This window comes from Streptomyces sp. NPDC058663, from assembly GCF_042716745.1.
In the GTDB taxonomy this organism is placed as follows: domain Bacteria; phylum Actinomycetota; class Actinomycetes; order Streptomycetales; family Streptomycetaceae; genus Streptomyces.
In genome coordinates, this window is record NZ_JBHXRV010000033.1 from 38346 (window position 1) to 94391 (window position 56046).

Genomic DNA, 56046 nt, shown 5'->3' on the forward strand with positions numbered 1-56046 from the left:
CCCCGGGGGGGGGGGGGGGGGGGGTGGGGGGCCGCCCCCGGGGGCCCCCCCCCCCGGGCCCGCCCCCCCCCCAGTCCCCCCAACACCCCCCCGGCCTCCCGCACAACATGCCCCCGGGGCCCCCGCCCCCGTACCCCCACCCCCGTACCCCCCACCTCACCTCACTCCGCCTTGAACCCCCGCAACCTCAGACTGTTCCCCACCACGAAGACCGACGAGAACGCCATCGCCGCCCCCGCGATCATCGGATTCAGCAGCCCCATCGCCGCCAGCGGCAACGCCCCCACGTTGTAGGCGAAGGCCCAGAAGAGGTTGGACCTGATGGTGCCGAGGGTCCTGCGGGAGAGCCGGATGGCATCTGCCGCCGCCCGCAGGTCCCCCCGTACCAGCGTCAGGTCCCCGGCTTCGATCGCGGCGTCCGTCCCGGTACCCATCGCCAGGCCCAGATCGGCCTGGGCGAGGGCGGCCGCGTCGTTGATGCCGTCACCGACCATGGCGACCGAGCGGCCCTCCGCCTGAAGGGACTTGACCACGCCGACCTTGTCCTCCGGCATGACCTCGGCGATCACCTGCTCGATGCCGACCTCGGCGGCCACGGACTCCGCGACGGCCCGGTTGTCGCCGGTGAGCAGGATCGGCGTCAGACCGAGCGCCTTGAAGCGCCGGATGGCCTCCGGGCTGGTCTCCTTGACCGCGTCGGCGACGGTGAGCACCGCCCGCGCCTCACCGTCCCAGGCGACGGCGATCGCGGTGCGGCCGGCCGCCTCGGCGTCCGCCTTGGCCCGCTCCAGCGCGACCGGCAGCTCCATGGCCCACTCGGCAAGCAGCTTCGAACGGCCGACGAGTACCGCGTGCCCCTCCACGATGCCCTGGACGCCGAGACCGGGTACGTTCGCGAAGTCCTCGGGGACGGGGAGCTTCGCACCGAGCCGCTCGGCCGCTCCGGTGGCGACGGCCTGGGCGATCGGGTGCTCCGAGGCGTTCTCCAGCGCACCGGCCAGCCGCAGGACGTCGGACTCGGTGGTGCCTTCGGCGAGGTGTACGTCGATGAGGGTCATGCGGCCCGTGGTGACGGTGCCGGTCTTGTCGAGGACGATCGTATCGACCTTGCGGGTGCTCTCCAGGACTTCCGGGCCCTTGATCAGGATGCCGAGCTGGGCACCGCGGCCGGTGCCGACCATGAGGGCGGTCGGGGTGGCCAGGCCGAGGGCGCAGGGGCAGGCGATGATCAGTACGGCCACCGCGGCGGTGAAGGCGGCGGTGAGGCCGGACCCGTTGCCGAGCCAGAAGCCGAGCGTGCCGAGGGCAAGGGCGATGACGACCGGGACGAAGACGGCGGAGATCCGGTCGGCGAGCCGCTGGGCCGCCGCCTTGCCGTTCTGCGCGTCCTCGACCAGCTTGGCCATCCGGGCGAGCTGGGTGTCCGCGCCGACCCGGGTGGCTTCGACGACGAGGCGGCCGCCCGCGTTGAGGGTCGCTCCTGTGACGCCGTCGCCGACGCCGACCTCCACCGGTACCGACTCACCGGTCAGCATCGACGCGTCGACGGCGGAGCTGCCCTCGACGACCGTGCCGTCCGTGGCGATCTTCTCGCCGGGCCGTACCAGGAAGCGGTCGCCGGGCTGCAACGCGGAGGTGGGGACGGTGACTTCCTCGCCGTCGCGGAGCAGGGTGACGCTCTTCGCACCGAGCTGGAGGAGTGCCTTGAGCGCGGCGCCCGCCTTGCGCTTCGAGCGGGCCTCGAAGTAGCGGCCCGCCAGGATGAACGCGGTGACTCCGGCGGCGGCCTCCAGATAGATGTTCCCGGCCCCGTCGCTGCGGGCGATCGTCAGCTCGAAGGGGTGCGTCATGCCGGGCATGCCCGCCGTACCGAAGAACAGCGCCCAGAGCGACCAGATGAACGCCGCCGAGGTACCGACCGAGATCAGCGTGTCCATGGTGGCGGCACCGTGCCGGGCATTGGTCCAGGCGGCCCGGTGGAACGGCCAGGCGGCGTACGTGACGACCGGCGCGGCCAGCGTGAGCGAGAGCCACTGCCAGTACTCGAACTGGAGCGCCGGGATCATCGCCATCGCGACGACGGGTACGGCGAGAAGGACGGCGGTGACCAGCCGCTGCCGCAGGGAGACGAGAGCCGGATCACTCCCCTCCTCGCCCTCGGCCTCCTCCTCCGCCGCCCCCGGCTCGTGCGGGCCGCGTGACGCGGTGACGGGCGGCCGGGCGGGGGCGGGCTCCTTGGCGGAGTAGCCGGTCTTGACGACGGTGGCGATCAGGTCCGCGACCTCGGTGCTGCCGCCGTCGTACGCGATCTTCGCCTTCTCGGTGGCGTAGTTGACGGTGGCCTCGACGCCCTCCATGCGGTTGAGCTTCTTCTCGATGCGGGCGGCGCAGGAGGCGCAGGTCATGCCGCCGATGGCGAGTTCGACGTGGGCCGGCGCGGCCGGCGATGGTGCCGGAGCCGGTGTCTGGACGGTCATGGCCACTCTCCTGGTAGGGATCCGTATCGCTTCGACTGCTTCTCCTCCGCCGCCAATTACCCCCTGGGGGTATCGGCCGCCGAGTTCATGTATACCCCCCTGCCCTATGGGGCGCAAGTGTTGACTCAATACCCCCAGGGGGTATTGTCGAGCTCAGACATCACCCCACCGCCGCACACATACGGAAGAGGGATCGCCATGGGAACGGGACTCAAGGTCGCCGGGTACGCGCTCGTACTGGCCGCGACATTCGGGGGCGCGTACGGGATCGGGAGCGCGATCGACCCCGTCGTGGCCACCGAGGAACGGCCGGCGAAGGCCCCCGCGGAGAAGGCGCCGGCCGATCACGGTGTGCACGGGGGTGGTGCGCCGGGGCAGCATGGGAACTAGTCTTGATATTGGACTAGACCAACGGGACCGACGGCGAAGGAAGCAGAACCCCATGAGTGAGCGTGCAGTCCTGGAGGTGATCGCCCTCACTGCCGAGGACGCGGTCGCTGCCCAGTCCGGCGGTGCCGACCGGCTCGAACTGGTCACGGACATGGCCGCGGACGGGCTCACCCCGCCCCGCGAGACCTTCGCCGCGATCCGGGCCGCCGTGGACATCCCGCTGCGCGTGATGCTGCGGGCGGCCGACGGGTTCGCGGCGGGGTCGGCGCAGGACATGGAGGGGCTGGTCGAGGCCGCGCGGGGGCTGCGGGCGGAGGGTGCGGAGGAATTCGTACTCGGCTTCCTGGACCAGGACGGGAACGCCGACCTGGTCGCGGTCGAACGGCTGCTGGCGGAGCTGGAGGGGTGCCGGTGGACCTTCCACCGGGCCGTGGACAGGGCGGCCGACCGCGACGCGACCCGCAAGTCCCTGGCGGACCTGCCGGGTCTGGACACGTACCTGACGGCGGGCGCGGCGTCGGGCGTGGACGCCGGCCTGGCGACACTGCTCGCGGAGGCGGCCCGCTCGGGAGAGCCGGGCTACGCGCCGCAGCTCCTGGTGGGCGGCGGCCTCCGCCTGGACCACCTGCCGGTGCTGCGGGAGGCGGGCATCAACGCGTTCCACATCGGCGGTGCGGCGAGGCCGGAAGGCTGGACGTCCCCGGTCTCGGCAGCAGCCGTCAACACCTGGCGCCACACCTTGGAAGCGTAACGGGGCGAGCCGCCCCCTGAGGGGGCGAGGCTCTCCTCCCGGGGGCGGGGCGCCCTGCCCGCAACGCCCCGCCCCCTCCCCGGCGGAGCCGCACCCCCTGCCCCACCGCGCCCCCCTTCCCGGCGGAGCTGCACCCGTCTGCCCCACCGCACCCCCCTTCCCGGCGGAGCGGCACCCGTCTGCCCCACCGTGCCCCCCTTCCCGGCGGAGCCGCACCCGTCTGCCCCGCCGCACCCCCCTGCCCGGCGGAGCGGCACCCGTCTGCCCCACCGCACCCATGGGACGCCGCCGCGCCCACGGGACACCGCCGCACCCGTCGGACACCCCCTCCCGCGGGCGGGCGCCGACGGGAACCGGCCCCCGCCACCCTCGCCGACGCGACGACGTCACCCCGGCCAAGCACTCACGCAGTGCGAAGATCGGCCGAATGGCGGAGCGGGCGCCACGTTCGCCGACCCGTCCGGCCCGGTGTCCGCGTGTTCTCCCCGGTGTTCGCGCCCCGCCCCTGGAGCATTCCGGGTGCATGGCCCTGCCGCCGCGCGGCAGCACCGACCTCACGTACACGCCGATCCCCAGGAGAAGTCGTGGGCCCAGGGCTCGCTGGGCGGACCGCCGTCCTGTTCGCGGCCGTGACCACTCTCGCCGCGGGGGCGGTGGCCCCGCCCGCCACCGGCGCCACCCCCGACCCCCGGCCCGCCCACCCCGCCGAGATGCTGCGGCCCGTCGCGCCGCCGCCCGCGAGCGCGGCCACCCCGGGACCGGGAGCCGCCACTCAGGCGTGGTACGCCGCCGACGCCGACGGCATCGAGACGGCGCGCACCTCCCGCCCGGTCGCCCCCGGTGTCCGGCTGACCTCGTACGACCGGCTCGAACCGGACAAGTGGCTGCGTGTCGACGTCCTCTCCGTCGACCTCGGCGCGGGTGCCGCGCGGGCCGGCCACCTCTTCTCGGGCAAGGTCTCCAGCCGGCGTACGGTCTCCGACCTGGCCGCCCGGCACGACCCCGGCCCCGGCCGCCGTACCGCCGCCGCCGTCAACGGGGACTTCTTCGACATCAACGAGACGGGCGCGCCCCAGGGGCCCGGCCTCGCGGCCGGCCGGGTCGTCCACTCCCCGCTGGAGGGCGCGCACCGGGCCGTCGGATTCGGTCCGGGGGCCGCGGGACGCCTCCTGCGGCTGTTCTTCGAGGGCACCGTCACCCTCCCCGGCGGGGCCCGCCCGCTGGGCGCGTACAACGCGGCGAACGTGCCCGCCGGTGGCATCGGCGCCTATACGCCGGGCTGGGGCGAGGCGGACCGGGCTCTCACCGTGGACCGCGCGACGCCGGTCGCCGAGGCCACCGTGCGCAGGGGACGGGTCGTGTCCGTGACGGAGCGCCCCGGCAGCGGGGCGATCCGTGACGGGACCACCGTCCTGGTCGGCAGGGAGGCGGGTGCGAAGGCGCTCGCCGCCCTGCGCCCCGGGGACCCGGTGAGCCTGGAGTACCGGCCCCGCACCGACTCCGGACCCGTGCCCCGCAGTGCGGTCGGCGGTCGTGAACTGCTCGTCGTGAACGGGAAGGCGCAGGACCACGAGGGGGCGGGCAACAACACCGCGGCGCCCCGCACGGCCGTCGGGTTCTCCCGGGACGGCTCCACGATGCAGGTCGTCACCGTCGACGGCAGGCAGGCCGACAGTGGCGGCGTCACCCTCACCGAGCTGGGCGTGCTGATGCGGCGTGCCGGCGCGTACAGCGCCCTCAACCTGGATGGCGGAGGCTCCTCCACGCTGGTGGCCCGCACGCCGGGCAGTGACGCGTTACAGGTGGAGAACAGCCCCTCCGACGGCAGCGAACGCACCGTCCCCAACGGCATCGCCCTCACCGGACCGGACGGCAGCGGGCGGCTCAGGGGCTTCAGGGTCCAGCCGCGTACCCCCGCGGGCGCCGCCCCCACCGTCGACCCCATCAAGGGCGGCCACCCCGAGCGGGTCTTCCCCGGGCTGACACGGCAACTGACGGCCACCGGCCACGACGAGACCTTCGGACCCGCGCACGGCACTCCGCGCTGGCGGTCCGTCCGGCCCTCGGTGGGCCGGGTCGACAGCTTCGGTGTCTTCACCGCACGCTCCCCGGGCACCACGCAGGTACGGGCCGAACGCGGGCCTGCCGGGGGCGGCACCGAGCTGACCGTGCTCGACACGCTCCGCGCGATCCTGCCCACCACCCGGCACGTGGGACTCCCGGACGCCACGGCGTCCGGCAGCTTCGGCATCGTGGGACTCGACGCGCACTCCACCAGCGCCCCGGTCGAACCCCGGGACGTGACGCTGGAATACGACCGCTCCCTCTTCTCCGTCACCGACGACGGGCGGGGCTCCTTCACCGTGCGGTCGCTGAAGGGCGGCGGAGCCGGGCGGATCACGGTGCGCGCTGCGGGCCTCACCACCGCCCTCGCCGTCAGCGTCGGCCTCGAGGAACAGCCGGTCTCCGGCTTCGACGACGCCGCGGCCTGGACCTCCAGCGGGTCGCGGGCGGACGGGTCGGCGGCGGCCACCCCGGAAGGCCGCACCGGCACCGGTCTCTCCCTCTCCTACGGCTTCGGCCGCTCGCACGCCATCCGCGCCGCCTACGTCACCCCGCCGGTGCGGATCCCGGTGCCGGGCAGGCCGCAGTCCTTCAAGCTCTGGATCAAGGGTGACGGCAAGGGTGCCTGGCCCACCCTGCACCTCGAGGACGCGGCAGGCTCCGACCTGTTGCTGCGTGGCCCGTACGTCACCTGGACCGGCTGGCGGCAGGTGACCTTCGACGTGCCGGCGGGGGCCGCGACGCCGCTGGGTGTGCACCGTTTCTATCTCGCGGAGACGTCCGCTGCGAAGCAGTACGCCGGCCGGGTCGTGCTCGACGGCCTGACGGCGCAGGTGCCGCCCGCCGTCGCTCTGCCCCGGCAGCCGCGCACGGCGAATCCGCTGGTCGGCACGGCGGCGAAGATCCGGGGCAGGGACTGGAGGTTCGCCGTCATGTCCGACGCGCAGCTCACGGCCCGCGACCCGGGCAGCGCGGCCGTGGCGCGGGCGCGCCGCACCCTGCGCGAGATCAGGGCGGCGAAACCGGACTTCCTGGTCGTGGCCGGTGACCTCGTGGCCGGGGGTTCGCCCGCGGGCCTCTCCTTCGCCCGCACGCTCCTGGAGCAGGAGCTGGGGGACGCGCTGCCCTGGTACTACGTGCCCGGCTCCGGCGAGGTGAGGGGCGGCTCGATCAGCTCCTTCGTGGCCGCGTTCGGCCCCGCCCACCGGATCTTCGACCACCGGGGAACCCGCTTCGTCACCCTCGACACCTCCAGTACGTCACTGAGGGGCGGTGGCCTCGCGCAGATCAGGGCGCTGCGGGAGCAGCTGGACGCGGCGGCGAAGGACGACCGGGTGCGGTCGGTCATGGTGATCGCACACGTACCGCCGCGCGACCCGGCCGTGCGGGGGACCGGCCGGCTCGGTGACCGCAAGGAGGCGGCCCTCCTGGAACGGTGGCTCGCGGACTTCCGCCGTACGACGGGCAAGGGCGTGGGATTTCTCGGCGGCCGTGCCGGTGTGTTCGGTGCTTCGCACGTGGACGGGGTGCCGTACCTGATCAACGGAAGCTCCGGCGGGACGCCCGCTGCCCCGCCGGGCGAGGGGGGCTTCACCGGCTGGTCCCTCGTCGGGGTGGACAAGGTGTCCGCCCGCGAGCGGACGGCCGCGCGGCTGAGGCCGTGGGCGGGCGGCCCCGACTGGGTCTCCGTACAGACCCGGGCGCATGTCGACGCGCTGAGGGTGAGGGTGTCGGGGGTGCCGGCCCCGGGGCGCAGTGCGCGTGTGTGGGCGGCGGTCGTCCAGGGAGGCCGGATGGTTCCGGTCCGCTTCCCGCTCAGCGCCGACTGGACCGGGTCGCCGAATCTGCGGATCGGTCACCGTGGCGGGGCCGGGCCGCGCCACATCGCGTCCTTCGACCCGGGCACGGGCACCTTCACCGCGCTGCGGCCGGGACGGGCCACTCTCACGCTGACGGTCAACGGCACCCTCCACCACCACCCCCTCCACATCCCCCCACCCCCTCGAACCCCGGGACCACCCTGACCACCCCCGCCGCCCTCGCCCGGCGGGGCCGTCCGCACACCTCTACCCCCCAGCCCTCCTGGGCGGCGGGCCGCCCCCGCGGACGACCTTGGGAGCGATTGGGTTCGGGCCGTGCCGGCTCGCCGGATCGGTTGGCGGTGAGCCTGAGATCCTTCTCCTCATGAGCACACCACCAGATGGATTGCCTGTCTACCGAGTCCTGACCGGCCCGGACGATGCCGGGTTCTGCCGACGTGTGAGCGAGATGATTGGTCTTGGCTACGAACTGCACGAAGGCCCCGCCGTCACCTTCAACGGTGAGAACGTCATCGTCGCCCAGGCACTGGTCTGGCCGGCCCGGCCGCAGCAACCGTGAGAGCGGCGGTTGTCCTGGCCCGTGACGTGAGAAGGGCCGCACGGGTCGGGTGAGTGGTGAGGCTTACCTGGGCCCGTGCGGCCTGTTCCCCTCCTGCCCTGTCCGGCGTCTCCCGCGCGCACTTCGGCGAGCTGCCCGATGAACTCGCCCCCAAGTGGCAGCCCGCCCACGCGGCGGAGCCGCACACAGGCACACCCCCGCGCGGCGGAGCTGCAAGGACACAGTCCCGCCTCTCAGTCCTCGATCGCCTGGTACACCGTCGTCCAGAAGTCGTGAAACGCGTGCGCCGAGTTCGGCGCCGACATGCCCACCTGGGTCAGCAGGATGCCGGTCAGGTTCTTCTGCGGGTCGGCGTACGTCGACGTACCACTGCCGCCGTCCCAGCCGAACTGGCCCACCGACGCGTAGTCGCCGCGGAACGTCCGCACCGCCATCCCGATGCCCCAGCCGCCGTGCTGCCCCTGGCCGAACGACATGTGCACGTTGTCGGTGGCCATCGCGTGCCGGGCCGCCTGCTGCTCCGGGGTGAGGCGGTTGGTGGTCATCAGCTCCACCGCGGGGCGCGAGAGGATCCGCTCGCCCTCGTGCGTCCCGCCGTTCAGCAGCATGCGGAAGTACGCGTGGAAGTCGTCCGCAGTCGACACCAGCCCGCCACCGCCGCCCTGGAACGCCGGCGGACTGCTCCAGCGCCCGCCCTTCGCCGCGTCCCACACATGGAACTCCCCGCTCTGCGGGTCCGGCGCGTAGAGATCGGGCAGCCGGTCGATCCGGTCCTCGGGGACGTGGAACCCGGTGTCCTTCATGCCCAGCGGCTCGAAGATCCGCTCCCGCAGGAACTCCTCGAACGACTGGCCCGTCACCCTCGCAACCAGCACGCCCAGCAGGTCGTTGCTGATCTGGTACTGCCAGCGCTCACCCGGCTGGTGCATCAGCGGCAGCGTGCCCAGGCGCCGCATCCACTCGTCCGGACCCGGCATCGGCTCCGGCAGGTTGGGGGTCAGCCCCTGCTCGAATATCGCGTTCATGATCGGGGCGCCCAGTGCCGTCAGGTCCATACCGAGGCCGAAGGTCGACGTCAGCAGGTCCCGTACGACGACCGGCCGCTTGGCGGGCACCGTCTCGTCCAGCGGTCCGTCGATCCGCCGCAGCACCTGCCGGTCGGCGAGTTCGGGCAGCCACCGGTCGACGGTGTCGTCCATCCGCAGTCTGCATTCGTCCACCAGCACCATCGCCGCCGCCGCCGCGACCGGCTTGGACGTCGACGCCATCCGGAAGATCGTGTCCCGGCTCATCGCGGCGCCTCCGTCGTGGCGCATGGTCCCGAGCGCCTCCACGTACGTTTCGTCGCCCCGGCTGACCAGAGCCACCAGGCCCGGGAGCTTCCCCGAGTCGACGTGCTGTGCCAGCACCTCGCGCATCCTGCGCAGCCCGGCCTGCGAGAAGCCGTCGTTGTTCTTGCTCATGATTGATCTCCTCGGTCAGTTCGGGAAGTGCTGAACGAGTACGAAGTTATATTGCGTTTAGCATTTGGTCAACGCTCTTGCGGACCCCAAATCCCCGGCGCTCGAGGGAAATAAGCGCCTCCATTGCAATGACTAGACCCCTGAACGCAAAGTGCACCGTCCGCGCCGCATTGCAATGAGCGCGAGAGGCGCATACCGTGCGGCGAGGCGCGCGGGCTTCCCGTTCCGCGCACGGCGCCCCGCGACCACCCGAGAGGAGAACGGCCCGATGCCCGGAGGCAGGCTCACCAACGAGGACCGCCAGGACATCGCCGACGGTCTGGCCCAGGGGCTCGGGTACGCAGAGATCGGCCGGCGTCTCGGGCGGCCGGCCTCGACCGTCATGCGCGAGGTCACCCGCAACGGCGGCCCCGAGGACTACGCGGCGCACCAGGCCCAGGAAGCCACCCGGGACCGGGCGAGGCGGCGCAAGCAGGCTCCCGCCCGGGTGCCGGACCCGGCAGCCGCCGACGACCGCGTTCCCGGGCGCGACCCCCGGGCGGTCCAGGACTTCACCGAGTCCTTCACCGATCTGCTCGAAATGCAGGGGCTCCCCCGGATGATGGCCCGGGTGCTCGCCTGCCTCTACGTCACCGACTCAGGCGCCCTCACCGCCGCCGACCTGGTCCAGCGGCTGCGCATCAGCGCGGCGTCGGTCTCCCATGCCGTCACCTTCCTCGAACAGCAGGGAATGCTCACGCGGGAACGGCCCCCCGGCACGCGCCGCGAGCGCTATGTCGTCGACGACGACTTCTGGGTCCGGTCCCTCCAGGCGGCCGCGCGGATGAACGTCACCCTGGCCGCGGAATCGCGCCGCGGCGCGGAGATCCTCGGGGCCGACACCCCGGCGGGCGCCCGCTTCGAGTCCTCGGCCGGACTCCTGCTCCTGATGAACCAGGCCCTCCAGCAGGTCATGGAGCAGCACCGGGCGGCGACCGGAAGCAACGGGAGTGCCGAAAGCACCGGCGTGGCCCCCAACGGAAGCACTCCCGGCCCGGCAGCCGGCGGAAGCGCCGCAAGTGCCACTCGGGCCGCCGACGGAAGCGCCGCAAGCGCCCGAAGCGCCGGCCCGGCAGCCCCCGACAGCACCCCAGGCCCGGCGTGAGCAGCAGGGCCTAGCCGGCGAACTTCCTCCGCCGCAGCCCCGCCGCCGTGATCCGCCGCACCAGTTCCTTGCTGCCGATCTCCACCGCCCCGGCCGCCACCGCGTCCCCGTACCGCTCCGCGGGGATGTCGTAGTGGTCGCGTTCGAAGGCTCTCGGCGGACAGCCGATCGACGCCGCGAAGGCGTGCAGTTCCTCGTACGAGACGTCGCTGACCAGGTGGGACCACAGGCGGCCGTGGCCGGGCCAGGTCGGCGGATCGATGTAGAGCGTCACGGTGCCAGCCCGCCGACCGGGGCCACCGCCACCACCGTCTTCGTGCACACCCAGTGCGGGTCGGGGCCGAGCTCCGGCTCCACCTCCAGCGCGTGCGCGTCCTCGCACACCGGGCACAGCGGCCACCGGCCGTACTTCTCCAGCAGCGCGTCCTGAACGTCCTGGGCGATCAGCCCGGCCACGAACTCCGCACCCTGGGGCCACTGCTCCACCCACCACCGCCGGTGCGCCACCGCGTCCTCGACGAAGGACACGATGTCCGCCTCCGCCACGTCGCGGGCGGCGAGGTCCGCCATCACCAGGGCGCGCGCCGTGTGCAGCGCCTGTTCGAGCGGCGGGGTGGCAAGGGGCCCGGAGAGGCCGGGGTCGGCGGGGTCAGTGGGGTGGGCGGCGCCTGTGGGGCCGTCGGGGCCTGTGGGGCCGACAGGGCCTGTGAAATCGCCGTGGCCCGGGGAGTCGTCGTGGCCCGGGGAGGCGCCGTGGCCCGGGGAGGCGCCGTGGCCCGGGGAGACACTGTGGTCCGGGGAGTCGCTGTGGTCCATCCCCCCATTGTCACGCGACCCGCACACCACCCGCCGTGGCCGGATCGGGACTTCGGTCCCCTTGACCCGCCCCCACGGCTGAAAATACCTTTCAGTGGTGAGCAGAACCGTGAAGGAAACTTCCAGCGAGCCGACGGGCCCCCGGGCGTCGACCCCGGCTCCGGCCCCCGCCGCCCTCGCCGCCAAGGTCCGCACCCTCGCCCCCTCCATGACCCGCTCCATGCAGCGCGTCGCCGAGGCCGTCGCGGGCGACCCGGCCGGCTGCGCGGCGCTGACCGTGACCGGTCTCGCCGAGCTCACCGGCACCAGCGAGGCAACCGTCGTACGGACCTCCCGCCTGCTGGGGTACCCGGGCTACCGGGACCTGCGCCTGGCCCTGGCCGGACTCGCCGCGCACCAGGAGTCGGGGCGGGCCCCCGCCGTCACCGCCGACATCGCCGTGGACGACCCGATCGCCGATGTCGTCACCAAGCTGGCACTCGACGAACAGCAGACCCTCGCCGACACGGCGGCCGGGCTCGACACCGTACAACTCGGCGCTGCCGTCAGCGCCTTGGCCACCGCCCGGCGCGTCGACATCTACGGCGTCGGCGCCTCCTCGCTGGTCGGCATGGACCTCGCCCAGAAGCTCCTGCGGATCGGCCTCATCGCGCACTCGCACACCGACCCGCACCTCGCCGTCACCAACGCGGTGCAGCTGCGCGCCGGGGACGTCGCCGTCGCGATCACCCACTCCGGTGCCACCAGCGACGTCATAGAACCCTTCCGCGTCGCCTTCGAGCACGGCGCGACCACGGTCGCCATCACCGGCCGGCCCGGCGCCCCCGTCGCCCAGTACGCCGACCACATCCTCACCACCTCCACGGCTCGCGAGAGCGAGCTGCGCCCGGCCGCGATGTCCAGCAGGACCAGCCAACTCCTGGTCGTGGACTGCCTGTTCGTGGGCGTCGCGCAGCGGACGTACGACACCGCTGCCCCCGCCCTGGCCGCCTCGTACGAAGCCCTCGCCCACCGGCACGACCCGCGCACCGCGCGCTGACCCCGTTCCGCGCGCCGGTTCCCGTACCGTGCGCCGACCCCGTACCGCGTACTGATCCCCGGACCGCGCAGTGATCCCCGTAAGGCCCGCAGACCCCGGACCGCGCACAGGCCCCGGACCGCGCGCCGATCCCCGTACCGCCGTCGCCCCTCCGCCCCCCGCCCCGTACGACCGAAGAGAGCCGCACCATGACTGCCACCCACGGCACCGACACCACGGCGCGGGCCGACCGCACCGACCGCACCTACGGTGAACTCCGCGCCCAGCTGGACACGCTGACCACCGAGGCCTTCCGGCCCGAGCTCGCCGAGATCGACCGGCTGCCCACCGCCGAACTGGCCGCGCTGATGAACGGCGAGGACGCCACCGTCCCCGCCGCCGTCGCCGCACAGCTCCCGCAGATCGCCGCCGCCATCGACGGCATCGCCGACCGGATGGCCCGCGGCGGCCGGCTCGTCTACGCGGGCGCCGGTACCGCGGGACGGCTCGGCGTACTGGACGCCAGCGAGTGCCCGCCCACTTTCAACACCGACCCCGACGAGGTCGTCGGCCTGATCGCGGGCGGCCCCTCCGCCATGGTGAAGGCGGTCGAGGGCGCCGAGGACAGCGAGGAACTCGCCCGCGAGGACCTGGACGCACTGCGCATCGGCCCCGACGACACCGTCATCGGCATCTCCGCCTCCGGCCGCACCCCGTACGCCATCGGCACCGTCGAGCACGCCCGCAGCCTGGGCGCCCTCACCGTGGGTCTCTCCTGCAACGCCGGCAGCGCACTGGCCGCCGCCGCCGAGCACGGCATCGAGGTCGTCGTCGGCCCCGAGCTCCTCACCGGCTCCACCCGGCTGAAGGCGGGCACCGCCCAGAAGCTGGTCCTCAACATGATCTCGACGATCGTGATGATCCGGCTCGGCAAGACGTACGGAAACCTCATGGTCGACGTCCGCGCCTCCAACGAGAAGCTGCGGGCCCGCTCCCGCCGCATCGTCGGCCTGGCCACCGGCGCGTCCGACGCCGAGATCGAGGCCGCCCTCACCGCCGCCGACGGCGAGGTCAAGAACGCCATCCTGATCATTCTCGGCGACGTGGAAGGACCCACCGCCGCGACCCTGCTCCACGACGCGCACGGCCACCTCCGCGCGGCCCTGAAGTCCGCCCGCAAGAGCTAGCTCCCCGCCACCCCCGCACAGCAAGGCACCGCGCACCATGAGCACCGACACCCCTGAGAACAAGAACCGCGCCACCGCCGCCGCGATCCTTCCGCTCGTCGGCGGCGCGGACAACGTGACCTCGGTCGTCCACTGCATGACCCGGCTCCGGCTGGGGCTGCGCGACCGTGCACTCGTCCAGGACGCCGCCCTGAAGGCGCTGCCCGCCGTCATGGGCGTGGTCGAGGACGAGACGTACCAGATCGTGCTGGGCCCCGGCACGGTCGCCCGGGTCACCCCCGAGTTCGAAACGCTGGTCGAGGAGCAGAAGGGAAGCGGGCCCGCCCCCGCCGGGCCCGCCCCCGACGCCGCCACCCCGGGAAGCCTTGCCACCCCGGGGATCCCCGCCACCGGAACCGCCGGGACCACCGACGCCACTCCCAGCACCCCCGGCCACTCCCCCTCCGCCGAGGAGCTCGCCGCTCAGGGTGCCGCCCTCAAGGCCGCCAGGAAGGCGAAGAACGCCACCCCGCTGAAGCTCTTCCTGCGCCGCATCGCGAACATCTTCGTCCCCCTGATCCCGGCCCTGATCGGCTGCGGCATCATCGCCGGCCTCAACGGGCTGCTGATCAACCTGGGGTGGCTGCCCGCCCTCACCCCGGCCCTCGCCGCCCTCGCCTCCGGCTTCATGGCGCTCATCGCGGTCTTCGTCGGCCTCAACACGGCGAAGGAGTTCGGCGGGACGCCCATCCTGGGCGGGGCGGTCGCCGCGATCATCGTCTTCCCGGGTGTCGCGAAGATCGACGCGTTCGGCCAGACCCTGTCCCCCGGGCAGGGCGGTGTACTGGGTGCGCTCGGAGCGGCCGTCCTCGCCGTCCACATCGAGAAGTGGTGCAGGAGGTGGGTCCCGGAGTCCCTCGACGTGCTGGTCACCCCCACCCTCACCGTCCTCCTCTCCGGCCTGGTCACGATCTTCGGCCTGATGTTCGTGGCCGGTGAGATCTCCACCGCCATCGGTACGGGCGCGGACTGGCTGCTCACCCACACCGGCGCCTTCGCCGGCCTGGTACTCGGCGGCTTCTTCCTCCCGCTGGTGATGCTCGGCCTGCACCAGGCGCTCATCCCGATCCACACCACCCTCATCGAGCAGCAGGGCTTCACCGTCCTGCTGCCGATCCTGGCGATGGCGGGCGCGGGCCAGGTCGGCTGCGCGGCGGCGGTCTACCTCCGCCTCAGGAACAACCACTCGATCCGCAACACCATCAAGTCCGCCCTCCCCGCGGGCATCCTGGGCGTCGGCGAGCCGCTCATCTACGGTGTCTCGCTGCCGCTGGGCCGCCCCTTCGTCACGGCCTGCGCGGGCGGCGCCGCGGGCGGGGCGTTCGTCGGGCTCTTCTCGATGCTCGGCGACAAGGTCGGCTCCACGGCCATCGGCCCGTCCGGCTGGGCGCTCTTCCCGCTCCTGAAGGGCAACCACGGCCTGGGCACCACCCTCGCCGTCTACGCGGGCGGCCTGCTCGTCGGCTACGCGGCCGGCTTCCTCGCCACGTACTACTTCGGCTTCACCAAGCCGATGCTCGCGGAACTGAACGCGCCGTCCCCCGGGTCCACGACGGCCGACCACGGCAGGCCCAGGGAACCCGTCGCGGCCTGACCCCGCACACGCCACTGGGGCGGCACCCCCGAAGGGATGCCGCCCCAGTGGACGTGCGTACTGCTACCAGCAAGGGGGGACTTAGAAGTCCATGTCCCCGCCCGGCATGCCACCCGGGGCGGCAGCGCCGGCCTTCTCGGGCTTGTCGGCGATGACGGCCTCGGTGGTGAGGAACAGCGCGGCGATGGACGCGGCGTTCTGGAGGGCGGAGCGCGTGACCTTCGCCGGGTCGATGATGCCCTCGGCGATCATGTCGACGTACTCACCGGTGGCGGCGTTGAGGCCGTGACCGATGGGCAGGTTGCGGACCTTCTCCACGATGACGCCACCCTCGAGACCACCGTTGACGGCGATCTGCTTGAGCGGGGCCTCCAGCGCGAGGCGCACGGCGTTGGCGCCGGTCGCCTCGTCGCCCGTGAGCTCCAGCTTGTCGAAGACGGCCGAGGCCTGGAGGAGGGCGACGCCACCACCGGCGACGATGCCCTCTTCGACGGCGGCCTTCGCGTTGCGAACGGCGTCCTCGATGCGGTGCTTGCGCTCCTTGAGCTCGACCTCGGTGGCGGCACCGGCCTTGATGACGGCCACGCCGCCGGCCAGCTTCGCCAGGCGCTCCTGGAGCTTCTCGCGGTCGTAGTCCGAGTCGCTGTTCTCGATCTCGGCGCGGATCTGGTTGACCCGCCCGGCGACCTGGTCGCTGTCACCGGCGCCGTCGACGATGGTCGTCTCGTCCTTGGTGATGACGACCTTGCGGGCGCGGCCGAGCAGGTCGAGCCCGGCGTTCTCCAGCTTGAGGCCGACCTCTTCGGAGATGACGGTGCCGCCCGTGAGGATGGCGATGTCGTTCAGCATGGCCTTGCGGCGGTCGCCGAAGCCCGGGGCCTTGACGGCGACGGACTTGAAGGTGCCGCGGATCTTGTTGACGACCAGGGTGGAGAGCGCCTCGCCCTCGACGTCCTCGGCGATGATCAGCAGCGGCTTGCCGGACTGCATGACCTTCTCGAGCAGCGGAAGGAGGTCCTTCACGTTGCCGATCTTCGAGTTGACGATCAGGATGTACGGGTCGTCGAGAGCCGACTCCATGCGCTCCATGTCGGTCGCGAAGTACGCCGAGATGTAGCCCTTGTCGAAGCGCATGCCCTCGGTGAGCTCGAGCTCCAGGCCGAAGGTCTGCGACTCCTCGACCGTGATGACGCCTTCCTTGCCGACCTTGTCCATCGCCTCGGCGATGAGCTCGCCGATCTGGGTGTCGGCGGCGGAGATGGAGGCCGTCGAAGCGATCTGCTCCTTGGTCTCGACATCCTTCGCCTGCTCCAGGAGCGCGGCGGAGACGGCCTCGACGGCCTTCTCGATGCCACGCTTCAGGGCCATCGGGTTGGCACCCGCGGCTACGTTGCGCAGGCCCTCACGAACCAGCGCCTGCGCGAGGACGGTCGCGGTCGTCGTACCGTCACCGGCGACGTCGTCCGTCTTCTTCGCGACCTCCTTGACGAGCTCGGCACCGATCTTCTCGTACGGGTCCTCGAGCTCGATCTCCTTGGCGATGGAGACACCGTCGTTGGTGATCGTGGGGGCGCCCCACTTCTTCTCAAGGACGACGTTGCGGCCCTTGGGGCCAAGGGTGACCTTGACGGCGTCGGCGAGCTGGTTCATGCCACGCTCGAGGCCGCGCCGGGCCTCCTCGTCGAACGCGATGATCTTGGCCATGTGAAGTGGTCCTCCCAGGACGTAGGGGGCACCCCCTGCTCCTTAAGAGCTTGGGGGAGGATTTTCTCCGGACCGGTGGTCGGCGCCCGCGACGGACGGCCCGAGAGTGCGGAGGAATCCTTACCCCAGCACCCTTCGGACCTCACCTACCTGGTCCAAGTTTCTGTCACTCTCACGGGGAGAGTGCTAACGCCAATGATTAGCACTCGGCATAGGAGAGTGCAAGCGACTACCACGGATCGCGGGCCGCGCGGCCCGTCGCCGGCCGGCCGCGGCGGGGGTCTGACGCCTCGGTGACCTGGGGCGGAGCGGGAGACGCACCCCTTGGCGGCCCTCGGACGCACCAAGGGCCCGTACCCCTGGTGACGGGATACGAGCCCTAGGTGCGTGAGTGCTGATGAAGTCGCTGAAGTGTGCGTCGGTGGCCGATCGCGCCGAGATCAGACGGCGAGCTTGACCATGTCCGCCTGCGGACCCTTCTGGCCCTGCGAGATCTCGAACTCGACTCGCTGACCTTCTTCAAGGGTGCGGTAGCCGTCCATCTGAATCGCGCTGTAGTGGACGAAAACATCCGCACCACCGTCGACCGCGATGAAGCCGTACCCCTTCTCCGCGTTGAACCACTTGACGGTGCCCTGAGCCATGCCTAACTCCCCTATTACTGGCCCTTGCGCGGGACCGCACTTCGCGGCCCCGGGTCAGACCCCACCCGCCGACAGGAACGCGGTAGGTGTGCGCCGAAGCGCGTCGACCGCGGCTGAATGTATCCGCCCAACTGCCCTCTGCAACAGGTCAATTGGACGAGAAATCTAGGAAGGCCCGAATGGCCGGATCGGTCGACTGCCCGCGTTCCGGGGCAAGTCGGGCCGGACATAATGTGCGTTTCGGCGGCAAAGGGGGCGAATACGCGGGCCCCAGTTTGTCGCGTTCTCATCTGCGCACGGCAGGGACGAGCGACGGGGCTTCCCCTACTCTACCTCTTTCAACCATGCAGAATTGCCCCCTCCGTTTGTGAACGGAGGGGGCAACTGGGGGTACCGCGGCGCGCGTTGGGGACGCCTGCACGCCCCCACGCCCAGGACTCAGCCTGCGGCACTGTGCCCGATGGTCAGCCTCCGGCACTGCGCTCGACGGTCAGCCTCCGGCGACGGCCGGGATGATCGACACGCCGGCGCCGTCCGGAGTGGCCGTCTCCAGGCCGCTCTCGAAGCGCACGTCGTCGTCGTTCACGTACACGTTCACGAAGCGGCGCAGCTTGCCCTGGTCGTCCAGGACGCGGGCGGCGATGCCCGTGTGGTTCTTCTCCAGGTCGGCGATGACCTCGGCGAGGGTGCCGCCCTCGGCGGTGACCTCGGCCTCGCCGCCCGTGTACGTACGGAGGATGGTGGGGATGCGGACCTTGACGCTCATGGTGTTTCTGCCTTCCGGTGCGTACGTACGAGGTTCAGCGGCTCAGCGGGCCGGGATTCAGCGTGCCAGTCCGGCGTCGCGGAACGCCTGAAGGCTCGGCCGGATGGTCGCGGAGGGTCCCGTGGTCGGGGCCACCGCGTCCAGCGTCTTGAGGCCGTCGCCCGTGTTGAGCACGACGGTGGTCAGCGCCGGGTCGAGCAGTCCGGCCTCGATGAGCTTCTTCGTCACGCCGACGGTCACCCCGCCCGCGGTCTCCGCGAAGATGCCCTCGGTGCGGGCGAGCAGCTTGATCGCGTCGACGACCTGCTCGTCGTTGACGTCCTCGACCGCGCCGCCGGTGCGCCGGGCGATGTCCAGGACGTACGGGCCGTCGGCCGGGTTGCCGATGGCGAGGGACTTGGCGATGGTGTTCGGCTTCTGCGGCTTCACCACGTCGTGCCCGGCCTTGTACGCGGTGGAGACCGGCGAGCAGCCCTCCGCCTGGGCACCGAAGATCTTGTACGGCTTGTCCTCGACCAGACCCAGCTTGATCAGCTCCTGAAGACCCTTGTCGATCTTCGTGAGCTGCGAACCCGACGCGATCGGGATGACGAGCTGGTCCGGCAGCCGCCAGCCGAGCTGCTCGCAGATCTCGTACGCCAGGGTCTTGGAACCCTCGCCGTAGTACGGGCGCAGGTTGACGTTGACGAAGCCCCAGCCCTCGCCGAGGGGGTCGCCGATGAGCTCGGAGCAGAAGCGGTTCACGTCGTCGTAGTTGCCCTCGATGCCGACGAGCTCGCCCCCGTACACGGCGGCCATGACGACCTTGCCCTGCTCCAGGTCGTGCGGGATGAACACGCAGGAGCGGAAGCCTGCCCGCGCTGCGGCGGCACCGACGGCGCCGGCCAGGTTGCCGGTGGAGGAGCAGGAGAGCGTGGTGAAACCGAAGGCGCGGGCGGCCTCGACGGCGATCGCGACGACGCGGTCCTTGAAGGAGTGCGTCGGGTTGCCGGAGTCGTCCTTGACGTACAGGCCGCCGGTGACGCCCAGCTCGCGGGCCAGGTTGTCGGCCTTGACCAGCTTGGTGAAGCCGGGGTTCAGGCTGGGCTTGGTGGCCACGTCGGCGGGGACGGGCAGGAGGGGGGCGTAGCGCCAGATGTTGTCCGGGCCTGCCTCGATGCGCTTCTTCAGCTCTTCGGGGCTGTCGGCGGGAAGGTCGTACGCGACTTCCAGCGGGCCGAAACAGAGCTGACAGGCGAAGATCGGGCCGAGGGCGAAGCGCTCTCCGCACTCGCGGCAGGACAGGGCGGCGGCGGGGCCGAGGTCGACGGCGGCGGCGGGGGTGGTCTCAGCGGTCTGCACAGCCATGATGGCGAGGTCCTTTCCTCATCTTCCCCGTGACGGCTTTCGCCACGAGACGGAATTGGCACCTTCCCGGCCTGACCTCGCGGTCGGCTGGGGGGTTGCCGGGACTTCAACGGGCCGTTTCCCTCAGTCCCTCTGGATGAGCGCTATGACTCCGGGGCCCGCCTGAGCGGCCCGGGTGTTTGTGTGCGGCGACCACCCCGACATGCGAGGGCCCTCCGCGTTGTTCAAGACTGTAACCGAACCCCCGGGCCCATGAGACAGGCGTCCGGACCGCGAGATAGATCACAGAAGTCGGGAGTGACGGGCGTGCTGCGAGAGGTGGAGCGCTGGCTGGGCGCGCGGTCCTGGGCGGCCGCCGACCGCCCGCTGGAGCGGCTGCTGGCCGCCAAGGCGGCCAGGGGCACCACCGTCAGCGTCGTCCTGCCCGCACTCGACGAGGAGGCGACGGTCGGCGCCATCGTGACCGCGATCCGCGCGGAGCTGATGGGCCCGGAGGCGGGGGGCGGCGGGGTGCCGCTGGTGGACGAGCTGGTGGTGATCGACTCCGGCTCCACCGACGGGACGGCGAAGGCGGCGGCCGCGGCCGGGGCGCGGGTCGTGCACAGGGACGACATCCTCCCCCGGCTGCCCGCGGTGGCGGGCAAGGGCGAGGTGCTGTGGCGCTCGCTGCTGGTCACCCGGGGCGACGTGCTCTGCTTCGTGGACGCGGACCTGGTCGACTTCGACCCGGCGTTCGTCTCCGGCATCGTCGGGCCGCTGCTCACCGACCCCGGCATCGACCTGGTCAAGGCGATGTACGACCGCCCGCTGGGCGGCGCGGCGGGTCAGGGCGGCCGGGTGACCGAGCTGGTGGCCCGTCCCCTGCTCAACCTGCACTGGCCCCAGCTGGCCGGTTTCGTCCAGCCGCTGGGCGGCGAGTACGCGGCCCGGCGCTCGCTCCTGGAACGGCTGCCGTTCCCCGTGGGCTACGGAGTGGAGCTCGGGCTCCTCGTCGACGCCCTGCACACCGTGGGGCTCGACGCGCTCGCTCAGGTGGACGTGGGCGTGCGCAGACACCGCCACCAGGACGGGCAGGCGCTGGGACGGATGGCGGCCACCATCTACCGCACGGCCCAACTGCGGCTCTCCCGCGGCCACTTGGTGCGCCCCGAACTCACCCAGTTCGAGCGCGTCGAGAACGGCTTCGTCCCGCACACCCACCCGGTGGACACCGAGGAGCGGCCGCCGATGCGCGAGATCGGGGAGTACGCGGCCCACCGCGCGGCATAGCGTTCGGGGGTCCCGGTGTGCGTACGTCACCGGCGCCACGCCCACCGACGGCGCCCCAGGTGTCGCGCACCTCACCGGCGCCACACCCGCAGCCATGGCCCCTCCTGTCGCCCGCGTCACCGGCGCCGCACCCACGGGCCCGGGGCCCCTTGTGTCGCGCACATCACCGGCGCCACGCCCACGGACGGCGCGCCGCCACGTTTGAGGGAATCCCGGACGGGCTAGGTTTCGCCACATGGCAGCCCAGATCCTTGTTGCGTCCAATCGCGGACCGGTCTCGTACACGCTCGACGGCGAAACCGGCTCGCTCGACGCCCGGCGTGGCGGCGGCGGTCTCGTCTCCGGCCTCAGCGCCATCGGCTCCGAAGGCTCCTTGTGGGTCTGCTCGGCGCTCGGTGACGGAGACCGGGAGGCGGTGCGGCGCGGCGTGTCCGAGCCCGGTGTCCGGATGCTCGACATCGACGCCGAGACCCACGCGGCCGCGTACAACGGCATCGCCAATTCGGTGCTGTGGTTCGTCCACCACCTGCTCTACCAGACCCCGCTGGAACCCGTCTTCGACGCGGAGTTCCGCCGCCAGTGGGCCGCGTACGAGACGTACAACCAGGCCTTCGCCCAGGCCCTGGCGGACGAGGCGGCCCCCGGTGCCGCCGTCCTCGTGCAGGACTACCACCTCTGCCTGGTCCCCGGCATGCTCCGCGAGCTCCGCCCCGACCTGCGCATCGGTCACTTCTCGCACACCCCGTGGGCCCCGGCCGACTACTTCCGGCTGCTCCCCGACGACATCGCCCACCAGCTCCTGACCGGCATCCTCGGCGCGGACCGGGCGGCCTTCCTGACCCGCAGGTGGGCCGACGCCTTCACCTCCTGCGCCCTGGAGATCCTCGGCGAGGAGGCGCTCGACGGCAAGCGGATCGGAGTGCACGGGCTCGGCGCCGACGCGGACTTCCTGCGCGAGCGCTCGCGGCGGGACGACGTCGAGGAGCGGATGGCCACCCTGCGTGAGCAGATCGGCACCGGCCCCGACGGCAGCCCCCGCAAGGCCGTGGTCCGGGTGGACCGCACCGAGCTGTCCAAGAACATCGTGCGCGGGCTGCTCGCCTACGAGCACCTGCTGGAGTCCCGCCCCGAGTGGCGGGAGAAGGTGGTGCACGTCGCCTTCGCCTACCCCTCACGGCAGGACCTCGCGGTCTACCGGGAGTACACGGCGGAGGTCCAGCGGGTCGCGGACCGCGTCAACGCCACGTACGGGACGGACGGCTGGACGCCGGTCGTGCTCCACGTCAAGGACGACTTCGCCCGCTCCCTCGCCGCCTACCGGCTCGCCGACGTCGCCCTCGTCAACCCGATCCGCGACGGCATGAACCTGGTCGCCAAGGAGGTCCCGGTGGTCTCCGACGACGGTTGCGCCTTGGTGCTGTCCCGCGAGGCGGGGGCGTACGAGGAGCTGGGCGAGGACGCGGTCACGGTCAACCCGTACGACGTGACCGGCACCGCCGACGCCCTGCACGAGGCTCTGACGATGGAGCCGGCCGAACGCGCGGAACGCACGAAGCGGCTCGCGGCGGCGGCGACCGCGCTGCCCCCGCAGCAGTGGTTCCTGGAGCAGCTGGAGGCCCTGCGGGCGTAACGGGGGCGGTCGCGGGGCTCGGCTCCGGGCCGGTGCTTGGCCTCGGGGCTCCGGGCGGGTGCTTGGCCCCGGGGCTCCGGGCCCGTGCTCGCCCCGGGGGCCTCGGGCCGGTGCTCGGGCTCCGGGCTCCCGGCTCCGGCCTCCGGGCAAACGCCAGGGGCCCGGAACTCTGTCGAGTTCCGGGCCCCTGGTCTTCAGTAGCGGGGACAGGATTTGAACCTGCGACCTCTGGGTTATGAGCCCAGCGAGCTACCGAGCTGCTCCACCCCGCGTCGGTAAACACGACACTACGGGGTTTCGGCTCCGGTGGGAAATCGGTTCTGCGGGGAGGGGCCCGGCGGGTCCCGCCGAACGCCCCGGTTACGCCCCCGCGCCCGCGTCCTGTGCCAACTGGGCCAGGAACGCGGCCACTTCACCCGGCCCCTCCAGCAACAGGTCCGCCTTCTCGGCCAGTTCGGGTACGGCCGTACCGCTGCACACCAGCAGTCCGGGGAGCCCGTCCGAGCGGAGCTTCTCGACGGTGGCGTACGCGGGCAGGTCGCCCAGGTCGTCACCCGCGTACACCACACAGGTGGCACCGATCTCGCGCGCGTAGTCGGCGAGGGCGACCCCCTTGTCGACGCCGGGGGGCCTCAGCTCCAGCACCATGCGGCCCGGCTCGACGATCAGCCCGTGCCGGGCGGCCAATTCCGCGAGCGGCGCGCACAGGGCGTCGAAGGCGGCCTGCGGGTCGCTGGCGCGGCGGGTGTGGACGGCAACGGCCTGCCCCTTCTCCTCCACCCAGGTGCCGCGCCACGCGCCGTGCGCGTCCAGCACGCCGGGCAGCTCGGCGCGGGCGGCGGCGATGCCGGGGTGCGGGGCGGGGGCGTGGACGGTGCCGGTGACGGCGTCCCAGCGCTCGGCCCCGTAGTGCCCGAGCACGACGAGGTGCTCCAGCCCCCGGACTCCGGCGAACCCGCCGTACCGCACGGCCACCCCGGCAGGACGGCCGGTCACGATCGCCACGGAGGCGACCCGCGGCGCGAGGGCCGCCAGTGCCGGAACGGCGCCGGGATGGGCACGGGCCTGCTCGGGATCGGGCACGATGTCGGCCAGCGTGCCGTCGAAGTCGACGGCGACCAGGGCGCGTTGGGGCGCCGTGCGGAAGGCGGCGAGGGCCTCGCGGCCGCTTTCGGTGGACGGTTCGAAAAGGGTCCCCATGCCGTCGACCCTACCGGGACTGCCGCGATCCCGGGCGCGGGCACTCAGTGGCGGTTGCGGCGTTCCGCGCGGACGCGGCGCAGGCGGTGGACGGTCACCGGGTCGTGGGACTCGGCGCGGACGTCGTCCAGGAGGGCGTTGAGGAGCTGGTAGTAGCGGGTCGGCGAGATGCCGAGCTGCTCCCGGACGGCCCGCTCCTTGGCCCCGGGGCCGGACCACCCCTGCCGCTCCACGGCGAGCACGGCCAGCTCCCGGGCGGAGAGCCCGGGACGGGCGGCGGACCCGCCGCCGGAGCCGCCGGGGGGCCCGTCCGCCCCGGGCACGGCATCCGGACCGGACTCCGATACGGCATCCGGGTCCCCGGATACGGCGTCCGGGTCCTCGGGTACGGCATCCGGGTCCTCGGGTCCTGCATCCGGGGCCCCGGGTACGGGTACGGCATCCCGGCCGGGCTCGGGGGTGGGGGCCTCGTCCTCGTGCGGCATGGGGGTCAGCCTATTGCGCGCTGTCCGTCGCCACGGCTTCGCGGTGGAGGATGCCCAGCACGCCGCCCGGCGTGTTCGCCGGCTCGACCGCCTTGCCGATCTGCTTCTTGATGTTCTCGCTGACCTGCGCCCATGAGGTCTTGCCCACCGGGTACAGCTGCGAGGTCGGCATCGCGTCGAGGAACTTGCGGGTCTGCCGGTGCTTGCCGTCGGCGACCATCTTCTCGGTCGCGGTGATGGTGACCGGCTGGAGGTCGAACTCGTCGGCGAAGGCCAGCACGTTCTCGTCGTTGTACGCGAAGTCGAGGAACTTGCCGATCTCCTTGCGGTGACCGTTCTGCTTGAAGCCCATCATCCAGTCGGCGACGCCCATCGCCGGTTTGGGGGTGCCGTCCTGGCTGGGCAGCGGCACCATCTCGTACTTGACGCCGTTCTTCTCCGCCTGCTTCATCAGCGACGGGTGGCCGTTGACCATGCCGACCTCGCCCTTGGCGAAGGCCTCGAAGGCGGACTTGCGGTTGAGCTTGCCGGGGGCGACCGGGCCGGTCAGGCCGGGGGTGACCAGCTCGTCCTTGAGGAAGGTGAACGCGGTGATGTTGTCGGCGGAGTTGATCGAGTACGCGCCGATGTCGTCGGTGTAGCCGGAGCCGGCGGCCAGCATCCAGTTCATCGTCTCGGCCTGCGCCTCCTCCGGGCCGAGCGGCAGCGCGAACGGGTACTTCACGCCCTCCGCCTTGAGCGCCTTGGCGTCCGCGGCGATGTCCGCCCAGGTCTTCGGGGCCCGGGGGATGCCGGCCTTCTCGAAGAGGTCCTTGTTGTAGAACATCAGCCGGGTACTGCCGACGAACGGCATCCCGTACTGCGTCATGTCCACCTGGCCGGCCTTGGCCAGCGGGTCCAGGAGGTTGGCCTGGGTGGGGATGGAGACCAGTTGGTCGACGGTGTAGAGCTTGCCGGCCGCGGCGTAGTCGGAGTAGGCGCCGATCTGGGCGATGTCGGGGGCCTGGCCGGCCTCGACCATCTCGGAGACCTCGCGGTCCACGTCGTCCCAGGAGTAGATCCGGACGTCGACCTTCACCCCGGGGTTCTTCGCCTCGAAGGCGCGGGCGAGGTTGCTCCAGTACTTCTTGGTGCCGTCGCCGCCGTCGATGTTGTAGTCCGCCGCGACGAACTTGAGCGTCACCTCGTCGGAGCCGCCGACACCGAGGCTGCCGCAGCCCGCGACGGTCGTTGCCATAGCGAGTGCGGCCATTGCCGCGGTCAGACCCAAGTAGCGCCGCTGCACAGCCCGTTCCACCCTTTTTACCCAGATTGATACATATGTTGCGTGAGGGGCACGAGGGCCCTTGTGAGGCTCCTGCTGTCCCACCTACGCACTTGTCCGTATGAGTTGCGATTTTCCCCCATGCGCGAGCGCGAGGTCTACACCACTTGGGTATCTCTTACGCAACACCTTCCGCAAATCGCGTACGGGCTGCTAAGCAGGGCGGGACCGGGGCCGTCGAGGTCCGCACCGCCGCAACACGCCCGATTTACGCACCGAGGAGTCGTCGCGCATGTCCCGCACCGCAGTTGAGATTGCCACCCAGCCCTCCTGTTGGCGGCGTGCCGCCGAGTACGCGGCGGGCTTCAAGGGGCTTCCCGTGCCTGGTGAGCGCGTTGCGGTCACCGGTTGCGGCACCTCGTGGTTCATGGCGATGGCGTACGCGGCGCTGCGCGAGGCCTCGGGCCAGGGCGAGACGGACGCCTTCGCCTCGTCCGAGTTCCCGGTCGGCCGCGGCTACGACCGTGTGGTGGCAATCACTCGCTCCGGCACCACGAGCGAGGTGCTGGCGCTGCTGGGAGAGGTGCGCGGGAAGGTGCCGACGCTCGCCCTCACCGGCGACCCGAAGACGCCCGTCATGGACGCGGCGGACGTCGTGGCGGTACTGGACTGGGCGGACGAGGAGTCGGTGGTCCAGACCCGCTTCGCGACGACCGCGCTGGCCTTCCTGCGGGCGGGCCTTGAGCGTACGGGGGCGCTGGCGGACGGCGTGAAGACGGTCGAGGCGGCGGCCGTCGACGCGGAGCTCGCGATCAGCGAGCCCCTCGCCGAGGAGGTCGTCTCCGCCGAGCAGTGGACGTTCCTGGGGCGCGGCTGGACGTACGGACTGGCCCAGGAGGCCGGGCTGAAGATGCGCGAGGCGGCGGGCGCGTGGACGGAGTCCTACCCGGCGATGGAGTACCGCCACGGGCCGATCTCGATCACCGGGCCGAACCGGGTGGCGTGGATGTTCGGCACGCTGCCGGAGGGGCTGGCGGGGGACGTCGCCGGCGTCGGCGGGACGGTGGTCGCACACGCGACGGCGGACCCGATGGCGGATCTGATCCGGGCGCAGCGGCTCGCGGTGGTCCTGGCCGAGTCCAAGGGGTACGACCCGGACCACCCCCGCAACCTCTCCCGCAGCGTGATCCTCGCCTGACCCCCCCCGCTCCTCCGGGCACCGGGGCCGCCTCCTGGTGCGCCGGGGCCGCCCCGATCACCCCGCCCCCTTGTGCGGCGGAGCCGCCCAACCCCTGCCCCCGTCGCCTTGGGCGGCGGGGCCGCCCGCACCCCTCTACCCCCGCCCCCTTGGGCGGCGGGGCCGCCCCCCGGGGGCGCGGGGGTCCCCCTGCTCGAGCGAAGCCGAGAGCTTGGGGGAGGGCGGGCAAGGGGGCGGCCCCCGGCGGAGCCGTGCACCTGGGCCCCGTCCCGCCCCGGCTCCGCCGTGAGGGTTCCGCTCCGTTCCGGAGTGGTCCGCTGCGCGGGGCCTCACCCCACCCCGCCCCTCCCCGACTGTGACACTTTGCGGCTCCGCCGCGCGCGGGGCTCCGCTCCGGACCCCGGGTGGCGAGCCCGGCCACCGCCGGAGGCGTTGTGCGGCTCGCCCGTGGCCGGCCGCGCAGTTCCCCGCGCCCCTGACGGGGCACGGAGTGGCTGGCCACGCCCACGCGGCGGAGCCGCACAGTGACACACCCCCGCGCCCGTGAAGGGGCGCACCTCGCGCGGCGAAGCCGCACAGGCACACGACCCCCCACCCCCAAAGCCCCCGAAGTGGACTAGACCTTTGCGGGTCGGCGCGCGACACTGACCCCGTGAAACACGTCATCGCCCTCGATGTGGGCGGCACCGGAATGAAGGCCGCCCTGGTCGGGGCCGACGGCACCCTCCTGCACGAGGCCCGCCGCCCCACCGGCCGGGAGCGCGGCGCCGAAGCGGTCGTCGAGTCGATCCTCGCGTTCGCCGAGGACCTCCGCGCGCACGGCGAGCAGCACTTCGGCGAGAGCGCGTCGGCGGTCGGCGTCGCCGTCCCCGGCATCGTCGACGCCGAGCACGGCATCGCCCGCTACGCCGCCAACCTCGGCTGGCGCGACGTACCCCTGCGCACCCTCCTCGGCGAGCGCCTCAGCGGCCCCGGCCGCCCCCCGGTGCCCGTCGCCCTCGGCCACGACGTCCGCACCGGCGGCCTCGCCGAGGGCCGGATCGGCGCGGGCCGGGGCGCCGACCGCTTCCTCTTCGTACCCCTGGGCACCGGCATCGCCGGAGCCATCGGGATCGAGGGCGCCATCGAGGCCGGCGCGCACGCGGGCGCGGGCGAGATCGGCCACATCGTGGTGCGTCCCGGCGGTGTCGAGTGCGGCTGCGGCCAGCGCGGCTGCCTGGAGCGCTACGCCTCGGCCTCCGCCGTGTCCGCCGCCTGGGCATCCGCCTCCGGCGACCCGGAGGCGGACGCCGCCGACTGCGCCAAGGCCGTCGAAAGCGGCGACGAGCGGGCCGCCGCGGTCTGGCAGGCCGCCCTCGACGCCCTCGCCGACGGTCTGGTCACCGCGCTCACCCTGCTCGACCCCCGGACGATCATCGTCGGTGGCGGTCTGGCCGAAGCCGGTGAAACCTTGTTCGTACCGCTGCGTGCCGCGGTCGAGAGCCGCGTCACGTTCCAGAAGCTGCCGTCGATCGTGCCGGCCGCGCTCGGCGACACGGCGGGCTGCCTGGGCGCGGGCCTGCTGGCCTGGGACCTGCTCGCCACGTACAACGACAGCACACGTGCCACCCCGCACGACGACGGCACACGCACGACCCCGCACGACGACAGCACGCGTGCCACCCCGCACGACCCCAGCACGCCCGGCACCCCGTACCACGCCACCGGCAGCACCCCGCGTGCACTCCACCCAGCCCCGCACGACGACGTCATGGACACCACGGAGGTATCCGACTGATGGCCAGCAGCAAGGTCCAGGTCCTGTCCGGCGCCAAGGTGGTGCTCCCCACCGGCACCGTCGACGGCGGCCGGGTCATCGTCGACGGCAGGCGGATCGCGGGAGCGCTCCCCGACACCACGGGCCCCGAGGCCCCCGCGCTCGACCTGTCGGGCCACTGGATCGTCCCCGGCTTCGTCGACATGCACGTGCACGGCGGTGGCGGCGCGTCCTTCACCTCCGGTACGCCGGAGGAAGTGCTCCAGGGCGTCCGCACGCACCGTGAGCACGGCACGACCACGATGGTCGCCTCCACCGTCACCGGTGAGATGGACTTCCTGGCCGCCAGGGCCTCGCTGCTCGCCGAACTGGTCCAGCAGGGTGATCTGGCCGGCATCCACTTCGAGGGCCCGTTCATCTCACCGTGCCGCAAGGGCGCGCACAGCGAGTCGCTGCTGCGCGACCCCGACCCGGCGGACGTGCGCAAACTGATGGACGCGGCACACGGCACGGCGAAGATGTTCACGCTGGCCACCGAGATGCCCGGCGGTCTGGACTCCGTACGGCTGCTCGCCGAGCACGGCGTGATCGCCGCGATCGGCCACACCGACGCCACGTACGAGCAGACGGTCGAGGCCATCGACGCGGGCGCCACCGTCGCCACCCACCTCTACAACGCGATGCCGGCCATCGGCCACCGCGCCCCCGGCCCGATCGTCGCGCTCCTGGAGGACGAGCGGGTCACCGTCGAGCTGATCAACGACGGCACGCACCTGCATCCGGGGGCCTTCCAGCTCGCCTACCACCACGCGGGTGCGGCGCGCGTCGCGCTGATCACGGACGCGATGGACGCGGCGGGCTTCGGCGACGGCCAGTACGACCTCGGTCCGCTCGCCGTCGAAGTGAAGGACGGTGTCGCCCGCCTGGTCGAGGGCGGTTCGATCGCGGGCTCGACCCTCACGCTGGACACCGCGTTCCGCCGCTCGGTCACCATCGACCGGCTGCCGGTCGAGGACGCCGTACGGTCCCTGTCGGCGAACCCGGCCCGTCTGCTGGGCATCGACGACAGGGTCGGCTCCCTGGAGCCCGGCAAGGACGCGGACCTCGTCGTGCTCGACGCGGAGTTCGCGGTCGTGGGCGTGATGCGCAAGGGCGACTGGGTGGTCGAGCCCCGGCTGGGCTGATTCCCGTCCGGTTTCCGCCGTCCCCCGTCGATACGAAGTGGTCGGCCCGTCCCCCTGGGCCGGCCACCTTCTTTTTGGCATGATCCCTTTGGCAGGAAACAGCGAGCGAGAGCGCTTTCGAGAGAGCCCCCGGGGGGTGCACGCGGATCGTGTCCATGATCCTGACGGTCACGCTGAACACCGCGCTCGACCTCACCCACCACGTCCCACGACTGGTGCCCCACACGTCCCACCGGGTCACCGCCGTGACGGAGCGCCCCGGCGGCAAGGGTCTGAATGTGGCCCGGGTGCTCGCGGCCCTGGGCCACGAGGCCGTCATCACGGGCTTCGCGGGCGGCCCGACCGGCGAGGTCCTGCGCAACCTGCTGTCGGCGGAGGCGGCCGAGGCCGCTGAGGCGAGTGGGTCTGGTGAGGCGGGTAGGTCTGCTGGCCACGCGGATGGGTCTGCTGGGGCGGATGGGTCTGCTGAGGCGGGTAGGTCTGCTGAGGCCCCCAGCCCCACCCGCACCCCCACCCCCCTCGACGCCCTCGTCCCCATCTCCGGCAACACCCGCCGCACCCTCGCCGTCGTCGACGAGTCCACCGGTGACACCACCCAGCTCAACGAGCCGGGACCGGTCGTCACTGCCCCCGAGTGGGACGCGTTCCTCACCACGTACGGCCAACTCCTGGACGGCGCACGGGCGGTGGCGCTCTGCGGCAGTCTGCCGCCCGGCATTCACGTGGGCGCGTACGCGGATCTGATCCGCCGGGCCCGGGCGGCCGGGGTTCCGGTCCTCCTGGACACCAGCGGCGAACCGCTGCGCCGGGGCATCGCCGCCCGCCCCGATCTGATCAAGCCGAACCTCGACGAGCTGGCCCAGCTCACCGGCTCCCGCGAACCGTTCACCGCGGCCACGGACGCCCGCCGCCGGGGTGCGCACGCGGTGGTCGCCTCCCTCGGGCCGGACGGAATTCTCGCTTCCGCGGAGTCCGGCACCTGGCAGGCCCATCCCCCGGCCCGCCTCAAGGGCAACCCCACGGGGGCCGGCGACTCGGCGGTGGCGGCCCTCCTGTCGGGCCTGGTGGAGGGCCTCTCCTGGCCGGACCGGCTGGCCAGGGCGGTGGCCCTGTCGGCGGCCACGGTCGCGGCCCCGGCCGCGGGCGAGTTCGACGCGGCGACGTACGCGTCCCTGCTTCCCCAGGTCGAGGTCACCGAAGTCCCCACCGCCGCCGGACGCGACTGAGCGCAGCCCCCGCCGCGTACGCGTACGGCCCCCTTCACCCCACCCAAGGATTGGCGAGCACACCCCATGCCCCTGGTCACCACCGGCGACCTCGTCACCGCCGCCGCCACCGCGTCCCGCGCCCTGGCCGCCTTCAACGTCATCACCCTGGAGCACGCCGAGGCCATCGCGCTCGGCGCCGAGCAGGCGGGCGACTCCCCCGCGGTCCTCCAGATCTCCGAGAACGCGGTCAAGTTCCACGGGGGCAACGTCCTCGCCCTCGCCGCGGCGGCCGCCGCCGTCGCCCGCGCCTCCTCCGCGCCCCTCTCCCTGCACCTCGACCACGTCGTCTCGGTCGACCTCCTGCACGCCGCGCACGAGGCGGGCTTCAGCTCGGCGATGTTCGACGCCTCGAAGCTCTCCTACGAGGACAACGTCGAGGCCACCGCCGAAGCCGTCCGCTGGGGCCACGCACGCGGCATCTGGATCGAGGCCGAACTCGGCAAGGTCGGCGGCAAGGACGGCGAGGCCCCGCTCGACGCCCACACCCCGGGTGTAAGGACCGACCCCCAGGAGGCCGCCGCTTACGTCGCCGCCACCGGGGTCGACGCCCTCGCCGTCGCGGTCGGCTCGTCCCACGCCATGACGGAGCGCACCGCCGCCCTCGACCACAACCTGATCGGCGCACTGCGCGACGCCGTCCCGGTCCCGCTGGTGCTGCACGGCTCCTCGGGCGTCCCGGACGACGAGATCCGCCGCGCCGTCACCTCCGGCATGGTCAAGATCAACGTCGGTACGGCCCTCAACACGGCCTTCACCGGAGCGGTCCGCGCATACCTGGACGCCCACCCCACCGCGGTCGACCCCCGCAAGTACCTCGTCCCGGGCCGCGAGGCGATGGCGGCGACGGTCACGCACTTCCTGCGGACCATCGGCTGAGGACCGTCGACTGAGCACCCGCCGCGCGACCACCGCCATACGCACGAGTGCCCCGCCGGAAACCTCTTCCGTCGGGGCACCGCGTACAGAACGGCCGCCGTGGGCTAACTCTTGCGGCCCGCGATCAGCTCCACCTGGTCCAAGTTGGCCGCACAGCCCGTCGGGCACGAGATGACGAAGGTGTTCTCGCCCTTCTGGAGGTTCACGAAGGAGTAGGTGTTCTGCCAACCGCGCTCCCAGTCGCCCTCCGGGGACTTGCCGTAGTTCTTCATGGTCACGCCGGTGCCGTGCTTCTTCCCGTTGACCGTGAGATCGGCTTGCGCGTCCTTGCCGGGAATGCCGTAGTCGACGGAGAGCGTGTACTCGCCCGCCGCCGGCACCTCGACCTTCCAGGTCGCCGAGGAGCCCGGAGCGCTCAGCGGGACGTACGCGCCCGTGGGGGACTTCGCCCCCTTGATCGTCGTGTCCGTGTGCAGCCCCGGCGACAGCTGCAGCTCTCCCGCCTGCGCCTTCGGCAGGGCGGCCGGAGGCTCGGCGTCCTTGGTGGGCTCGGCCGACGGGGAGGGCGCCTGTGTCTGGGCCTGGCCGCCGGTCGCCCCGGCGTTCTGGCCGCCCGCCTGGGTGCCCTTCTCGTCGCCTTCCCCGAAGAACAGCGCCGCGCCGATGCCGAGCACCACGGCCGCGGCCACCGCGATCGCGCCGATCAGCAGGCCACGCGTGTTCGGCCCGCGGCTGCGGCCGCCGTGCCCGTGGTCACCGGCGTGCGGCGGGGCCTGCCGCGGCGGCACTGCGCCGGGCACGGTCTCGGGCGCCGCGTAGTGGGCGTTGGGCCGCCCCGGCTCACCGGCGTAACCCTGCTGCTGCGGGAACGGCTGCGTGGTCTGCACCTGCTGGTGCCGGCCCTGCTGCTGCCCGTACTGCTGCTGTCCGTACTGGCGCTCGCCGACCGCCCGCACCTGGTTGTACGACGTTCTGGGGACCCCGCGCTGCGAGTTCGGACCCGGGTAGCCGTAACCGCCGCCCGAGCTCGGCGGCTGAGCGCCCGCCGCACGTCCGTCCTCGTAGAGGTAACCGAACGGATCGTCGTCCTCAGGCGTGTTCGTGCCGTTGTTCCCGGTCGTCATCCCAGCGTCACTCCTCACCATGTTCGCCAGCGTCGCCGACCGGGCGAGCCTACCTTCTATGGGCGAACGCACTCTGGGACGTTGACCACAGCACGCATCCCCCTGCGTCCGGGACACCCGGCACGGACGGGGCGGGGACGGCTCCGGCAGGCCTATCCGGCCCGTCGGTGCGGCTTCGAGCGGGACCGCTTCTCGATGTACATGCGCTGGTCGGCGGATTGCAGTACCTCGTCGACCGACATCCCGCACTCGGCCCAGCCGATGCCGAAACTGGCCCCCACCCGGACCGCCCGTCCGTCCACCCGGATCGGCGGAATGATCGCGTTACGGAGCCGGACCGCGAGGTCGGCGGCATCCGCGCTGCCCAGGCCGTCGGCCAGCACCACGAACTCGTCGCCGCCGAGCCGGGCGACCGTGTCCCCGTCCCGGACGCACGTGGTCAGCCTGCGGGCGACCTCGATCAGCACCGCGTCACCCGCGCCGTGGCCGAAGCGGTCGTTGATGGACTTGAAACCGTCGAGGTCGCAGAAGAGGACCGCGAGCCCCTTGGTCCCGTCGTCCGGGTGCCCGTCCGCCCCGGTGGCCCCCTCGGGCGGCGCGACCGTGTGCACGTGGTGGTCGTAGAAGCCGGGATCGCCCTCGCCCATGGGGCCGCCCCGGTCGAAGGAGGGGGCGGCGTCGCCGTAGAAGCCCTCGTCGTACGTCACGCCGTCGTCGTACGCCCCGTCGTACGCGGCGTCGAGCGCCTCGATGGCCGTGGCGCGCACGGCGTGCGGCCGGCGGCACAGCCGGGCGCTGAGCCGGGCCCGCAGCTCCGCGCTGTTGGGCAGCCCGGTCAGCGAGTCGTGGGACGCACGGTGCGCGAGGTGCAGCTCGTGCCGCTTGCGCTCCTCGATGTCCTCGACGTGGGTGAGCAGGAAGCGCGGCCCGTCCGCGGTGTCGGCCACCACCGAGTTCCGCAGCGAGACCCACACGAAGGTGCCGTCGCGGCGCTGCAGCCGCAGCTCGGCACGCCCGCCCTCGGCCGACGTGCGCAGCAGGGTCCCGACGTCCTCGTGGTGGACCAGGTCCGCGAACGAGTACCGGCGCATCGCGGAGGCGGGCCGCCCCAGCAGCCGGCACAGCGCGTCGTTGGTGCGCAGCAGCCGTCCGTGCTGGTCGCCGCCCATCTCCGCGATGGCCATGCCGCTCGGCGCGTACTCGAAGGCCTGCCGGAAGGACTCCTCGCTGGCGCGCAGGGCCTGCTGCTCGCGTTCCAGGCGGACCAGGGCGCGCTGCATGTTCGACCGCAGCCGGGCGTTGATGATCGCGATGGCGGCCTGGGAGGCGTACATGGTGAGCGCCTCCTGCCCCCACGCGCCGGGGTGGCGCCCGCCGCGCGGCCGGTCGACGGAGATGACCCCGATGAGCTCCCCGTCACCGCCGGACGCGTACATCGGCGCGTACAGCCGGTCCCTGGGGTGCCACTCGTCGGCGAAGCGCGGCTCGGGGCCCTCGGTGTGCCACTGGGGTACGTCGTCCTCCATCAGCACCCAGCCCTCGGTGTGCGGGATGAAGTGGAGGCTGCCCCAGCGCTCGCCCATGGAGAGGCGGCGTTCCCAGGAGTTGCGGGAGCCGACCCGGCCGGTGATCAGGGCCTCGGCGGCGGTGTTGCCGGCGAAGGCGGCGACGACCAGGTCGCCGTCCGGGCGCACCAGGTTCACACAGGCGAGTTCGTACCCGAGACCGGCGACGATGCCGTCGGCGACGGCCTGCACGGTGTCCGACAGGCTGCGTGCCGTGTTGAGATCAGCGACCACCCGGTGCAGTTGCCGCAGGGTCGCAAGACGGACGTACGGCTCCGACTCGGCCTCCATGACCCGCTCCCCGAGACCTCGACAGCAACGACAGCAACTCCAGGCTTCTTCATCGTCCGATTGCCACCGCCACTGAATCACAGCGCGCTGCTCTCCCGGTACACAGGGTCAACAATTACTCCCGTCTGTGACTCAAGTCACAAGCTCTTCAGGGAAGTTGACTCGTGCCACGTGGGAGCGCTCCCTGCCAGCTCAAAGCCGGTGCCTGGCCGAAAACGGACGGCGGGCGGAGGGCCGGGAACGGGGGTCCTAGGTCCTGTCTGGTCCCTATGTCCGATGTGAAGAGGCCATGGTGGCGCCTAGCGTTGATGAGGTGTTCCAGACGACAGAAGCCACCCCGGAAACCACCCCTCAGGGCGCCGCCCCTTCGCCCCGCGGCGCGGAGATCCCCCATCCTGTGGGGGTGAGCAATGACGAGTTCCGCGCGGCGATGGCCCGTTTCACGGCGGGCGTGACGCTGGTGACGGCACACGACGCGGACGGCGGCCCGCGCGGTGAGGACGTCGGCATGACGGCCACCGCGTTCATGTCGGTGTCGCTGGACCCGCCCCTGGTGATGGTCTCGGTCCGCAACGGCTCCCGGATGGACGACCTGCTCGCCGAACAGCCCCTGTGGGCGGTCTCCCTCCTGTCGGAGAGCCAGCGCCACATCGCGGGCCGCTTCGCGATGAAGGGCCGGCTGAGCGACCGCCTGCTCTTCGAGGACCTGGCGTGGAAGCGCGGAGAGGTGTCCGGCGCCCCGCTGATCGGCGGCGCGCTGGCGGTCGTGGAATGCCGCACGGAGCAGCGGGTGGAGGCGGGCGACCACACCCTGGTGATCGGCCGGGTCCTGTCGGTCGACCTCCCGAGCGAGGACGGGGGGCCGCTGGCGTACTTCAGGGGGAAGTACAGGCAACTGTCCTGAGGAAGCGGACCGGGACCACCCCGGGACGGGCGTGGTCACCTGCGGCACCGGGCCGCCCACTCCTTCCGGCGGGTCGCGCGGCCGATCCCACCCGGCCGGTCGCGCGGCCGCTCCCAGTCGCGGAGCTGGCCCCAATCGCGGGGCTGGCCCCAATCGCGCGGCCGATCCCAGTCGAGGGGCTAGTCCCAGCCCCGCCCCGACCGGCCGCCCTTGGTCTGGCTGCGCTGCTTCTTCTCGCGCAGGCGGCGCTCATTGATGCCGCGCGGGATCTTCGTGGCACGGCGGGGCTTGGGGGGCGGCGCGCTGGCCTCCGCGAGGAGCGAGGCGAGGCGGACCGCCGCGGTTTCCCGGTTGCGCCACTGCGAGCGGTGCTCGGAGGCCCGTACGGACACCACGCCGTCGACCAGCCGGCCGGCCAGCCGCTCCAGCGCCCGCGCCTTCCACACCTCCGGCAGCGCTTCCGTCCTCGCGAGGTCGAAGCGCAGTTCCACCTGGGAGTCCGTGGTGTTGACGTGCTGCCCACCCGGCCCCGACGACCTGGAGAAACGCCACTGGAGCTCCGCCTCGGGAAGGGAGACGGAGCCGCGGATGATGTAGGGCCCGGACATGTGTCCATAGTCCCCGCTCCTGCCCCGCCCCGTCACACCCTTTTCCCGCCCGCCTCCCGCCCGCGTGCGCACTCCGGCTCGGATGCCTGCTCGGTACGGCCATGACATCCGGGCAAAGAAAGTAAAGAAAGGGGAACTCGGCGGGCCCCTGTCCGCGTTAGAGGGGATGACGGTAGCTTCGGCATGCGTACCGAAGCCCGCACACCACGAGGAAAGGGACATCCCATGGCAGTCAGCCTCAGCAAGGGCGGCAACGTCTCGCTCACCAAGGAGGCCCCGGGCCTGACCGCCGTAACGGTCGGTCTCGGCTGGGACGTCCGCACGACGACGGGCACCGAGTTCGACCTCGACGCCTCCGCCATCGCGGTGAACCCCGCAGGCAAGGTCTACTCCGACGGCCACTTCGTCTTCTTCAACAACAAGGCGACCCCGGACCAGACCATCGTCCACACCGGCGACAACCGCAGCGGTGAGGGCGAGGGCGACGACGAGCAGATCAACATCAACCTCGCCGGCCTGCCCGCCGACGTGGACAAGATCGTCTTCCCGGTCTCGATCTACGACGCCGAGGCCCGTTCGCAGAACTTCGGCCAGGTGCGCAACGCCTTCATCCGCATCATCAACCAGGCCGGCGGCACCGAGATCGCCCGCTACGACCTGAGCGAGGACGCCGCCACCGAGACCGCCATGGTCTTCGGCGAGCTGTACCGCAACGGTGCGGAGTGGAAGTTCCGCGCGGTCGGCCAGGGCTACGCCTCGGGCCTGACGGGCATCGCCCAGGACTTCGGCGTCAACGTCTGACGTACGCCTCGGCAGGGGCGCGGACCGGCCGGACCGGCCGCCGCTCACCCCGCCCCTTGAGGGCCCCGGCACGCCCGCCCGCGTCAGCGGCGCGGCGGCCGGGGCCCTCGGCCGTCCGCGCGCGAGGCCGGCCGCTGCCTGAGGTCCTGCCGGATGCGCTCCGCCTTGCCTCGTACGAGGTCGGCGGGCAGCCCGCGCTCGGGCCGGGCCGTGTACGGCGCGCTCCGGCACGGCCCGCACAGCCCGCCGGGCAGGGCGTCGGCCACCCCGGGCACCCCGCACCCGGCGCACTCCATGGTGAGCAATCCCTGCACGGGGCCGGGGAGTTCGGGCGGCATCTCATCGATCAGCCGCCGCTGGACGAACCCGAAGGGATGCCGCACCGGCTGGGGCAGGCAGAAGGTCAGGTTCCACACGAACTGCGACTCGCTCATCCCCCGCTTGAACCACTCCCCGGCGAGCGGGGCGAGGGCCTCGCAGGACGCGGCGGACAACGGCAGCCGGGGCTCGGTGCGAGCGACGCGGACGAGCCCCTCATACCCGCGCCGCTCCGCCTCCCCCGGCTCGTCCACCGGAACGTCCCTCTCCTTGCCGCTTTCGGGTACGTCGCCGCAGAGCAACGCCCGCCACCACTGCTCGGGCCTGGCGGTACGGGAGAACCAGGTGCGGGTGACCTGCCGGTATCCCTCGCGCTCGGTCCACACCTCCTCGACGAAGCGGCGCAGGTGCCCGGTGCTGGTCAGGTACCTGAGCGCACTGCCGATCGCCATCTGCCCGTACGCCTCGATCTCCTTCGCCAGCACCTTGATGCTGATGTCGGAGCCGTCGGGGAGGAGGTCGATGTACCGGGCGATGCTCGCTTCACGCCGGGGAAGATGAGCGAACGTACCCCCGTCGAGCGGGAGTTGATCGGGCGCGGACCTCTTCCCGTACCCGGGCTTGGCCATCGGGTGGGCGGGTGCGTGCAGGGTACGGCTAAGCTGCTGAACAGCCACGGGGATCTCCTTAAGCTGCGGATCTCTCTGGTCAGACCCTCATGCGGCTTAGGCCCCGCATGGGGGTCGACTCGTTGTGACGCACGGTACACGCCCGCAACGCGTGGTCGCGACCTGATCACAAATAGTCATCTGGCATATCACCGGGCCCAGTTGATGCACCGCACACGCGCTACGCACACACCGCGCACGCGCATACGCGCCCGCGAAAGGGTGGGTGGGCGGGGATGAGTCCGACCCACCATTCCTAGTAAAGAACCCTCGAATCCTGACCCCCGGGTCTCAAGTGCCTGCGCGGGGTTTCGTCCCCGCGGCCAGCAAGTGGGAAGAGGCTGCGAGGAGTTCGGGGTACGGCTCGGCGAGGCGGGCGGCGGTGAGCGCCGACGCGAAGAGGGCGGATTCGGCGGCGGACTCGCCCGTGTACTGCTCGGTGGCCTTGAGGAGGGACCAGGCAGGGCCCTCGACCCCGTACACGGTGACGCTCCGGAACCCGGCCTGACGGACCTCTTCTTCGAGAAGCTGAGGGCTGTGGAAGTACGCCTCGGTGAAGCCCCGTTTCCCGTCGTGGACGTGAGTGGCGAGGATCTTCTCGATGTTCGCGCGTACCGGCTCCTGGTCGAGGTGGGCGAAGGCGGTGTGCTCGAAGAGGGAGGCGTACTGGTTGATGCCGGCGACGGCGACGAGGCCGCCGGGGCGGACGACGCGAAAGGCTTCCGCGAGGGCTTGGTGCCGGTCGGGGGCATCGGGGAGGTGGTAGAGCGGGCCCATGAGGAGGACGACGTCGTACGAGCAATCCCCGGCGCTCAGGCTCCGGGCGTCACCCAACTCGGCAGTGCAGCCGCGCGACAGGGCCTGATCGATGTGTCGCTGGACGGGGTCGACGAGGTGGACGGCGTACCCGTCGCCGACCAGCCAGGCGGCGTGCACCCCCGGGCCACCCCCCACGTCGAGCACGGAGGCGGGCGCATCGGGCAGGTGCCGCCGCAGGAGTTCCTGGGTGCGGATCAGCTCCAGGCGGCCGTCGGCGGAGCCCGTCAGGCGGGTGCTCTCGTCGATGGCCTCGGCGTAGAAGGCGAGGATGCCGGGAGCCACTGCCGGAGTCGTCATGGGCGCATTGTGCCGGGTACCGCAAGGCGGTAGCGAGAGGGCTAGGCCATAAATTGACCGGTGAACCAGTCCAGTGAGCAGAACAGGGTCAGGAGCGAGGGAGCGGGGATGGCAATCCTGAAGTACGAGCAGATCGCGGAGGCTCTGCGCGCACGCATCGCGGACGGAGAATTCGAAGCAGGAGCACTCCTGCCGTCCGGGCGGGACTTGGCCGACCAGTGGTCGGTGTCCCGCGCGACTGTCATCAAGGCCATGGACGTACTGCGCAACGACGGACTCGTCGTAGCCCGGGCAGGCTCGGGGTTCACCGTCGCGGAGACTCCCGTCGCCCGCCCGGCGGGCAACCGCCGGTCCTCCTCGCGGATCACGGGCGGCTTGCCCTTCCGACGGCTGGGCAAGCCCGACTGGCAGGTACCGCCCGCCCGGGTCGCCGAGGCACTCGGGCTCCCGGAGGCCGAAGTCGCCCTGCGCCGCAAGCGACTTGTCCTGCTGCCGGACGGGAGCGCGCTGACGCTGGTCACCGCGTGGTTCCCGTCCGACGTGGCGGAGCCCGCCCCTCGCCTGATGGAAGAAGGGCCGATCGCGGAGGGCACCACTCGTTACGTTGCCCGTCGCACGGGCCGTACCCCGGCGCGCGGGGACGACGTCACCACGGTCCGGCTGCTCACCCCTGAGGAAGCCGAGCTTCTGGGCACCGGAACACCCGCTGCTGCCGCCGTGGTGCTCCACGTCGCACGTGACGTGAAGGGGCGGACTCTCGTCTGTGAGGAGGGAGTTACACCGGCCGACCTCTGGCAGCACGAGGAGCACTACCCGATGGGGTCGGATTCCTGAATCCCTCTTGACTGGACCGGTCCACCGGTCCACTCTCTGTGTGCGGACGGTGACTCATCCGTGTCACCACGCGGTCAGCACAGGGAGTTGTGGATCGTGAGAACGCACAACAGAGGGAGTCGAGCGGACACCCTCGGCGAACCGGCACACGCGGCCGTCGCCGACCGCCTTGCCGCTACCGCGGAAGACCTCGACAGCTCCCACGCCGACCTGGCAGCACCCAGTGTCCGCGTCCTGATCGAGTGCGGACGGCACGAGGTCGAGCGGGCCGCCGTGTCACCGTGTGAGCGATGTGCCTGGTGCAAGCAGGAAACCCGGCAACCCGTCACGGCCGGGATCATCCACACCGGGAGCGCGGGCGGCGGGCACATCCACGCCTGCCCCGCCTGCACGGCCACGTACCGTCTCATGCCCCTCGCCGAGCACCCGGACGACAGTGACGGCACGCCCCGCTGCCGACCGGTGAGCGGGAGGCTCTTGTGAGTGGAACGGAGAAGAGGGGACCTGCGCTGATGACCCTCCGGGTCTCCCGCGACGGCGGCCGGACCTGGGGCCCCACCCTCACCGCCCGCAGCGGCGACGACCTGCCGCCGCTGTACGGCGCGACCTGGCCGCCGTGCCGGTGCCCGCGTTGCGCGCGTCGGCGGTGACCACAGCTCCCTCCGCCCAGCAGGGCAGAGGGCACAGATGCCCGAAGCATGGCTCCGGCCGCGCGTCGTACGGGCAGGACGACAACGGAGGTACTCCCATGAGCAGCAAGCACGGCAGCGGAACCGGCAGCGGACAGGGCGGCAGTCAGCAGGACGACAGCAACAGCGGCAACAAGCACGGTGGAGGTGGCTCCGACGAGGGTGGCAACACCAACGACGGGCAGCGTCCGGCAGACGGCAAGTGAGCAGGCGCACTCCCAGGGAGCCGGGTCCCGGGCGGCTCGCCTCCGCGCTCACGGCATCGGGCGCCCTCACCGACGACTGGCTCTCGGCCTTCGAGGCCGTACCCCGGCACCTCTTCGTGCCGGACATCATCTGGCCGGGTCGGGCAGGCATGAACCGCCAGGACGCCCGCGTCGTCCTGGACGAGCGGCCGGAGGAGTGGTGGGAGGCCGTCTACCGGGACGCGCCGATCACCACCCAGTGGGACGACGGTGCGTACACGGGGCCGGGGAGAGGCCGGACGCCGACGAGCTCCAGCTCCATGCCGACCATGGTGTTCTCCATGCTGAAGGCCCTGGACGTCCGCCACGGCTGCCGCGTGCTGGAGATCGGCACCGGCACGGGCTGGAACGCCGGGCTGCTCGCCCACCAGGCGGGCGGCCGGAACGTCGTCTCCGTCGAACTGCACCCGGACACCGCGCGGGACGCCCGCAACCGGCTCGCCCTCGCAGGCCTGCACCCGGATGTAAGGGTCGCCGACGGAGGCGAAGGCTGTGCGGGCCGGGCGCCGTACGACCGCGTGATCGCCACGTGCTCGGTGGGCCGCGTACCCGCAGCCTGGCGCGCGCAGACGCGTCCGGGCGGCGTCATCGTGACACCGTGGGGGCCCACGTACGGCGGGGAGGCGGTGGCCCGGCTGACCGTACGGGAGGACGGCTCGGCGGAAGGGCCTTTCGTCGGATCGTCGGCGTTCATGCGGATGAGCGCACAGCGCAAGCAACTGCCGCCCACGCAGGCCTTCCTGGGCGGTGACAAGTGGCCGGGGGCAGGGGAGGAATCCGAAACCACGCTGTCACCGGACGACGTCGGCGACTGGGTGCACATGTTCGCCATCGGCGTGCAGGTCCCGGACCTGTTCTGCCGCGTCGAGGCGGGCGAGGGGGACGCGTACCGGCTGTGGCTCATGGACACCGGGACCACCGCATGGGCGACGGTCGACTACGCGAAGCGGCGGGAGTCGTACCGGGTCGTCCAGTCGGGGCCACGCCGACTGTGGAACGAGCTGGAGACGGCCATGCGGTGGTGGGCCGGTGCGGGCAAGCCCGGCTTCGAACGGTTCGGGCTGACAGTGGACGACAAGGGCGAGCGGGTGTGGCTGGACGAACCCCACCAGCTCGTACCGGTGCAGGGACCGGCCGTGCACCGGCAGGACGAGGGAGATGTGTGATGTCGCAGAACAATGCTCCTCCCAGTTTCGAGAAACTCCTCGACTCCGCACGGCAGTCGGCGTACCACCTCGAAATGCGTGACGTGTACGGCGTCGCGGACGAGGCCGACAACTTCGCCCACTGGCAGCGCACCGGCGAGCGCGACACCGATCCGGCATCGCCGTACTGGGCAGCTCGTGAGGACACGGACGACCCGGCCGTCGCCGAACTCTGCGCCACCGCCTTCGCGGCCGTCTGGGCGCGCGGCGTCCCGCACGACACGTACGGAGTGTGAGCGGGAGCGGCTCGACGACGCTTCCGCGTACGCACACCTCAGGCCGCGCGCCGCGCGTCCACCCTCACAACTCCCCTGCACCGCACACCATCCGTCCGGATACCGACCGAACTCCGCCACAACTGGACCCTCAGCGGACGATCAACGGACAAGGGATGGTCAAAAACTTGTGAGGCAATTGTTGGTACTGCGTCAACTCTGATCATTCGGTGTCACTCTCACATCGCTCAACCTCTTACCCCCCACGGAACGAGTGATGGAGAGCGCATGACCCCCCACGTTTCACGGAAGAGCTCTGCCCGCACCGCCCGGCGTGCCGCCGCCCTCGCCGCTGCCGCCGCCATGGTCGTCGTCGGGGTGCAGGCCGGTACCGGTACCGCCACCGCCGCACCCGAGCAGGCGCAGGCACCCGACGGCTCCGCCGCAGCCGCCGCCGTACGGGCCGACAGCATCAAGTCGGCGCAGGTCGCGGCCGCTTCGACCGCCAGAGGCCTTGGGCTCGGCAGTGCCGAGAAGCTCATTGCGCGGGACGTCATCAAGGACCCCGACGGCACCGTCCACACCCGTTACGAGCGTACGTACGCCGGTCTGCCCGTCCTCGGCGGCGACCTCGTCACCCACACCGCCAAGGACGGCACGCTCAAGGGCGTCGACAAGGCCACCGACGCGAAGATAGCCGTGGCGACCACCACGCCGAAGCTCAAGGCCGCCGCCGGCGCCCGCAAGGTGGTCTTCGCCGTCAGCGGGACGCCCACGCTCGCCTTCGAGACCGTGAAGTCCGGCCACAAGAAGGACGGCACACCCAGCCGCGTGCACACCGTCACCGACGCCACCACCGGCAAGCAGCTCTACGCGTACGACGAGATCGACGACGGCATCAAGGCCGGCAAGGCCCCGCAGGCTCCTGCCAAGGGCGGCGCCGGCGTCCGGCTGAAGGCCGGCAGCGGGGCCAGCATGTACAGCGGCGAGGTCCCGCTGACCTCCACCAGGAGCGGCGCAGGCTTCGAGCTGACCGACGGGGAGCGCGGCGGCCACAAGACGTACGACCTCAAGGGCGGCCAGAGCGGCACCGGCACCCTGTTCACGGACGCCGACGACAAGTGGGGCAACGGCAAGGCGGACGACGCCCAGACCGCCGCCGTCGACGCCGCCTACGGCGCGGCCACCACCTGGGACTTCTACAAGTCCGAGCTGGGGCGCAACGGAATCGCCGGCGACGGCAAGGCCGCGTACTCCCGCGTCCACTACGGCAAGGCGTACGTCAACGCCTTCTGGGACGACAGCTGCTTCTGCATGACGTACGGCGACGGCGTCGGCAACACCCACCCGCTGACCGCCATCGACGTGGCGGGCCACGAGATGACCCACGGCCTCACGGCCGCCACCGCGAACCTGGAGTACGCGGGTGAGTCCGGCGGTCTCAACGAGGCCACCTCCGACATCCTCGGCACCGCCGTCGAGTTCTTCGCCAAGAACACCCAGGACGTCGGCGACTACCTGGTCGGCGAGAAGATCGACATCAACGGCGACGGCACCCCGCTGCGCTACATGGACAAGCCCAGCAAGGACGGCAAGTCGCTGGACTACTGGGACGCGAAGGCGGGTGACGTCGACGTGCACTACTCGTCCGGCATCGCCAACCACTTCTTCTACCTGCTGGCCGAGGGCAGCGGCGCCAAGGAGATCAACGGCGTGAAGTACGACTCGCCCACCGTCGACGGGTCCGAGGTCACCGGCATCGGCCAGCAGAAGGCCTACAAGATCTGGTACAAGGCGCTGTCGGCCTACATGACCTCGACGACCGACTACAAGGGCGCCCGCGAGGCGACCCTGAAGGCGGCGGCCGACCTGTACGGGGCGGACGGCACCGAGGCCGGGGCGGTGGCGGCGGCCTGGGCGGGTGTCAACGTCAAGTAGAAGTCAGGCGTTGGGAGTTGCGGGTTTCTCGCCCCCGTAGAGCCACGTCTCCCAGACCGCCGACAGATCCGCGCCCGTCTTCCTCTCGGCGTACGCGGTGAAGTCGGCGGTCGACACGCTCCTGCCCCGGTGGTCCGCCGGCCAGCTTTCGAGCAGCTCGAAGAAGGGGTCGTCGCCCACCTTCTGGCGGATCTTGTGCAGGACCATGGCGCCCGCGTAGTAGACGGGGTCCTCGGAGACGTCCTTGGCGGTGGGCGGGACGGCGGGCGGGAACCTCCAGTTGTCGTCGTCCGCGAAGGCCGCCTCGAAGGACTCCTGGGCGGTACTGCCCCCCTCGTCCTCCTCCCACAGCCACTCCGCGTACGTCGCGAAGCCCTCGCTGAGCCACATGTCGCGCCAGCCCTTCGGCGAGACCGAGTTGCCGAACCACTGGTGGGCGATCTCGTGCAGCTGCGCCTCCGCGAGCGAGGAGCCCGAGCCGTTGGTGACGCCCGCGTACACCGGCTTCGTCTGCGACTCCAGCGCGTACCCGATGTCCCCCGTCCCACGGGTGACGACCGACCCGATGGAGCCGAAGGGGTACGGGCCGAAGTACGTCACCGCCCAGTCCATCAACTCCGGGATGCGCTTGCGTAGTTGGAGACTCTGGGCGTCGACCGACTGCTCTGCGGCGGCATACACCGGCACGGTCCGCGCGGGAGTCTCGCCGTCCGCCCCGAACTGCGCGGTCGCCTTCCCCTCCCACACCTCGAACTCGCCGATCGACACCATCGCGAGATAGCTCGCCATGGGCTCGCGCATCTGCCAGTCGAAGGTGGTGCGGCCGTTCTCCGTGCGCGGCGGGGTCCTCAACTCACCGTTGGAGATGGCCTTCAGCCCTTTGGGGACGGTCACCTTGATGTCGTACGTCGCCTTGTCGGACGGGTGGTGGTTGCCGGGGAACCAGGCCATCGAGCCCGTGGGCTGGCCGACCGCGACCGACAGCTTGCCGTCCTTCGAGCGCAGCCAGCCCTCGCGGGCGTCGTCGGCGTCGGTGATGACGGGCGGGGTGCCCGAGTACCTGACGACCACCTTGAACGTCTCGCCCTCCCGCAGGTCCCGCCTGGGGCGGAGGGTCAGCTCCTTGCCCGCCTGGCTCGCAGTGGCCCGCTCGCCCTGGACGGTCGCACTGTCGGCCTTGAGCCCGGCCAGGTCCAGGTTGAACGAGCTCAACCCCTGGGTGGCCTTCGCCGTGATCTCCGCCGTGCCCTTGAGGCGGTGGGCGGCGGGGTCGTAGTCCAGGTCGAGGGCGTAGTGCGAGACGTCGTAGCCGCCGTTGCCCAGCTTGGGGAAGAGGGGGTCGCGCAGGCCGTGGGTGCCGGGCGTACCGGTGACGTCGCCGGGGCCGCCTTCGGTGCAGGAGGTGGCGGTGAGGGTGAGGGCGAGGAGGAGCGTGAGGGGAAGGGGTGCGCGGAGGAGGGTGCGGCGGGGGTGGTGTCGGTGACGGGGCGAGGACGGCATTCGGTGAGCTTACGGGGGTGGGCTCGGGGTCAGAGGATGGCGATGCCCAGGGGGCGGGTGCCGGCGGGGATCTTTCGGGGGGTGCCGGTGGAGAGTTCCACCGCGGTGATGCCGTCCCAGGAGCCCTCACGGGTGAAGCCACCCGTGACGTACGCCGTGCGGCCGTCGCGCGAGACGGCGACGTCCTCGTGCGGGCCGTCGAGCGGGATGACCCGCTCCGAGCCGTCCGGGGCGCGGACCGTCAGCGACGCGTCTTCGTCGTCACCGCCGATCGGACCCGTACCGACGACCAGCAGGGTGCCGTCCGGGGTGATCGTGGTGCCGTGCTGGTGGGTGTTGGCGGTCATCGGCTCGACCGTGACCCGGCCGGTGCGCGGGTCGAGCACGGCCAGCCGCTCGCCCTCGAACGGGAGCAGCAGCTTGCCGTCGGACGGCCGTACCGCCGCGTAGTGCGGTTTGAGCCAGGAGCCAAGACCGCCCTCGGTACCGTACGGAGCGACTTCGAGGCGGCGGGCGCGCAGGGTGTCGGCGGCGACGGCCGTCACGTCGTACGAGTCGTGGCCGGTGGCGTACACCTCACGGCCGTCGGCCGAAACGTCCACGTCGAAGGGGCGGCGGCCGACCCCCACGGTGTCGACGACCTGTCGGGTGGTGGTGTCGATGACCTCCAACACGCCTTTTCCGTCAGGAACGTTGACGCCCACATACACCCGGGTGCCGTCGGGCGAGAGCGCGATGCCCATGCCGCCCGCGCGGTACTCGCCCAGGGTGGCGGGCCCGTCCGCCTTCGTCGCGTACGCGATCCGGCCGAGGCTCTCGCGGGTACGGGTGTCCACCACCGCAACCCCCTCGGCCGTCGCCACCCACGCCCGCCCGTCCGCTCCGACGGCCAGCCCGTACGGGGCGGTGCCGACACGGACCGAGTCGACGGGACCCTTCGCCGGGTCGACGAACGTCACGGTGTCCGCGTCGAAGTCGGCAACGAGGAGAGTGCCGGAGGGAGTGGGGGTGGTGGTGGAGGCGGATGGAGTGACAGTGGCGGTGCGGGGGCGGTCGGGGGTGCTCTCGGCGGCTCCCGCGCAGGCGGTGAGAGTGGTGAGGAGGGAGAGGGAGAGCGCCGCGAGGGCGCGACCGGACCGCCTCGGCTTCACGGGGGCGCGGCCCACCCCCGCACTCGCACGCGTATCCCTGCCCCGGCCGGTGGCTCTGCGGAGGACGTCGACGACGTACATGGCGCTCGGGACGTTCATGACGTTCATGCGGAGACCTTCCTGGCTGGGTGCCTGTACGTACGGCCGGGGCGGCGGCGGACTCGGCGGACTGGGCCGAAGCGGGGCTGGGGGCATGGGCTGCGACCCGAATCACGACCCGCACAGTGCCCGAGCCACGGCCTGGGGTGCGCCCGGGACCGCGACCTGGGGTGCGCCCGCCACGGGCTGGGCTGCGGCCGGGGCCCCGATCTGGGCGGCGGCCGGGATCTCGGCCTGGGATGCGGTCCGGACCGAGACCCGGACGGCGGCCGGTTTCGCGGTCGGGACTGCGGCCCGGACCACGGCCTGGGGTGCGGCCGGGATCGTGACCCGGGCGGCGGCCGGGATCGCGGCCCGGAATGCGGTCCGGACCGAGACCTGGGCGGTGGCCGGGACCCCGACCTGGGCGGCTGCCGGGTTCGCGGTCGGGAAGGCGGCCCGGACCGCGGCCCGGGCTGCCGCGCGCCCAGTGCCGCGATTACTTGCCCAGCGCCGCGACGCCCGCCTGCGCGAACTTCTCGTCCAGGTCGCCGCTGGGCGCACCCGCGACACCGATGCCCGCGATCGGGGCGCCCTTGGCCTGGACCGGGGCGCCGCCGCCGAGGAAGAGGGTGCCGGGGATGTCCTTCAGGTTCGGGGCCTGGGCGAGGCGCTTGACCAGCTCGGAGGTGGGGGCGTTCCAGGAGACGGCGGTGTAGCCCTTCTTCACGGCGGACTCGGGCGACTGCGGGCCGGCGCCGTCGCCGCGCAGGGTGACGAGGGTGTTGCCGTTGCGGTCGACAACGGCGACGGAGACGCGCTGGTTCTCCTTCTTCGCGGCGTCGAGCGCGGCCTCGGCGGCCTTGGTCGCGGCGGCGACGGTGAGGTGCGTGGACTGCTGGAGGTTGCGGTTCGAGGTGTCGGCCTTGACGGCGGCGGCGGACTCGGCGGCCGGCGCGGTGGCGTTGGCGGACACGGCGCCGAAGGTGCCTGCGCCGAGGACGGCGACGGCGGCGGCACCGGTGAGGACGCGGGTGCGGAGGGCGAGCTTCTTCATGGGGTGCTCCAAGGCTGCGATACGGGATACGGAAGAGAAGGGGCCGGGGAGCGGCGGGGGAGCCGCTCTCCGTCTGCTTCCAATCCTGGGTCCGCGCACCCCTGCGTACGGTCGGTGCACCGGCTCCTCCCGACGGCCCGGCCGGCGGACACCGGGGTCAGCCGATCGGTTGATGCGGGGGTGGTCCCGGTGGGTCAGGATGGTGGTGTACGTGCTGTTCGGAGCCGGTATGTACGAGGCCGGGACACGAGGCGGTCCGAGGCCGGAGCACCCGGTCGGAAGACAGCCGCAACACCAGGCCGGAACACGGCCGGAACCCCCAGGCCGGAACACGGCGAGGAGCACACGGTGCGGCAGGACGACGGCATCCCCTGGAACGGGCAGGGCGACGAGCCACAGCCGACGCCATCCGCCCGCCCCGGCGGGCCTCCGGGCGGCCCGGGCCCCGCCGCCCCCGGCGGTCCCGCCGCCAGTCCCGCCAGTCCCGGCAGTCGAGGTCCCGGCGGCCCCGCCACCAGTCCCGGCGGCCCGGGTCCGGCCGCCCCAGGTCGCCCCGCCCCCAGTCCCGACAGGCCTCCCGCCGACCCGGACCCCGACGCCCGCTGGCTCGCCCTCGTCATGCATGCGGCGTTCTTCCTGCTGCTCGGCGCATCGCTGGTCCGCTTCCTGCTCCGGCACCCCGGCGAGGCCCGCACCCCGTGGATCATCGGGCTCAGCATCACCCTCGCCGTACTGCACGTACTGCTGTACGTCCTCGGGCCGGACAGAACGAGGAGCGCGAGCGCCGGGACGGGAGACGGCCCCGCCCGACGCCCCCGCCGCACCGGCACCCGCAGCAGCACCGGCCCCGGCACCCCCACCCAGCACCCCTCCCCCACCCCGCACCGCACCCCCCGCCACTCCCGTCACCTCCTCCTCGGTGCCGTCGTCGCCGTCTGGATGGTCCTCGTGGTCCTGGCACCCAGCTTCGCCTGGTGTGCCGTCCCGCTCTTCTACACGGGGCTGCGCACCCTTCCCGCCCGTACCGCGCTCGCCCTGGTCGCCGTCCTCACCGTGTTCGTCGTGGTGGCCCAACTCCAGCTCGGGCAGGGCGGGTTCGACCCGAATCTGGTGCTGGCACCGCCCGCCGTGGCGGCCATCGCGGCCGGGATGTTCGTGTACATGCAGCGGCAGACCGCCCGCCAGCGCGCCCTCATCGACGACCTCATCCGCACCCGCCGCGAACTCGCCGCCACCGAGCGCCGCGAGGGCACCCTCGCCGAACGCCAGCGGCTCTCCATGGAGATCCACGACACCCTCGCGCAGGGGCTGTCCAGCCAGCAGATGCTGCTCCAGGCCGCCGACCGCACGTGGGACGCGGCCCCGTCGACCGCCCGGCAGCACGTCCGTACCGCCACCTCCATCGCGGAACGCAACCTGGCCGAGGCCCGCCGGTTCGTCCACGACCTGGCCCCGGCGGACCTGGCCGACGCGGGAGCGAGGGGCGGCGGCCTGGAGGAGGCACTGCGTGCCGTCGCGGCCAGGGAGAACGCCCGCTTCCAGCTCGACGGCACCGCACCCGCCACCCCGCTCCCCGACCGCGTCCAGTCGGCGCTGCTGCGGATCGCCCAGGGCGCCCTCGCGAACGTGACGGAGCACGCGCACGCCACCACCGCCGCACTCACCCTGACCTACCTGGACGACCAGGTGGTCCTCGACATCGCGGACGACGGCCACGGCTTCGACACCGGAGCGCTGCGGGGGCCCACGGGCGTACGCGGACATGGTCTGCCCGCGATCCGCGCCCGCGTCCAGCAGCTGGGCGGCACCCTGGCCGTCGAGTCCGCCCCCGGCGAAGGCACCGTCCTGTCCGCCGCGATCCCCCTGGAGCCCCTGTCATGACGACCGCCACCCCCGTACGCGTGCTGCTCTGCGACGACCACGTGGTCGTACGGGCCGGGCTGCTCGCCCTCCTCAGCAGCGAACCGGACATCGAGGTGGTGGGCGAGGCGGGCAACGGGGAGGAGGCGGTCGCGATGGCCGCCAAGCTGGCCCCCGACGTCGTACTGATGGACCTCCAGCTGGGAGCCGGAATCGACGGCGTGGAGGCCACCCGCCGGATCGCCGGCACCGGTCCGCACGTCCTCGTGCTCACCACGTACGACACGGACGCCGACATCACCCGCGCCATCGCCGCGGGCGCGACCGGCTACCTGCTGAAGGCCGAACGCCCCGAGGAGCTCTTCGCCGCCATCCGTTCCGCGGCGCAGGGCCGCACCACTCTCTCCCCGCCGGTCGCCAGCCGGGTGATGGCACAGATGCGGGGCACCGGACGCCCCACCCTCACCGACCGCGAGTCCGACATCCTCGCCCAGCTCGCCCACGGCCTGGGCAACCGCGAGATCGCCCGCGCGCTCTTCATCAGCGAGGCGACGGTCAAGACCCACCTGGGGCGCATCTACGCCAAACTCGGGGTGGACACGAGGGCGGGCGCGGTGGCGGTGGCGAAGGAGCAGCGGCTGCTGCCGTGACGGGCCGGCCGGGTCGCTGGAGCTCGTTCGGAGCTCGCTTCGGAACTCGCTTCAGAACTCGCTCGTGTCGAGGTCAAAGCCGAGCGGCTCGGGCAGCGGAACCTTGCCCGGCATGGCGTACGGAACCTTCTTGACGTAGTCGTCCCCGGCGGGCTTGGTGCACAGCACGGCCTTGCCCGCCTCACGGTCGACGAGCAGGTACACCGGGATCCCGGCACGGGCGTAACCGCGGAGCTTCTTCACCCGGTCGTTGCCGGCGGTGGAGGAGGAGGTGACTTCGGCGACCACGAGAACTGGGGAGGGGTCGTGGAACTCCAGCTCGTCGTCGAAGCTGCCCTTGGGGGCGATCACGAGGTCGGGGACGACTTTGCCGGTCCTGGAGGCCCCGGGGATGTTGAGGCCGATGCCGGTGTACGGGCGCAGCGCACGGCCTTCGCGCCGCAGAATCACTTGCTCCGCGACTCCGGACACCATCTCTTCGTGCTCCCCATTGGCGGGAGGCGTCACGTGGATGTTCCCTTCGATCATCTCCACGCGCCAGCCCCTCGGGGCGACGGCGCTGAACGTGTCGAAGGCTTCCTCGACCGACATGGCCGGGTTCTTGTCCTGGAACTCGTCGGGCTCGTCCTCGAACTCGAACGCATCCCACTCGGGTACGGGCAGTGCCATGGCGGACCTCCTTCGCGCAGCGCGACACTCCCAGCGTAGGCCGGGCTACCGCCCGGGAACCCGCACACCTTCACCCGAACGTGTGCGCGGATACGTTTCTCCGGCCCGCCGCCTCCCGTGCGACCATCAGGGACGTGCTCGACATCGGTTACTCCCTCTCCCGCCGCTTCCCCGACCCCCCGCAGACGGACTACCGCCGCGCGGACGTACGGTCGCTGCGCCACGACCTCTTCTGCGGTGACGTGTACCTCGCGGACACCAAGGCGGACCGGGAGGTGTCCACGGCCTGGGGATGGGTTCCGGTGCTGGACTTCGCGTGGGCCCTGTGCGACATCGTGGAGCAGCTGGACCAGGATCCGCGCGGCAACCGCTCGGCGCTCCGGCAGTACGCCGAGATCGACTTCACCGAGTCCACCGACCGAATGCTCTTCGAGCGGCGCTTCGGGTGGGTCGACGTCGAGGCGGACTGGATGCCGGCCGAGGAGGCTCCGCTGACCTTCGGCCACCGGCTGCTCCGCCGGGAGGCACGCGACTTCCTCCACGACCTGATCGCGGACCTGACCGACATGCACGACGGCCTGGACGACAACCCAGTGATCTGGACCCTGCTGAGCAAGTACCCCCGTCTGGACTCCTGAACGGACCCACTCACCCCGCCCCTTCAGGGGCGCGGGGAACTGCGCGAGCAACCACCCACGCACCCGCAGGCACATTCCAGCCCCTCGGCCGGCGCCACGCGGCGTCAGCCGCACATGGACCCAGTGGAAAGGGGCGGGGAGGGGCAAAGCCCGCCGCAGGCGCACCCGAACCGGCACGTTCGAAACCCCTGGCCCGGGGGGCCAGCCCCTCCCCGGGCCCCGGGAAGGGCCGGGCCTCCCCGGGAAGGGCCGGACCCACCCCTACCCCTCCACCCGCACCCCCAGCTCCGCCGCGAAAACCCCCGCCAGCTCCATCAGCTGCACGGGGCTGATCACCGCCCCCCGCAACCGGTCCACCCCCCGCGTGATCCCCAGCTCCGCCACCGTCCGCAGGTCGACGTCGCGCATGGTCACGCCGCTGAAGTCCGCGCCCCTGAGCACACAGTCCCGGAACTCCACCCGCTCCAGCTTCGCGTCGCCGAAGTCCGGCTCGACGAGCACGCACCCCTCGAAGACGACGTCCTTCAGCTTCGACTTCCGGAGATTCAGGTAGTCGATCTTCCCGCCCCGCACCACCACCCGCTCCAGCACCGCCCCGTGCAGCTGCGTCCCGCCAAGCCGGGCGTCGACGATCTCGACATCCCGCAGCGACGCCTCCGCGAGGTGTGTCCCCACCCCGCGCACCTGCTCCAGCACGCAGTCCAGCACCCGCGCCCGGCCCAGCCGCGTCTCGTCCAGCACCACCCCGTACAGCCCGCAGTCCATGAAGCGTGCCCCACGCCCCTCCTGCCCGCCCAGGTCGCAGTCCCGGAACTCCAGCCCGTCGTAGTCCCCCTCCGACTCCAGCTGCCCCTCCGCGAAGGGCACCAGCTCGGGCAGCCGCACCTCCGGGCGTCGTACGGCGGGAACCCGGTTCTTCTTCGCATCGCGTGCCATGCGCCCCATGCTCCCCCACCCCACTGACAACGCCGCCGGACCGGCCTCCCCGGCCCCTCCCCCTGAGCCCCGGGGGCCCTCGGGAGCCCTCCCGGTAGACCCCCGTGAGCCCCCGATGTCACATCCCCGGCCACTTCCCCCGTCCCACTCCCGAGAGGCAACCGACAGCCGGCAACAAGCAAGAGGCCGCACACCCCACCCGCCCGGAGGCACCCACCATGCACACCTCCCGCACCACCCCCCTCACCGTCATCGGCGGCGGCCTGGCCGGTCTCGTCTCCGCTGTCACCGCCGCCGAGTCCGGCACCCCCGTCCACCTCCACGAGGCCCACCACACCCTCGGCGGCCGCGCCCGCACCGCCCCCGGCCCGTACCGGACCAACGAGGGCCCGCACGCCCTCTACTCCCGCGGCCCCCTCTGGACCTGGCTCCAGCAGCGCGACCTCGTCGGGCCGGCCGCCCGCGTCCCGCTCCGCGCCGCCGCCCTGACCCGTTTCCACCGCGACGGGGTCCTGCGCCGCATGCCTCCGCTCCCGGTCATCCGGCTCGGCCGCAAGCAGGCCGGGGACGCGCCCGTCGACTCCGACTTCCACACCTGGGCCGCGTCCCTGATCGGTGAACGCCAGGCGCGCCACGCCGCCCACTCCATCGGCGTCGCCGTCTTCCACCACGACCCCGGCGCCCTCTCCGCCCGCTTCGTACAGGAACGTCTGCACCGGGTGCTCGCCATGCCGCCCGAGGCCAAGTACCCGCTCGGCGGCTGGGGTTCGGTGGTGGACAGGCTCGCCACGCACGCCCGGTCCCTCGGTGTGCGGATCGAGACCGACGCACGCTTCACCGGCTCCGACCTCGCCGACGCCGCCGCCCGCGGCCCGGTGATCGTGGCAACCTCCCTGGCCGCCGCCCGCCACCTCCTCGGTGACGACTCGCTCGCCTGGGAGAGCGGCCGCACCGCCCTCCTCGACCTCGGTCTGCGCACCCGGCGCGGCGACGCGTTCATCGTGTCCGACCTCGACGCCCCGGGCTGGATAGAACGTTTTACCGCCCAGGACCCGACCCTCGCCCCGGCGGGTGAACAGCTCGTACAGGCCCAACTCCCGCTCGCCCCGAACGAGTCCAGGCCGGTTGGCATCGCCCGCGCCGAACGCCTCCTGGACCTCGGTTTCCCCGGCTGGCGCGAGCGCGTCACCCACCGCTCCGAAGCCCTGGCCACCGGCCGTACCGGGGCCCTCGACCTGCCGGGAACCACCTGGCGCGACCGCCCGGCCATCGACCGGGGCAACGGCATCCACCTGGCGGGCGACCAGGTGGCCGCCCCCGGCCTGCTCGCCGAGGTCTCCCTCAACAGCGCCCTGGAAGCCACCTCCCTCGCCCTGCGCAACGCCCGCCTGCGCCGCCTCAAAGCGGCCGATCGGGCGGTCGGGCGGTCGGGCGGTCGGGCGGTCGCGCGGTCGCGCGGTCGCGCGGTCGGGCGGTCGCGCGGTCGCGCGGTCGGGCGGTCGCGCCAGGTGACGCCCGGTGACGCCCGGACTCCTTGACCTCAAGTGGACTTGAGGTCGCAGAGTGACTCCCGTACCGCACCTCCAGCACGCCACCACGGGAGCCGACCATGCACGCGATCCGCCTCCACGCCTTCGGACCGGCCGAGAACCTCACGTACGAGAAGACCGAGGACCCGGTCCCCGGTCCGGGGCAGGTCCGGATAGCCGTCGCCGCATCCGGCGTGCACCTCCTGGACACCGCCCTGCGTCAGGGGATGGCGGGGCCCTTCCCGGCCCCCGCCGCCCTCCCCACCGTCCCCGGCCGCGAGGTCGCCGGCACCGTGAACGCACTCGGCGAGGGCACGGACCCGGCCTGGCTGGGCGCCCGTGTCGTCGCCCACCTCGGCATGAACCCCGGCGGTTACGCCGAACTCGCCGTCACCGACGCCGCCAAGCTGCACCCCGTACCCGCCACCCTCGACGAGGCCGAGGCCATCGCCATGATCGGCACCGGCCGCACCGCCCTCGGTATCCTCCAGTTCGCGGACGTCTCGGCCGGTACGGTCGCCGTCGTCCCGGCCGCCGCGGGCGGCATCGGCACCCTCCTCGTCCAGTACGTGAAGAACGCGGGCGGCACCGTCATCGGCCTGGCCGGCGGCCCCGCCAAGACGGCCCGCGTGGCGGCGAACGGCGCCGACCTCGCCGTCGACTACACGCGCCCCGACTGGCCCGCCGCCGTGACGGACTTCCTCGCCGCACGGGGCCTCGGCGGTGCCACGACCGTCTTCGACTCGGTCGGCGGGGACACCGGCCGCGCCACGGTCGACCTCCTCGCCCCTGGCGGCGTCCACCTGGTCTTCGGCTGGTCCGGCACCGGCATCCTCGACGGCGCCCCCCTCACCTACACGGAGTCCGAACTCGCCGAACGCGGCATCACCTCCCTGTCGGTCCTCGGCCCGCCCATGCTGGAGAAGGTCGGCACCCCCGACCCGCTCCGCACCCTGGAAACACGCTCCCTGGCCCTGGCCGCCGCCGGCGAACTGCGCCCCGCCGTCCAGCGCTACCCCCTCGCGGAAGCCGCCAGGGCCCACCACGACCTGGAGACCCGGGCCACCGTCGGCAAGGTCGTCCTCATGCCGTGACCGACCGACCGGCGGGCCGACGAGCGGCGCCGACCGCCCTCCGCGACCAAGCGGCGCCGTCCGCACTCCACGGTCAGCCAGCCCACGACCGGTCCCGCACGCCCCCTGTGGCCCCCCGTGATCAACCCACCGCCTGTGATCAACCCGCCGCCGACCAGCGGTACCCGTACGCGGGCAGCAACCACCCGGCGAGCAGCGCGCACCCCAGGACCAGCACCAGCCCCGGCAGCAACGGATCGAGCAGATAGACCGCCCCGGGGTCCTGGAGGCCGATCGCGGCCGCCGCCGGAACCGCCGGCACATGAGGCGCCCGCAGCAGCGCCATCACCAGCACGCTCAGCCCGACGGCCAGCGCCGCCGTGTACGTCGAGGGGCCCAGCAGCGCCGTGACCGGCAAGGACACCGCCACCGCGGCCGGGTAGGCGAGGAGCACCGCCCGGGGCCTGGCCA

General features: G+C 72.3%; 49 protein-coding genes, 1 tRNA gene, 1 pseudogene and 1 riboswitch (1 of these 52 cut by a window edge). Of the genes and pseudogenes, 28 read left to right on the forward strand and 23 right to left on the reverse strand.

The window, feature by feature from the left end:
- Positions 1–161: 161 nt before the first annotated feature.
- A complete protein-coding gene (locus ACFWVV_RS23610; RefSeq protein WP_384345568.1) occupies positions 162–2477 on the reverse strand; it encodes a heavy metal translocating P-type ATPase in 2316 nt (771 codons plus the stop codon).
- A 198-nt stretch (positions 2478–2675) separates the two neighbouring features.
- Between ACFWVV_RS23610 and ACFWVV_RS23615 the strand changes: the two genes are divergently transcribed.
- The 4 genes from ACFWVV_RS23615 (at position 2676) to ACFWVV_RS23630 (ending at position 8061) form a co-directional block, all read left to right on the forward strand.
- Positions 2676–2867, forward strand: a complete 192-nt coding sequence (locus ACFWVV_RS23615) for a hypothetical protein (protein WP_384345571.1) — start codon at positions 2676–2678, stop codon at positions 2865–2867.
- Positions 2868–2919: 52 nt separating this feature from the next.
- A complete protein-coding gene (locus tag ACFWVV_RS23620; RefSeq protein ID WP_384345574.1) occupies positions 2920–3618 on the forward strand; it encodes a copper homeostasis protein CutC in 699 nt (232 codons plus the stop codon).
- A 584-nt stretch (positions 3619–4202) separates the two neighbouring features.
- A complete protein-coding gene (locus tag ACFWVV_RS23625; protein ID WP_384345577.1) occupies positions 4203–7706 on the forward strand; it encodes a phosphodiester glycosidase family protein in 3504 nt (1167 codons plus the stop codon).
- Positions 7707–7866: 160 nt separating this feature from the next.
- A complete protein-coding gene (locus ACFWVV_RS23630) occupies positions 7867–8061 on the forward strand; it encodes a DUF1737 domain-containing protein (RefSeq protein ID WP_384345580.1) in 195 nt (64 codons plus the stop codon).
- Positions 8062–8294: 233 nt separating this feature from the next.
- Here ACFWVV_RS23630 and ACFWVV_RS23635 read toward each other — a convergent pair whose 3' ends face one another.
- Positions 8295–9524: a serine hydrolase domain-containing protein gene (locus ACFWVV_RS23635; RefSeq protein WP_384345583.1), complete on the reverse strand. Its 1230-nt coding sequence runs from the start codon at positions 9522–9524 to the stop codon at positions 8295–8297.
- A 268-nt stretch (positions 9525–9792) separates the two neighbouring features.
- Here ACFWVV_RS23635 and ACFWVV_RS23640 point away from each other — a divergent pair, with 268 nt between their 5' ends.
- Complete coding sequence (locus ACFWVV_RS23640; RefSeq protein ID WP_384345586.1) at positions 9793–10668, forward strand: helix-turn-helix domain-containing protein; 876 nt, start codon at positions 9793–9795, stop codon at positions 10666–10668.
- 10 nt (positions 10669–10678) lie between these two features.
- Here ACFWVV_RS23640 and ACFWVV_RS23645 read toward each other — a convergent pair whose 3' ends face one another.
- Both ACFWVV_RS23645 and ACFWVV_RS23650 read right to left on the reverse strand, forming a co-directional pair.
- Positions 10679–10942 (reverse strand): DUF4031 domain-containing protein, encoded by a 264-nt coding sequence (locus tag ACFWVV_RS23645; RefSeq protein ID WP_384345589.1) that lies wholly within the window; start codon positions 10940–10942, stop codon positions 10679–10681.
- Complete coding sequence (locus ACFWVV_RS23650) at positions 10939–11238, reverse strand: hypothetical protein (RefSeq protein ID WP_384346025.1); 300 nt, start codon at positions 11236–11238, stop codon at positions 10939–10941. Before ACFWVV_RS23650 ends, ACFWVV_RS23645 begins: the two co-directional genes overlap by 4 nt.
- 355 nt (positions 11239–11593) lie before the next feature.
- On the opposite strand from ACFWVV_RS23650, the gene ACFWVV_RS23655 reads away from it, so the two are divergent.
- From ACFWVV_RS23655 to ACFWVV_RS23665, 3 genes are all read left to right on the forward strand, one after another.
- Entirely contained in the window at positions 11594–12523 is a 930-nt protein-coding gene (locus ACFWVV_RS23655; RefSeq protein WP_384346028.1) for a MurR/RpiR family transcriptional regulator, read from the forward strand.
- Between the two features lie 188 nt (positions 12524–12711).
- Entirely contained in the window at positions 12712–13689 is a 978-nt protein-coding gene (gene murQ, locus ACFWVV_RS23660) for an N-acetylmuramic acid 6-phosphate etherase (RefSeq protein ID WP_384345590.1), read from the forward strand.
- A 37-nt stretch (positions 13690–13726) separates the two neighbouring features.
- Positions 13727–15322: a PTS transporter subunit EIIC gene (locus tag ACFWVV_RS23665; protein ID WP_384345592.1), complete on the forward strand. Its 1596-nt coding sequence runs from the start codon at positions 13727–13729 to the stop codon at positions 15320–15322.
- A gap of 81 nt (positions 15323–15403) precedes the next feature.
- On the opposite strand, the gene groL is transcribed toward ACFWVV_RS23665, so the two are convergent.
- The 4 genes from groL to thrC all read right to left on the reverse strand — a co-directional run bounded on the left by groL (position 15404) and on the right by thrC (position 19783).
- Entirely contained in the window at positions 15404–17026 is a 1623-nt protein-coding gene (gene groL / locus ACFWVV_RS23670; protein ID WP_384345593.1) for a chaperonin GroEL, read from the reverse strand.
- Between the two features lie 440 nt (positions 17027–17466).
- The gene (locus tag ACFWVV_RS23675; RefSeq protein ID WP_005315736.1) at positions 17467–17670 is read right to left on the reverse strand and encodes a cold-shock protein; all 204 of its coding nucleotides are present in this window, start codon (positions 17668–17670) and stop codon (positions 17467–17469) included.
- Between the two features lie 490 nt (positions 17671–18160).
- The gene (locus ACFWVV_RS23680; RefSeq protein WP_384345596.1) at positions 18161–18436 is read right to left on the reverse strand and encodes a MoaD/ThiS family protein; all 276 of its coding nucleotides are present in this window, start codon (positions 18434–18436) and stop codon (positions 18161–18163) included.
- Positions 18437–18493: 57 nt separating this feature from the next.
- Complete coding sequence (gene thrC, locus ACFWVV_RS23685) at positions 18494–19783, reverse strand: threonine synthase (RefSeq protein ID WP_384345598.1); 1290 nt, start codon at positions 19781–19783, stop codon at positions 18494–18496.
- 15 nt (positions 19784–19798) lie between these two features.
- A riboswitch (SAM riboswitch) is annotated at positions 19799–19926 on the reverse strand.
- A 163-nt stretch (positions 19927–20089) separates the two neighbouring features.
- Between thrC and ACFWVV_RS23690 the strand changes: the two genes are divergently transcribed.
- Positions 20090–21052, forward strand: coding sequence for a glucosyl-3-phosphoglycerate synthase (locus tag ACFWVV_RS23690; RefSeq protein ID WP_384345601.1), 963 nt, complete (start codon positions 20090–20092; stop codon positions 21050–21052).
- Positions 21053–21287: 235 nt separating this feature from the next.
- The gene (locus ACFWVV_RS23695; RefSeq protein WP_384345604.1) at positions 21288–22682 is read left to right on the forward strand and encodes a trehalose-6-phosphate synthase; all 1395 of its coding nucleotides are present in this window, start codon (positions 21288–21290) and stop codon (positions 22680–22682) included.
- A 198-nt stretch (positions 22683–22880) separates the two neighbouring features.
- Here ACFWVV_RS23695 and ACFWVV_RS23700 read toward each other — a convergent pair.
- The 4 genes from ACFWVV_RS23700 to ACFWVV_RS23715 all read right to left on the reverse strand — a co-directional run bounded on the left by ACFWVV_RS23700 (position 22881) and on the right by ACFWVV_RS23715 (position 25604).
- Positions 22881–22954: transfer RNA gene (locus ACFWVV_RS23700), tRNA-Met, on the reverse strand.
- Between the two features lie 88 nt (positions 22955–23042).
- A complete protein-coding gene (gene otsB, locus ACFWVV_RS23705; RefSeq protein ID WP_384345607.1) occupies positions 23043–23882 on the reverse strand; it encodes a trehalose-phosphatase in 840 nt (279 codons plus the stop codon).
- 44 nt (positions 23883–23926) lie between these two features.
- The gene (locus ACFWVV_RS23710) at positions 23927–24367 is read right to left on the reverse strand and encodes a DUF3263 domain-containing protein (protein ID WP_384345610.1); all 441 of its coding nucleotides are present in this window, start codon (positions 24365–24367) and stop codon (positions 23927–23929) included.
- Between the two features lie 10 nt (positions 24368–24377).
- Positions 24378–25604 carry an ABC transporter substrate-binding protein gene (locus tag ACFWVV_RS23715; RefSeq protein WP_384422780.1) on the reverse strand — a complete coding sequence of 409 codons (1227 nt, stop codon included), beginning with the start codon at positions 25602–25604 and terminating at the stop codon, positions 24378–24380.
- Positions 25605–25923: 319 nt separating this feature from the next.
- Here ACFWVV_RS23715 and ACFWVV_RS23720 point away from each other — a divergent pair, with 319 nt between their 5' ends.
- The 5 genes and pseudogenes from ACFWVV_RS23720 (at position 25924) to ACFWVV_RS23740 (ending at position 31913) form a co-directional block, all read left to right on the forward strand.
- Positions 25924–26829 (forward strand): SIS domain-containing protein, encoded by a 906-nt coding sequence (locus tag ACFWVV_RS23720; protein WP_384345615.1) that lies wholly within the window; start codon positions 25924–25926, stop codon positions 26827–26829.
- 652 nt (positions 26830–27481) lie between these two features.
- Positions 27482–28414 (forward strand): annotated as a pseudogene (locus tag ACFWVV_RS23725) (ROK family protein); the annotation flags it as partial.
- Positions 28415–28605: 191 nt separating this feature from the next.
- Positions 28606–29769 (forward strand): N-acetylglucosamine-6-phosphate deacetylase, encoded by a 1164-nt coding sequence (nagA, locus tag ACFWVV_RS23730; RefSeq protein ID WP_384345618.1) that lies wholly within the window; start codon positions 28606–28608, stop codon positions 29767–29769.
- 155 nt (positions 29770–29924) lie between these two features.
- Positions 29925–30995, forward strand: coding sequence for a 1-phosphofructokinase family hexose kinase (locus tag ACFWVV_RS23735; RefSeq protein WP_384345621.1), 1071 nt, complete (start codon positions 29925–29927; stop codon positions 30993–30995).
- A 66-nt stretch (positions 30996–31061) separates the two neighbouring features.
- Positions 31062–31913: a ketose-bisphosphate aldolase gene (locus ACFWVV_RS23740; protein ID WP_384345624.1), complete on the forward strand. Its 852-nt coding sequence runs from the start codon at positions 31062–31064 to the stop codon at positions 31911–31913.
- Positions 31914–32017: 104 nt separating this feature from the next.
- On the opposite strand, the gene ACFWVV_RS23745 is transcribed toward ACFWVV_RS23740, so the two are convergent.
- Positions 32018–33037, reverse strand: a complete 1020-nt coding sequence (locus ACFWVV_RS23745; protein ID WP_384345627.1) for a carbohydrate-binding protein — start codon at positions 33035–33037, stop codon at positions 32018–32020.
- A gap of 152 nt (positions 33038–33189) precedes the next feature.
- The gene (gene cdgB, locus ACFWVV_RS23750) at positions 33190–34893 is read right to left on the reverse strand and encodes a diguanylate cyclase CdgB (RefSeq protein WP_384345629.1); all 1704 of its coding nucleotides are present in this window, start codon (positions 34891–34893) and stop codon (positions 33190–33192) included.
- Between the two features lie 403 nt (positions 34894–35296).
- On the opposite strand from cdgB, the gene ACFWVV_RS23755 reads away from it, so the two are divergent.
- Positions 35297–35797, forward strand: a complete 501-nt coding sequence (locus ACFWVV_RS23755; protein ID WP_384345632.1) for a flavin reductase family protein — start codon at positions 35297–35299, stop codon at positions 35795–35797.
- Positions 35798–35976: 179 nt separating this feature from the next.
- On the opposite strand, the gene arfB is transcribed toward ACFWVV_RS23755, so the two are convergent.
- The gene (gene arfB, locus ACFWVV_RS23760) at positions 35977–36405 is read right to left on the reverse strand and encodes an alternative ribosome rescue aminoacyl-tRNA hydrolase ArfB (RefSeq protein ID WP_384345633.1); all 429 of its coding nucleotides are present in this window, start codon (positions 36403–36405) and stop codon (positions 35977–35979) included.
- Between the two features lie 225 nt (positions 36406–36630).
- Between arfB and ACFWVV_RS23765 the strand changes: the two genes are divergently transcribed.
- Complete coding sequence (locus tag ACFWVV_RS23765) at positions 36631–37206, forward strand: TerD family protein (protein ID WP_384345636.1); 576 nt, start codon at positions 36631–36633, stop codon at positions 37204–37206.
- A gap of 83 nt (positions 37207–37289) precedes the next feature.
- Here the strand turns inward: ACFWVV_RS23765 and ACFWVV_RS23770 are convergent, their stop codons facing one another.
- Together ACFWVV_RS23770 and ACFWVV_RS23775 are read right to left on the reverse strand one after the other, a co-directional pair.
- Positions 37290–38201, reverse strand: coding sequence for a hypothetical protein (locus ACFWVV_RS23770; RefSeq protein ID WP_384345639.1), 912 nt, complete (start codon positions 38199–38201; stop codon positions 37290–37292).
- Between the two features lie 282 nt (positions 38202–38483).
- Entirely contained in the window at positions 38484–39308 is an 825-nt protein-coding gene (locus tag ACFWVV_RS23775) for a class I SAM-dependent methyltransferase (protein WP_384345642.1), read from the reverse strand.
- Positions 39309–39416: 108 nt separating this feature from the next.
- Between ACFWVV_RS23775 and ACFWVV_RS23780 the strand changes: the two genes are divergently transcribed.
- The 6 genes from ACFWVV_RS23780 to ACFWVV_RS23805 all read left to right on the forward strand — a co-directional run bounded on the left by ACFWVV_RS23780 (position 39417) and on the right by ACFWVV_RS23805 (position 44434).
- Positions 39417–40142, forward strand: coding sequence for a GntR family transcriptional regulator (locus ACFWVV_RS23780; RefSeq protein ID WP_384345644.1), 726 nt, complete (start codon positions 39417–39419; stop codon positions 40140–40142).
- Between the two features lie 96 nt (positions 40143–40238).
- A complete protein-coding gene (locus ACFWVV_RS23785; protein WP_384345647.1) occupies positions 40239–40625 on the forward strand; it encodes a hypothetical protein in 387 nt (128 codons plus the stop codon).
- Positions 40626–40890: 265 nt separating this feature from the next.
- Positions 40891–41037 (forward strand): hypothetical protein, encoded by a 147-nt coding sequence (locus tag ACFWVV_RS23790; protein ID WP_384345649.1) that lies wholly within the window; start codon positions 40891–40893, stop codon positions 41035–41037.
- Positions 41034–42242 (forward strand): methyltransferase domain-containing protein, encoded by a 1209-nt coding sequence (locus ACFWVV_RS23795; protein WP_384345651.1) that lies wholly within the window; start codon positions 41034–41036, stop codon positions 42240–42242. Before ACFWVV_RS23790 ends, ACFWVV_RS23795 begins: the two co-directional genes overlap by 4 nt.
- Positions 42242–42517, forward strand: a complete 276-nt coding sequence (locus ACFWVV_RS23800) for a DUF6879 family protein (protein WP_384345654.1) — start codon at positions 42242–42244, stop codon at positions 42515–42517. Before ACFWVV_RS23795 ends, ACFWVV_RS23800 begins: the two co-directional genes overlap by 1 nt.
- 267 nt (positions 42518–42784) lie before the next feature.
- Positions 42785–44434 (forward strand): M4 family metallopeptidase, encoded by a 1650-nt coding sequence (locus ACFWVV_RS23805; protein WP_384345657.1) that lies wholly within the window; start codon positions 42785–42787, stop codon positions 44432–44434.
- A gap of 3 nt (positions 44435–44437) precedes the next feature.
- Here ACFWVV_RS23805 and ACFWVV_RS23810 read toward each other — a convergent pair whose 3' ends face one another.
- The 3 genes from ACFWVV_RS23810 to ACFWVV_RS23820 all read right to left on the reverse strand — a co-directional run bounded on the left by ACFWVV_RS23810 (position 44438) and on the right by ACFWVV_RS23820 (position 48220).
- Positions 44438–45934 (reverse strand): M1 family metallopeptidase, encoded by a 1497-nt coding sequence (locus ACFWVV_RS23810; protein WP_384345660.1) that lies wholly within the window; start codon positions 45932–45934, stop codon positions 44438–44440.
- Positions 45935–45963: 29 nt separating this feature from the next.
- Positions 45964–47085, reverse strand: coding sequence for a hypothetical protein (locus ACFWVV_RS23815; RefSeq protein ID WP_384346031.1), 1122 nt, complete (start codon positions 47083–47085; stop codon positions 45964–45966).
- 577 nt (positions 47086–47662) lie between these two features.
- Complete coding sequence (locus tag ACFWVV_RS23820; protein ID WP_384345662.1) at positions 47663–48220, reverse strand: heme-binding protein; 558 nt, start codon at positions 48218–48220, stop codon at positions 47663–47665.
- Between the two features lie 618 nt (positions 48221–48838).
- On the opposite strand from ACFWVV_RS23820, the gene ACFWVV_RS23825 reads away from it, so the two are divergent.
- Together ACFWVV_RS23825 and ACFWVV_RS23830 are read left to right on the forward strand one after the other, a co-directional pair.
- The gene (locus ACFWVV_RS23825; protein WP_384346034.1) at positions 48839–50101 is read left to right on the forward strand and encodes a sensor histidine kinase; all 1263 of its coding nucleotides are present in this window, start codon (positions 48839–48841) and stop codon (positions 50099–50101) included.
- A complete protein-coding gene (locus ACFWVV_RS23830) occupies positions 50098–50730 on the forward strand; it encodes a response regulator (RefSeq protein ID WP_384345665.1) in 633 nt (210 codons plus the stop codon). The genes ACFWVV_RS23825 and ACFWVV_RS23830 overlap by 4 nt, the downstream gene beginning before the upstream one ends.
- 51 nt (positions 50731–50781) lie before the next feature.
- On the opposite strand, the gene ACFWVV_RS23835 is transcribed toward ACFWVV_RS23830, so the two are convergent.
- Positions 50782–51399 carry a Uma2 family endonuclease gene (locus ACFWVV_RS23835; protein WP_384345668.1) on the reverse strand — a complete coding sequence of 206 codons (618 nt, stop codon included), beginning with the start codon at positions 51397–51399 and terminating at the stop codon, positions 50782–50784.
- Between the two features lie 134 nt (positions 51400–51533).
- Between ACFWVV_RS23835 and ACFWVV_RS23840 the strand changes: the two genes are divergently transcribed.
- Positions 51534–52037 (forward strand): hypothetical protein, encoded by a 504-nt coding sequence (locus tag ACFWVV_RS23840; RefSeq protein WP_384345671.1) that lies wholly within the window; start codon positions 51534–51536, stop codon positions 52035–52037.
- Positions 52038–52298: 261 nt separating this feature from the next.
- On the opposite strand, the gene ACFWVV_RS23845 is transcribed toward ACFWVV_RS23840, so the two are convergent.
- On the reverse strand, positions 52299–52982 hold the full coding sequence (locus tag ACFWVV_RS23845; RefSeq protein ID WP_384345674.1) for a pentapeptide repeat-containing protein: 684 nt from the start codon (positions 52980–52982) through the stop codon (positions 52299–52301).
- A 209-nt stretch (positions 52983–53191) separates the two neighbouring features.
- Between ACFWVV_RS23845 and ACFWVV_RS23850 the strand changes: the two genes are divergently transcribed.
- Positions 53192–54511 (forward strand): NAD(P)-binding protein, encoded by a 1320-nt coding sequence (locus tag ACFWVV_RS23850; protein WP_384345676.1) that lies wholly within the window; start codon positions 53192–53194, stop codon positions 54509–54511.
- Between the two features lie 71 nt (positions 54512–54582).
- Positions 54583–55596: a zinc-binding dehydrogenase gene (locus ACFWVV_RS23855; protein ID WP_384345679.1), complete on the forward strand. Its 1014-nt coding sequence runs from the start codon at positions 54583–54585 to the stop codon at positions 55594–55596.
- 139 nt (positions 55597–55735) lie between these two features.
- Here the strand turns inward: ACFWVV_RS23855 and ACFWVV_RS23860 are convergent, their stop codons facing one another.
- Positions 55736–56046, reverse strand: partial view of an HPP family protein gene (locus ACFWVV_RS23860; RefSeq protein WP_384345681.1) — the 3' portion only. The gene runs 178 nt beyond the window's last position; only the last 311 of its 489 coding nucleotides appear in the window; the start codon falls outside the window, past its right edge; the stop codon is at positions 55736–55738.

Excerpts from the sequence above, each read along its gene's own strand:
- ACFWVV_RS23610 (WP_384345568.1), bottom strand. The coding sequence starts at position 2,477 with ATGACCGTCCAGACACCGGCTCCGGCACCATCGCCGGCCGCGCCGGCC.
- ACFWVV_RS23615 (WP_384345571.1), top strand. The coding sequence starts at position 2,676 with ATGGGAACGGGACTCAAGGTCGCCGGGTACGCGCTCGTACTGGCCGCG.
- ACFWVV_RS23620 (WP_384345574.1), top strand. The coding sequence starts at position 2,920 with ATGAGTGAGCGTGCAGTCCTGGAGGTGATCGCCCTCACTGCCGAGGAC.
- ACFWVV_RS23630 (WP_384345580.1), top strand. The coding sequence starts at position 7,867 with ATGAGCACACCACCAGATGGATTGCCTGTCTACCGAGTCCTGACCGGC.
- ACFWVV_RS23635 (WP_384345583.1), bottom strand. The coding sequence starts at position 9,524 with ATGAGCAAGAACAACGACGGCTTCTCGCAGGCCGGGCTGCGCAGGATG.
- ACFWVV_RS23640 (WP_384345586.1), top strand. The coding sequence starts at position 9,793 with ATGCCCGGAGGCAGGCTCACCAACGAGGACCGCCAGGACATCGCCGAC.
- ACFWVV_RS23650 (WP_384346025.1), bottom strand. The coding sequence starts at position 11,238 with ATGGCGGACCTCGCCGCCCGCGACGTGGCGGAGGCGGACATCGTGTCC.
- murQ (WP_384345590.1), top strand. The coding sequence starts at position 12,712 with ATGACTGCCACCCACGGCACCGACACCACGGCGCGGGCCGACCGCACC.
- ACFWVV_RS23665 (WP_384345592.1), top strand. The coding sequence starts at position 13,727 with ATGAGCACCGACACCCCTGAGAACAAGAACCGCGCCACCGCCGCCGCG.
- groL (WP_384345593.1), bottom strand. The coding sequence starts at position 17,026 with ATGGCCAAGATCATCGCGTTCGACGAGGAGGCCCGGCGCGGCCTCGAG.
- ACFWVV_RS23675 (WP_005315736.1), bottom strand. The coding sequence starts at position 17,670 with ATGGCTCAGGGCACCGTCAAGTGGTTCAACGCGGAGAAGGGGTACGGC.
- ACFWVV_RS23680 (WP_384345596.1), bottom strand. The coding sequence starts at position 18,436 with ATGAGCGTCAAGGTCCGCATCCCCACCATCCTCCGTACGTACACGGGC.
- thrC (WP_384345598.1), bottom strand. The coding sequence starts at position 19,783 with ATGGCTGTGCAGACCGCTGAGACCACCCCCGCCGCCGCCGTCGACCTC.
- ACFWVV_RS23695 (WP_384345604.1), top strand. The coding sequence starts at position 21,288 with ATGGCAGCCCAGATCCTTGTTGCGTCCAATCGCGGACCGGTCTCGTAC.
- otsB (WP_384345607.1), bottom strand. The coding sequence starts at position 23,882 with ATGGGGACCCTTTTCGAACCGTCCACCGAAAGCGGCCGCGAGGCCCTC.
- ACFWVV_RS23710 (WP_384345610.1), bottom strand. The coding sequence starts at position 24,367 with ATGCCGCACGAGGACGAGGCCCCCACCCCCGAGCCCGGCCGGGATGCC.
- ACFWVV_RS23715 (WP_384422780.1), bottom strand. The coding sequence starts at position 25,604 with ATGGCAACGACCGTCGCGGGCTGCGGCAGCCTCGGTGTCGGCGGCTCC.
- ACFWVV_RS23720 (WP_384345615.1), top strand. The coding sequence starts at position 25,924 with ATGTCCCGCACCGCAGTTGAGATTGCCACCCAGCCCTCCTGTTGGCGG.
- nagA (WP_384345618.1), top strand. The coding sequence starts at position 28,606 with ATGGCCAGCAGCAAGGTCCAGGTCCTGTCCGGCGCCAAGGTGGTGCTC.
- ACFWVV_RS23735 (WP_384345621.1), top strand. The coding sequence starts at position 29,925 with ATGATCCTGACGGTCACGCTGAACACCGCGCTCGACCTCACCCACCAC.
- ACFWVV_RS23740 (WP_384345624.1), top strand. The coding sequence starts at position 31,062 with ATGCCCCTGGTCACCACCGGCGACCTCGTCACCGCCGCCGCCACCGCG.
- ACFWVV_RS23745 (WP_384345627.1), bottom strand. The coding sequence starts at position 33,037 with ATGACGACCGGGAACAACGGCACGAACACGCCTGAGGACGACGATCCG.
- cdgB (WP_384345629.1), bottom strand. The coding sequence starts at position 34,893 with ATGGAGGCCGAGTCGGAGCCGTACGTCCGTCTTGCGACCCTGCGGCAA.
- arfB (WP_384345633.1), bottom strand. The coding sequence starts at position 36,405 with ATGTCCGGGCCCTACATCATCCGCGGCTCCGTCTCCCTTCCCGAGGCG.
- ACFWVV_RS23765 (WP_384345636.1), top strand. The coding sequence starts at position 36,631 with ATGGCAGTCAGCCTCAGCAAGGGCGGCAACGTCTCGCTCACCAAGGAG.
- ACFWVV_RS23775 (WP_384345642.1), bottom strand. The coding sequence starts at position 39,308 with ATGACGACTCCGGCAGTGGCTCCCGGCATCCTCGCCTTCTACGCCGAG.
- ACFWVV_RS23780 (WP_384345644.1), top strand. The coding sequence starts at position 39,417 with ATGGCAATCCTGAAGTACGAGCAGATCGCGGAGGCTCTGCGCGCACGC.
- ACFWVV_RS23790 (WP_384345649.1), top strand. The coding sequence starts at position 40,891 with ATGAGCAGCAAGCACGGCAGCGGAACCGGCAGCGGACAGGGCGGCAGT.
- ACFWVV_RS23800 (WP_384345654.1), top strand. The coding sequence starts at position 42,242 with ATGTCGCAGAACAATGCTCCTCCCAGTTTCGAGAAACTCCTCGACTCC.
- ACFWVV_RS23805 (WP_384345657.1), top strand. The coding sequence starts at position 42,785 with ATGACCCCCCACGTTTCACGGAAGAGCTCTGCCCGCACCGCCCGGCGT.
- ACFWVV_RS23810 (WP_384345660.1), bottom strand. The coding sequence starts at position 45,934 with ATGCCGTCCTCGCCCCGTCACCGACACCACCCCCGCCGCACCCTCCTC.
- ACFWVV_RS23820 (WP_384345662.1), bottom strand. The coding sequence starts at position 48,220 with ATGAAGAAGCTCGCCCTCCGCACCCGCGTCCTCACCGGTGCCGCCGCC.
- ACFWVV_RS23825 (WP_384346034.1), top strand. The coding sequence starts at position 48,839 with ATGCATGCGGCGTTCTTCCTGCTGCTCGGCGCATCGCTGGTCCGCTTC.
- ACFWVV_RS23830 (WP_384345665.1), top strand. The coding sequence starts at position 50,098 with ATGACGACCGCCACCCCCGTACGCGTGCTGCTCTGCGACGACCACGTG.
- ACFWVV_RS23835 (WP_384345668.1), bottom strand. The coding sequence starts at position 51,399 with ATGGCACTGCCCGTACCCGAGTGGGATGCGTTCGAGTTCGAGGACGAG.
- ACFWVV_RS23845 (WP_384345674.1), bottom strand. The coding sequence starts at position 52,982 with ATGGGGCGCATGGCACGCGATGCGAAGAAGAACCGGGTTCCCGCCGTA.
- ACFWVV_RS23850 (WP_384345676.1), top strand. The coding sequence starts at position 53,192 with ATGCACACCTCCCGCACCACCCCCCTCACCGTCATCGGCGGCGGCCTG.
- ACFWVV_RS23855 (WP_384345679.1), top strand. The coding sequence starts at position 54,583 with ATGCACGCGATCCGCCTCCACGCCTTCGGACCGGCCGAGAACCTCACG.